Annotated in this window: 51 protein-coding genes, 1 pseudogene and 1 riboswitch; of the genes and pseudogenes, 26 read left to right on the top strand and 26 right to left on the bottom strand. The window is 53.8% G+C overall.

Annotation, left to right across the window (positions count from 1 at the left end):
* The 8 genes from HP566_RS11210 to HP566_RS11175 all read left to right on the top strand — a co-directional run.
* Positions 1–251: class II aldolase/adducin family protein (locus tag HP566_RS11210; RefSeq protein ID WP_249977347.1), on the top strand; the 251-nt coding region annotated here is incomplete at its 5' end.
* A gap of 64 nt (positions 252–315) precedes the next feature.
* Complete coding sequence (gene otnI / locus HP566_RS11205) at positions 316–1,113, top strand: 2-oxo-tetronate isomerase (protein WP_249977351.1); 798 nt, start codon at positions 316–318, stop codon at positions 1,111–1,113.
* A gap of 50 nt (positions 1,114–1,163) precedes the next feature.
* Positions 1,164–2,147: a D-erythronate dehydrogenase gene (gene denD, locus HP566_RS11200; protein ID WP_249977346.1), complete on the top strand. Its 984-nt coding sequence runs from the start codon at positions 1,164–1,166 to the stop codon at positions 2,145–2,147.
* 98 nt (positions 2,148–2,245) lie between these two features.
* On the top strand, positions 2,246–3,244 hold the full coding sequence (locus HP566_RS11195) for a TRAP transporter substrate-binding protein (protein WP_249977345.1): 999 nt from the start codon (positions 2,246–2,248) through the stop codon (positions 3,242–3,244).
* A 62-nt stretch (positions 3,245–3,306) separates the two neighbouring features.
* Positions 3,307–3,870: a TRAP transporter small permease gene (locus HP566_RS11190; protein ID WP_249977344.1), complete on the top strand. Its 564-nt coding sequence runs from the start codon at positions 3,307–3,309 to the stop codon at positions 3,868–3,870.
* On the top strand, positions 3,867–5,144 hold the full coding sequence (locus tag HP566_RS11185; protein ID WP_249977343.1) for a TRAP transporter large permease: 1,278 nt from the start codon (positions 3,867–3,869) through the stop codon (positions 5,142–5,144). Before HP566_RS11190 ends, HP566_RS11185 begins: the two co-directional genes overlap by 4 nt.
* 49 nt (positions 5,145–5,193) lie before the next feature.
* Entirely contained in the window at positions 5,194–6,651 is a 1,458-nt protein-coding gene (locus HP566_RS11180) for an aldehyde dehydrogenase family protein (protein ID WP_249977342.1), read from the top strand.
* 27 nt (positions 6,652–6,678) lie between these two features.
* Positions 6,679–7,551: an NAD(P)-dependent oxidoreductase gene (locus HP566_RS11175; RefSeq protein WP_249977341.1), complete on the top strand. Its 873-nt coding sequence runs from the start codon at positions 6,679–6,681 to the stop codon at positions 7,549–7,551.
* A gap of 155 nt (positions 7,552–7,706) precedes the next feature.
* Here the strand turns inward: HP566_RS11175 and HP566_RS11170 are convergent, their stop codons facing one another.
* Positions 7,707–8,468 carry an SDR family NAD(P)-dependent oxidoreductase gene (locus HP566_RS11170; RefSeq protein WP_249977340.1) on the bottom strand — a complete coding sequence of 254 codons (762 nt, stop codon included), beginning with the start codon at positions 8,466–8,468 and terminating at the stop codon, positions 7,707–7,709.
* Between the two features lie 231 nt (positions 8,469–8,699).
* Between HP566_RS11170 and HP566_RS11165 the strand changes: the two genes are divergently transcribed.
* The gene (locus HP566_RS11165) at positions 8,700–10,043 is read left to right on the top strand and encodes an aspartate aminotransferase family protein (RefSeq protein WP_249977339.1); all 1,344 of its coding nucleotides are present in this window, start codon (positions 8,700–8,702) and stop codon (positions 10,041–10,043) included.
* Between the two features lie 19 nt (positions 10,044–10,062).
* Here HP566_RS11165 and HP566_RS11160 read toward each other — a convergent pair whose 3' ends face one another.
* Positions 10,063–11,550, bottom strand: coding sequence for a PLP-dependent aminotransferase family protein (locus HP566_RS11160; protein ID WP_249977338.1), 1,488 nt, complete (start codon positions 11,548–11,550; stop codon positions 10,063–10,065).
* A 248-nt stretch (positions 11,551–11,798) separates the two neighbouring features.
* Between HP566_RS11160 and HP566_RS11155 the strand changes: the two genes are divergently transcribed.
* From HP566_RS11155 to HP566_RS11140, 4 genes are read left to right on the top strand one after another with little or no spacing between them, the layout of a single operon-like run.
* Positions 11,799–12,701, top strand: coding sequence for a transporter substrate-binding domain-containing protein (locus HP566_RS11155; protein WP_249977337.1), 903 nt, complete (start codon positions 11,799–11,801; stop codon positions 12,699–12,701).
* 55 nt (positions 12,702–12,756) lie between these two features.
* The gene (locus HP566_RS11150) at positions 12,757–13,398 is read left to right on the top strand and encodes an amino acid ABC transporter permease (RefSeq protein ID WP_249977336.1); all 642 of its coding nucleotides are present in this window, start codon (positions 12,757–12,759) and stop codon (positions 13,396–13,398) included.
* Between the two features lie 9 nt (positions 13,399–13,407).
* On the top strand, positions 13,408–14,073 hold the full coding sequence (locus HP566_RS11145; protein WP_249977335.1) for an amino acid ABC transporter permease: 666 nt from the start codon (positions 13,408–13,410) through the stop codon (positions 14,071–14,073).
* A gap of 22 nt (positions 14,074–14,095) precedes the next feature.
* Positions 14,096–14,893, top strand: coding sequence for an amino acid ABC transporter ATP-binding protein (locus HP566_RS11140; protein ID WP_249977350.1), 798 nt, complete (start codon positions 14,096–14,098; stop codon positions 14,891–14,893).
* 242 nt (positions 14,894–15,135) lie between these two features.
* Here the strand turns inward: HP566_RS11140 and HP566_RS11135 are convergent, their stop codons facing one another.
* The 7 genes from HP566_RS11135 to HP566_RS11105 form a co-directional block, all read right to left on the bottom strand.
* Entirely contained in the window at positions 15,136–16,377 is a 1,242-nt protein-coding gene (locus HP566_RS11135) for a D-amino acid dehydrogenase (RefSeq protein ID WP_249977334.1), read from the bottom strand.
* A gap of 167 nt (positions 16,378–16,544) precedes the next feature.
* A riboswitch (glycine riboswitch) is annotated at positions 16,545–16,635 on the bottom strand.
* A gap of 69 nt (positions 16,636–16,704) precedes the next feature.
* A complete protein-coding gene (locus HP566_RS11130; RefSeq protein ID WP_249977333.1) occupies positions 16,705–17,469 on the bottom strand; it encodes a M15 family metallopeptidase in 765 nt (254 codons plus the stop codon).
* Positions 17,470–17,473: 4 nt separating this feature from the next.
* The gene (locus HP566_RS11125; protein ID WP_249977332.1) at positions 17,474–18,751 is read right to left on the bottom strand and encodes a TRAP transporter large permease; all 1,278 of its coding nucleotides are present in this window, start codon (positions 18,749–18,751) and stop codon (positions 17,474–17,476) included.
* The gene (locus HP566_RS11120) at positions 18,748–19,239 is read right to left on the bottom strand and encodes a TRAP transporter small permease (RefSeq protein WP_249977331.1); all 492 of its coding nucleotides are present in this window, start codon (positions 19,237–19,239) and stop codon (positions 18,748–18,750) included. The genes HP566_RS11125 and HP566_RS11120 overlap by 4 nt, the downstream gene beginning before the upstream one ends.
* A gap of 71 nt (positions 19,240–19,310) precedes the next feature.
* Complete coding sequence (dctP, locus tag HP566_RS11115; RefSeq protein ID WP_249977330.1) at positions 19,311–20,345, bottom strand: TRAP transporter substrate-binding protein DctP; 1,035 nt, start codon at positions 20,343–20,345, stop codon at positions 19,311–19,313.
* A gap of 126 nt (positions 20,346–20,471) precedes the next feature.
* Entirely contained in the window at positions 20,472–21,398 is a 927-nt protein-coding gene (locus HP566_RS11110; RefSeq protein WP_249977329.1) for a LysR family transcriptional regulator, read from the bottom strand.
* Between the two features lie 8 nt (positions 21,399–21,406).
* Positions 21,407–22,312: a LysR substrate-binding domain-containing protein gene (locus HP566_RS11105; protein ID WP_249977328.1), complete on the bottom strand. Its 906-nt coding sequence runs from the start codon at positions 22,310–22,312 to the stop codon at positions 21,407–21,409.
* Positions 22,313–22,462: 150 nt separating this feature from the next.
* Here HP566_RS11105 and HP566_RS11100 point away from each other — a divergent pair, with 150 nt between their 5' ends.
* The 5 genes from HP566_RS11100 to HP566_RS11080 all read left to right on the top strand — a co-directional run bounded on the left by HP566_RS11100 (position 22,463) and on the right by HP566_RS11080 (position 29,004).
* Complete coding sequence (locus HP566_RS11100; RefSeq protein WP_249977349.1) at positions 22,463–24,220, top strand: acyl-CoA dehydrogenase family protein; 1,758 nt, start codon at positions 22,463–22,465, stop codon at positions 24,218–24,220.
* Entirely contained in the window at positions 24,213–25,409 is a 1,197-nt protein-coding gene (locus HP566_RS11095; protein WP_249977327.1) for a CaiB/BaiF CoA transferase family protein, read from the top strand. Before HP566_RS11100 ends, HP566_RS11095 begins: the two co-directional genes overlap by 8 nt.
* Positions 25,410–25,501: 92 nt before the next feature.
* Entirely contained in the window at positions 25,502–26,629 is a 1,128-nt protein-coding gene (locus HP566_RS11090) for a TAXI family TRAP transporter solute-binding subunit (RefSeq protein ID WP_249977326.1), read from the top strand.
* A gap of 33 nt (positions 26,630–26,662) precedes the next feature.
* The gene (locus HP566_RS11085; protein WP_249977325.1) at positions 26,663–28,603 is read left to right on the top strand and encodes a TRAP transporter permease; all 1,941 of its coding nucleotides are present in this window, start codon (positions 26,663–26,665) and stop codon (positions 28,601–28,603) included.
* A 107-nt stretch (positions 28,604–28,710) separates the two neighbouring features.
* Positions 28,711–29,004 carry a hypothetical protein gene (locus HP566_RS11080; protein WP_249977324.1) on the top strand — a complete coding sequence of 98 codons (294 nt, stop codon included), beginning with the start codon at positions 28,711–28,713 and terminating at the stop codon, positions 29,002–29,004.
* A gap of 34 nt (positions 29,005–29,038) precedes the next feature.
* Here the strand turns inward: HP566_RS11080 and HP566_RS11075 are convergent, their stop codons facing one another.
* A complete protein-coding gene (locus tag HP566_RS11075; protein ID WP_249977348.1) occupies positions 29,039–29,617 on the bottom strand; it encodes a gamma-glutamylcyclotransferase in 579 nt (192 codons plus the stop codon).
* 104 nt (positions 29,618–29,721) lie between these two features.
* On the opposite strand from HP566_RS11075, the gene HP566_RS11070 reads away from it, so the two are divergent.
* Both HP566_RS11070 and HP566_RS11065 read left to right on the top strand, forming a co-directional pair.
* Positions 29,722–30,636 carry a sirohydrochlorin chelatase gene (locus tag HP566_RS11070; protein ID WP_249977323.1) on the top strand — a complete coding sequence of 305 codons (915 nt, stop codon included), beginning with the start codon at positions 29,722–29,724 and terminating at the stop codon, positions 30,634–30,636.
* An 84-nt stretch (positions 30,637–30,720) separates the two neighbouring features.
* On the top strand, positions 30,721–32,307 hold the full coding sequence (locus HP566_RS11065; protein WP_249977322.1) for an ABC-F family ATPase: 1,587 nt from the start codon (positions 30,721–30,723) through the stop codon (positions 32,305–32,307).
* A gap of 13 nt (positions 32,308–32,320) precedes the next feature.
* On the opposite strand, the gene HP566_RS11060 is transcribed toward HP566_RS11065, so the two are convergent.
* The 3 genes from HP566_RS11060 to HP566_RS11055 form a co-directional block, all read right to left on the bottom strand.
* Positions 32,321–32,902 (bottom strand): cell division protein ZipA C-terminal FtsZ-binding domain-containing protein, encoded by a 582-nt coding sequence (locus HP566_RS11060; protein WP_249977321.1) that lies wholly within the window; start codon positions 32,900–32,902, stop codon positions 32,321–32,323.
* A 57-nt stretch (positions 32,903–32,959) separates the two neighbouring features.
* A complete protein-coding gene (locus HP566_RS21860; RefSeq protein ID WP_425348185.1) occupies positions 32,960–33,076 on the bottom strand; it encodes a hypothetical protein in 117 nt (38 codons plus the stop codon).
* A gap of 242 nt (positions 33,077–33,318) precedes the next feature.
* The gene (locus HP566_RS11055) at positions 33,319–34,434 is read right to left on the bottom strand and encodes an alkene reductase (protein ID WP_249977320.1); all 1,116 of its coding nucleotides are present in this window, start codon (positions 34,432–34,434) and stop codon (positions 33,319–33,321) included.
* A 182-nt stretch (positions 34,435–34,616) separates the two neighbouring features.
* Here HP566_RS11055 and HP566_RS11050 point away from each other — a divergent pair, with 182 nt between their 5' ends.
* A complete protein-coding gene (locus HP566_RS11050) occupies positions 34,617–35,372 on the top strand; it encodes a FadR/GntR family transcriptional regulator (RefSeq protein ID WP_249977319.1) in 756 nt (251 codons plus the stop codon).
* Positions 35,373–35,379: 7 nt separating this feature from the next.
* Here HP566_RS11050 and HP566_RS11045 read toward each other — a convergent pair whose 3' ends face one another.
* The 5 genes from HP566_RS11045 to HP566_RS11025 all read right to left on the bottom strand — a co-directional run bounded on the left by HP566_RS11045 (position 35,380) and on the right by HP566_RS11025 (position 40,671).
* Positions 35,380–36,639, bottom strand: coding sequence for an allantoate amidohydrolase (locus HP566_RS11045; RefSeq protein ID WP_249977318.1), 1,260 nt, complete (start codon positions 36,637–36,639; stop codon positions 35,380–35,382).
* 53 nt (positions 36,640–36,692) lie between these two features.
* Positions 36,693–37,394, bottom strand: coding sequence for a DUF1028 domain-containing protein (locus HP566_RS11040; protein ID WP_249977317.1), 702 nt, complete (start codon positions 37,392–37,394; stop codon positions 36,693–36,695).
* Between the two features lie 15 nt (positions 37,395–37,409).
* A complete protein-coding gene (locus tag HP566_RS11035) occupies positions 37,410–38,804 on the bottom strand; it encodes a YfcC family protein (protein WP_249977316.1) in 1,395 nt (464 codons plus the stop codon).
* A 174-nt stretch (positions 38,805–38,978) separates the two neighbouring features.
* Positions 38,979–39,350: a hypothetical protein gene (locus HP566_RS11030; protein ID WP_249977315.1), complete on the bottom strand. Its 372-nt coding sequence runs from the start codon at positions 39,348–39,350 to the stop codon at positions 38,979–38,981.
* Positions 39,351–39,471: 121 nt separating this feature from the next.
* Complete coding sequence (locus HP566_RS11025) at positions 39,472–40,671, bottom strand: M24 family metallopeptidase (protein ID WP_249977314.1); 1,200 nt, start codon at positions 40,669–40,671, stop codon at positions 39,472–39,474.
* Between the two features lie 198 nt (positions 40,672–40,869).
* Here HP566_RS11025 and HP566_RS11020 point away from each other — a divergent pair, with 198 nt between their 5' ends.
* Together HP566_RS11020 and HP566_RS11015 are read left to right on the top strand one after the other, a co-directional pair.
* Positions 40,870–41,091 (top strand): ParD-like family protein, encoded by a 222-nt coding sequence (locus HP566_RS11020; RefSeq protein WP_249977313.1) that lies wholly within the window; start codon positions 40,870–40,872, stop codon positions 41,089–41,091.
* Positions 41,084–41,376: pseudogene (locus HP566_RS11015) on the top strand (type II toxin-antitoxin system RelE/ParE family toxin). The gene HP566_RS11020 and the pseudogene HP566_RS11015 overlap by 8 nt, the downstream one beginning before the upstream one ends.
* 258 nt (positions 41,377–41,634) lie before the next feature.
* On the opposite strand, the gene HP566_RS11010 reads toward HP566_RS11015, so the two are convergent.
* The 8 genes from HP566_RS11010 to HP566_RS10975 all read right to left on the bottom strand — a co-directional run bounded on the left by HP566_RS11010 (position 41,635) and on the right by HP566_RS10975 (position 49,218).
* The gene (locus tag HP566_RS11010) at positions 41,635–42,375 is read right to left on the bottom strand and encodes a sulfite exporter TauE/SafE family protein (protein ID WP_249977312.1); all 741 of its coding nucleotides are present in this window, start codon (positions 42,373–42,375) and stop codon (positions 41,635–41,637) included.
* 91 nt (positions 42,376–42,466) lie between these two features.
* The gene (locus HP566_RS11005; RefSeq protein WP_249977311.1) at positions 42,467–43,111 is read right to left on the bottom strand and encodes an aspartate/glutamate racemase family protein; all 645 of its coding nucleotides are present in this window, start codon (positions 43,109–43,111) and stop codon (positions 42,467–42,469) included.
* An 18-nt stretch (positions 43,112–43,129) separates the two neighbouring features.
* Positions 43,130–44,419, bottom strand: a complete 1,290-nt coding sequence (locus HP566_RS11000; RefSeq protein ID WP_249977310.1) for a TRAP transporter large permease — start codon at positions 44,417–44,419, stop codon at positions 43,130–43,132.
* Positions 44,419–44,931 (bottom strand): TRAP transporter small permease, encoded by a 513-nt coding sequence (locus tag HP566_RS10995; protein WP_249977309.1) that lies wholly within the window; start codon positions 44,929–44,931, stop codon positions 44,419–44,421. The genes HP566_RS11000 and HP566_RS10995 overlap by 1 nt, the downstream gene beginning before the upstream one ends.
* Positions 44,932–44,940: 9 nt before the next feature.
* A complete protein-coding gene (locus HP566_RS10990; RefSeq protein WP_249977308.1) occupies positions 44,941–45,924 on the bottom strand; it encodes a TRAP transporter substrate-binding protein in 984 nt (327 codons plus the stop codon).
* Positions 45,925–46,116: 192 nt separating this feature from the next.
* Complete coding sequence (locus HP566_RS10985) at positions 46,117–46,965, bottom strand: MurR/RpiR family transcriptional regulator (RefSeq protein ID WP_249977307.1); 849 nt, start codon at positions 46,963–46,965, stop codon at positions 46,117–46,119.
* Positions 46,966–47,017: 52 nt separating this feature from the next.
* Positions 47,018–47,698 (bottom strand): lysozyme-like domain containing protein, encoded by a 681-nt coding sequence (locus HP566_RS10980; protein ID WP_249977306.1) that lies wholly within the window; start codon positions 47,696–47,698, stop codon positions 47,018–47,020.
* A gap of 101 nt (positions 47,699–47,799) precedes the next feature.
* Positions 47,800–49,218, bottom strand: coding sequence for a PLP-dependent aminotransferase family protein (locus HP566_RS10975; RefSeq protein ID WP_249977305.1), 1,419 nt, complete (start codon positions 49,216–49,218; stop codon positions 47,800–47,802).
* Positions 49,219–49,453: 235 nt separating this feature from the next.
* Here HP566_RS10975 and HP566_RS10970 point away from each other — a divergent pair, with 235 nt between their 5' ends.
* From HP566_RS10970 to gabT, 3 genes are read left to right on the top strand one after another with little or no spacing between them, the layout of a single operon-like run.
* Positions 49,454–50,869 (top strand): APC family permease, encoded by a 1,416-nt coding sequence (locus HP566_RS10970; RefSeq protein WP_249977304.1) that lies wholly within the window; start codon positions 49,454–49,456, stop codon positions 50,867–50,869.
* A gap of 29 nt (positions 50,870–50,898) precedes the next feature.
* Positions 50,899–52,350, top strand: coding sequence for an NAD-dependent succinate-semialdehyde dehydrogenase (locus HP566_RS10965; protein WP_249977303.1), 1,452 nt, complete (start codon positions 50,899–50,901; stop codon positions 52,348–52,350).
* Positions 52,351–52,362: 12 nt separating this feature from the next.
* Positions 52,363–53,634: a 4-aminobutyrate--2-oxoglutarate transaminase gene (gene gabT / locus HP566_RS10960; RefSeq protein ID WP_249977302.1), complete on the top strand. Its 1,272-nt coding sequence runs from the start codon at positions 52,363–52,365 to the stop codon at positions 53,632–53,634.
* The last annotated feature ends 667 nt before the right edge of the window (positions 53,635–54,301 follow it).

The following is a 54,301-nucleotide window of genomic DNA, read 5'->3' as shown; positions in this document are numbered from 1 at the left end:
TGGTGCCCTACCACCTCCCCGGCGACCCCACACTGGGGGAGGCGGTGCGGGGGCTGGCGGGCAAGCACAGTGCGGTGCTGTTGGCCAACCACGGGCCGGTGGTGGCGGGAAAAGATCTCGAAGCGGCCGTCTATGCCACTGAAGAGCTGGAAGAGACCGCCAAGCTCTACCTGCTGCTGCGGGGAGAGAACCCGCGCGGGCTGACGCCTGCGCAGGTGGCAGAGCTGGAGGCGCGTTTTCCGCAGGATTAACGATACCTGTGTGTTCAAGCGCGCTTGCGATGAATAACAATGCATGAATAACAAGAGCACCGCTATGATTCGATTGGCCGCCAACCTCAGCATGCTGTTTAACGAGCACGCCTTTATTGACCGCTTTGCTGCCGCTGCCAGCGCGGGATTTACCGGTGTAGAGTACCTGTTCCCCTATGCGTATACCGTTGATGAGCTGCATCATGCGTTGGCAGAAACACAGTTGAAGCAAGTGTTATTCAATCTGCCACCCGGTGACTGGGAGCAGGGGGAGCGAGGATTGGCGAGCCTGCCCGGCCGCGAAGCTGAATTTCGCGATTCGGTTATTGAGGCGCTGCGTTATGCCGAGGCGCTCAATTGCCCCCGCATTCACGCCATGGCGGGGCTGCTACCCGAAGGCGCCGATGCTGCCACCCAGGCTGAATACCGGCAGACCTATCTCCGCAACCTTCGTTACGCCGCCACTGAGGCGGCAAAAGTGGCGCGCACTATACTGATTGAGCCGATTAATAGCCGTGATATGCCGGGGTACTTTCTGTCTCGCCAAGCCCAGGCCGTGGCCATCCTGAACGAGGTAGGGGCCGATAACGTTAAGCTCCAGTTCGACCTTTATCACTGCCAGATTATGGACGGTGATTTGATTCGTCACCTGGAGCGGCAATTCAGTGCCATTGGCCATATTCAGGTGGCAGGAGTGCCTGGGCGCCACGAACCGGATATGGGGGAAGTGTATTACCCCGCCATCTTTGAGTGCTTAAGCGCGTTGGGATATAGCGGTTGGGTAGGATGCGAGTACCACCCACGGGCAGACACCCGTGCGGGGCTTGGGTGGGGCGCGCCCTGGGGGCTGACAACCCGCTGATATAACAAAGGCTGAGTTAACAATAACAATCGCAGCATAGGATCAACACCATGCATATTGCCATTACCGGTGCGGCTGGCTTTCTAGGCCAGCGTTTAGTGCAACAACTGATTGCGAGCGGCGAGCTTCGCCAGCAACCGATTACGCGGCTAACGCTGCTTGATCAGGTGGAGGCGCCGTTACCAGAAAACCCAGGCAGTATCCTGGTGATGTCGATAGCGTTGGATATTACCGCCCCCGGTGCGCTGGAGTGCGTTCTGGAGCAACGGCCAGATGTTATTTATCACCTGGCGGCGGTGGTGAGTTCAGCAGCAGAAGCCGATCTGGAACTGGGCATGCGGGTTAATTTTGATGCCACCCGAGCGTTGCTGGAAGGCTGTCGTGTGCAGGAGCTTACCGGCACACGCCTGGTAATGGCCAGTTCGGTAGCCGCCTACGGCGGCGAGTTGCCGGACGTGCTGAATGATATGACAGCCCTTCATCCGGAGAACTCTTACGGTGCCCAGAAAGCCATGTGCGAGCTGTTAATTAATGATTACAGCCGCCGTGGATTAATTGATGGCCTGGTACTGCGCCTGCCCACCATTGTGATTCGGCCGGGACGACCAAACGCCGCGGCGTCCAGTTTTGCCTCCAGCATTCTGCGTGAACCGCTGAATGGCGAAGCGGCGGTGTGCCCAGTACCTACTGACCTGGCCATGTTCGTCATGTCTCCAGGCAAAGTGGTGGATGCATTGCTGCATGGTGCTGAGGTACCGGGGGAGGCGCTGACGCCTTTTAGGGCGTTTATGTTGCCTGGGATTACCGTCACGGTGGCGGAGATGCTTGAAGCGCTACATGAAGCCGCAGGAGAGCCCGCCCGTTCGCGGGTGCGCCATGAACCAGACCCACGTATTGAAGCCATTGTCGCCAGTTGGCCCGCCCGCTTTGAAACCACGAAAGCCAGACAGCTGGGCTTTGTGGGTGACGACAGCTTCAAACAGATTGTGGATGCGTTTATGAGTGAGTGCGGCCATAAGCGTGTCAACGCCTGATGTGTTCGTAGTCTGCCACTTAGGCAGAACATAACCAGGGCGGCGCCCTGCGTCGCCTTAACAGCTAACCCTCACAACAATATAAAGAGGGATTTAACATGAGCAAGCACGTTACTCGACAAGCACTGGTAACTACCATTGGCGCTATTGCCACCACTGGCATTGCGCTTCAGGCGCATGCCGCCATGGAGGTGAGTCTGGGCCATACACTCTCTTCCACATCGCATTACTCGGTGGGTGCAGATGCATTCAAGGAGACATTAGAGCGGCTATCCGACGGCGCCTTTACGGTGACCGAGCACACTTCAGGGTCGCTTGGCGGCGAGCGGGAAATGATTGAAGGGTTGCAAATTGGCACTGTGGACGTAGTGATTACCTCGACTGGCCCGCTAGGTAACTTCGTGCCGGAAACCTATGTGCTCGACCTGCCTTTCCTGTTTGAAAGCTATGATCAGGCCCGCTGTGTATTAGACAGTGAACTTGGCGATGAGCTACTGGAAAAAATGGGTGAGCACGATTTGACGGGCCTGGCGTGGTCGGAGAACGGTTTCCGCCACCTGACCAATAGCCGTCGTGAAGTGGCTACCCCTGAAGACACCGATGGCTTGCGCGTGCGCACCATGGAGAACGCCGTGCATCAGGAAGCCTTCCGCCAAATGGGCGCGCGGCCAACACCCATGGCGTTTCCTGAGCTGTTCACTGCGCTGCAACAGGGCACGGTAGATGGTCAGGAAAACCCTATTACGGTCATTGTGGCGACCAACTTCTGGGAAGTTCAGGACTATCTCTCACTAACCGGGCATGTTTATTCACCCGCCATCGTATTGGGTTCTCCCATTTTGTTGGATGGTTTAAGCGATGAGGAGCGCGACTGGTTTGCACAGGCTGCTGCCGCCTCTGCTGAGGCTACCCGTGAGGAAGTATCTCGTTTAGAGCGTGAAGGGGTTGCGCTGCTGGAAGAGAACGGCATGACGGTGAAAACCGATATTGATATCGCCCCCTTCCAGCAGGCGGTAGAGCCTGCCTACGAAATATTCACCTCGCAGTACGGTACTGAAATGCTGGAGCGCATCCGTGAAACTGCGGGCAGCTGTTAAGCACTTCCTTCCCCTGGTCCCCCGGTGCTGCCGGGGGACACACGTTGGTACGGTGAACAATTATGCTAGTGGCATTTCTTCGGTTGGAGCATCAGTTGACCCGCATTGCCATGCTCATCGCGGTGGTGATGCTGATTATTTCGGTCACGCTCAGCTTTTATCAGGTTCTTACCCGCTTTGTGTTTAACGCGCCTTCCACCTGGACGGAAGTGGCATCGCGCGCGGCCATGATCTGGTGTGTCTTTATGGCCGCGGCCGCCACGTTCCGGGGTGGCTACATGATGGCTGTTGAGGTGGTTTATAAAATGGTGTCGCCACGTCTGGTGGTGGTGCTGGAACTTGCCATCGTGGCGTGCTGTTTATTGGTGCTGGTGGTGCTGATCCATTTTGGCATTCACATGACCATGCGGGTGAGTAACCAGACGATGTCGGGTATGAATATATCGATGTCATGGGCGTATGCCGCCATCCCTACCGGGGCCGGTTTTGCCACCGTTGCAGTGGTTGCCCGCTTGTTAGCCCAGTTGAGCGGGCGGGAGGCAGTGGGGCCAGAGAATAGCGAGATTAGCCCAGAAGCGGAGCTATTGGACGATGACCAACTGGCAAACGGGGGGCCACGGCCATGAATTTGGTCATTGGGTTATCACTACTTATTCTATTTACCTTTGGTGTGCCAATTGCCATTTCCATCATCCTGGCATCGATTATTGGCATTGAGTTCTTTACTCGTCTGCCATTGCTATTGGTGCCGCAGCAGATGTTTATCGGCATCGATAAATTCCCCTTAATGGCGATCCCGTTCTTTATCCTGGCGGGCAACTTGATGGCGGCTGGCGGTATTTCCCAGCGCCTGGTGGACTTGGCCAAGTCGATTGTGGGCCGTGTACAGGGTGGGTTGGCAATGTCCTGTGTACTTACTTGCATGATGTTTGCAGCGGTCTCAGGCTCAAGCGTGGCAACAACGTTTGCAATTGGTGCCATTTTGATCCCCGCCATGGTGAAGCATGGCTACCCCAAGCCGTTGGCGGCGTCCATTCAGGCATCATCGGCCGAGTTGGGAGTGCTGATTCCGCCATCAATCCCACTGATTTTATATGGCGTGAGTACCGATACCTCCATTGGGCAGCTGTTCCTGGCGGGTATCGGCCCAGGGATGCTGATTGGCTGTGCGCTCATCATTTTTCTCTACCTGTTCTGCAAAGTACGGGGCTACGGTAAAGACGACTACAAAGACAGCACTGGTTTTGTGATCTCACTAAAACGTGCCTGGGCCGCATTGCTCATGCCCGTTGTGGTGATTGGGGGAATTTATGGCGGTGTCTTTACGCCGACAGAAGCTTCTGCTGTTGCCGTTTTTTTTGCGCTTATCGTGGGCGGTTTCTATTACCGTGAACTGAAAATGGCGGATATGTGGCCGATTTTACGCCAAAGTGTGATTTCCACTGCCGCCGTTATGCTGATTATTGCGGCTGCTGCACTGTTCAGTTTTTTATTAAGCCGCACCGGGTTACCTGCGCATATTGCGGCACTGGTGACCAGCACGATTGAAAGCCCAATGATGTTTCTGCTGGTGGTTAATGCGCTGCTGCTGATCGTCGGCATGTTTATCGAAACCTCAGCCGCCATTTTGGTACTGGCACCGATCCTGACACCCATTGCCATCCAGTTTGGTATTCACCCGGTCCATTTTGGCCTGGTGATGGTGGTCAATCTGGCGCTGGGGATGATTACCCCTCCCTTGGGGGTCAACCTGTTTGCTGCCTGCGCGGTTGCCAAAATATCCATTGATCAAATGCTGCCATGGCTGGTGCGCTTTGTGTTGGTGGTGTTGGCCTGTTTGATGGCGGTTACCTATATGCCGTGGATTTCCATGGGCCTGGTCAATATCTTCTACGGTTAAGCGAGGCGGTTCATCGTAACGACAATAACGACAATGAAAGGAGCTTTAGATGTCGCATACCACCGATTTGTTAGCGCCGCAGGCATTGATCGGAGGGCAGTGGGTCAATACCGCGACTAGGATACAGGTGGAGGCCCCTGCCACCGGTGAGCCTTTGGCGCAGATTGCTCGCTGCCAGGCAGAAGAGGTTGATGCGGCGGTGCAGGCAGCACGACAGGCCTTTGCCGGCCAGTTGGGTGAGTGGGCCAGGTGGTCTGCAAGACAGCGCAGTGAATGGCTGTTGCGTTTTGCTGATGTTATTGAAGCACAGCATGAACAGTTAGCTGCGCTGGAGTGCGCGGATACGGGTAAGCCCATGACCCAGGCGAAGGGTGATATTGCTGCCTGTGCACGCTACTTCCGCTTTTATGGCGGGGCGGCAGACAAACTGCATGGTGAAACCATCCCGTTTGAAACTGACTTTGCGGTGATGACGCTGCGCGAACCTTACGGCGTATGTGCCCAGATTATTCCCTGGAACTACCCATCGCAGATTTTTGGGCGCTGCGTGGCTGCGGCGTTGGCGGCGGGTAATACCGTGGTACTTAAACCAGCCGAAGATGCCTGTTTGAGTGTTATGCGTCTGGCCGCATTAGCGGTACAGCATGGGCTACCCGACGGTGTGCTGAATGTCGTGCCCGGCTTGGGTTACGAGGCCGGAGCTGCGCTGGCGTCACATCCGTGGATTGATCATCTCTCTTTTACAGGATCTCCAGAGACCGGCACACAGGTGGCTCAGGCCGCCGCGCAGCATCATGTGCCGGTTACCCTGGAGCTGGGTGGTAAATCTCCCCAACTGGTGTTTGCCGATGCGGATCTTGACGCTGCACTGCCAGCCGTTGTACGCGGCATTATCCAAAATGCAGGACAAACCTGTTCGGCAGGTAGTCGGCTGCTGGTTCAGCGTGATATCGCGGATAAAGTGGTAACGGTTCTTGGCGAGCGCTTTGCTGCTTTACGTTGTGATGCAGGTGAAGCGGATGCCGACTGTGGGCCGTTAATCAACGCGCGTCAAAAAGCCAAACTGGAAGCGCGGCTGGCAGCCGCCGAGGCTGACGGCATTTGTGTGGCAGCGCGAGGACAGTTGTCTCCAGGGGCTCCGGCTGGAGGACACTTCGTGCTTCCCCAACTGCTTATTGATATCCCGGAAGGGCACGAGGTACTGAGGGAAGAGCTATTTGGGCCGGTGTTGGTTGTGCAGGTATTTGAAGATGAAGCAGAGGCGCTGGCATTGGCCAATGCCACGGATTTTGGCCTGTGTGCCGGTGTCTGGACGCGCGATGGCGGTAGGCAGTTGCGTTTGGCCAAAGGTATTCGCAGTGGTCAGGTGTTTATCAACAATTACGGCGCCGCCGGTGGGGTTGAGCTGCCTTTTGGCGGTATTGGCCGTTCAGGTCATGGCCGTGAGAAAGGCTTTGAGGGGTTACGCAGCTACACTCGAATTAAAACCGTCGCGATTAAACACTAAAGGACGCTTTAGCTAATGGAGACAACAATGACAACAGTACGCCAGGTAGGCATCATCGGCGTTGGCCTGATGGGCCATGGCATTGCCAGCAGTTTGCTCCGGGCGGGCCATCACGTTAGCTTTCTGGAACATCCCGGTAATCAACCTGTAGATGACTTGCTGGCGGCAGGGGCCACCATATTGAGCTCTGGCAAGGAGGTTGCCCAGCGCGCGGAGGTGGTGATTTTGTGTGTCACGGGGTCGCCCCAGGTCGAGTCGGTGCTCTTTGAGCCGGGTGGGGTGTTGGAAGGTCTAACACAGGACGGTGTGGTGGTTGACTGCTCCACTGCGCTGCCCAGCTCCACTGTGAAGGTGGCCGCCCAGGTTGCCGATGCGGGAGGACGCTTTATGGATGCCGCCATGACGCGAACTCCCAAGGAGGCCGCCGAGGGGCGGTTGAACCTGATTGTAGGAGCGCCTAAAGCGCTGTTTGACGAGACATTACCACTGCTGCAGTGTTTTGCCGAAAACATTGCCCATGCGGGCGATGTGGGGGCGGGGCACACCCTCAAATTAGTGCATAACTTTGTTTCGTTAGGCTTCTCAGCGGTATTGGCAGAGGCAACCGCCGCCTCCCGTAAAGCGGGCATCTCCAACACCGCGTTGCTGGAAGTGCTTGGCGCTGGAGGTGGCGGCGGGGTGATTCTGGAACGTTTACGCCCCTATATCTCGGATGAGGACCCTTCCGGGTTTCGCTTTAGCCTGGCTAATGCCAGTAAGGATTTGGGCTATTACCAAACCATGGCCGATGAGCTTGCGGTCGAGGGTGGAGTCGCGCAAGCGGTGAGCAGCCTGTATGACTCTGTTGATGATCAATGCCTGCTGATTCCAGAGTTAATTGGAGTGCTGGAGCGTCGGTGACGGTTGTTTGTCAGCATCGCGATAACAGGTGCCATCCTGTGTATTCATCAGCACGTTATCTGGCTGACGCGCTGCTATGCGACCACGTCATGCTTCAGGGGGAGTGTTGCAATGACCTGGTCGCATCGCTGTAGCAGTTGAGGAGAGCCTGAGGCTTATTGAGGATCCCGGTCAACGGCAAAGGGCGACCATGCCTGACGCACAGGCATGATTTCCAGACGGTTGATATTGATATGCGGGGGCAGCGTGGCCAGATAGTAAAGCTGTTCGGCAATGTCTTCGGCCTGGAGTGGGGTGGTGCCACGGTAAAGGGCATCCGACGCGGCCTGGTTACCTTTCGTTCTTACCAGGGTGAACTCCGTTTCCGCCATGCCGGGTGCAAGGTCGGTAACTCGCACTCCCGTGCCTAACAGATCGCAACGCAGATTATAACTGAACTGCTGCACAAACGCTTTTGAAGCCCCATAAACATGCCCTCCTGGGTAGGGCCACTGCCCTGCCACCGACCCAAGGTTCAGGATGCTGGCCCCTTCCCCTTGGGACAGTAGCAGCGGCAGTGCTGCATGGGTCACGTTGACCAGCCCGGTAATATTCGTATCAATCATGGTGTGCCAATCCTGAAGCGCCACCTGCTGGGCAGGCTCCGGTGCCAGTGCCAGCCCCGCGTTATTAATCAGGCAGGTGAGAGGCAGAAAGGTATCAGGCAGGTGACTAATGGCCTGGCTGACTGCCTCGCTGTCGCGAACATCCAGCGCCAACGTCAGGACCGGTACCTGAGAGGACAGCTCCTCCTGCAAGGCGCTAAGGCGCTCTTCACGGCGCCCTGTCAAAATCAATGACCAGCCAGCCTCGGCAAATCGCCGGGCAGCCGCTTTGCCAAAACCAGAGGTTGCTCCTGTGATCAGTACGCTTGGCATAAAGGTATCTCCTTGAAGTACACAGAATTAATGCATCGTGTGGGGGTGAGTAAATGTCAATAATGCCACTGTACGCAGTGTGTTGCTGAGCGTTTAGGGCCAGTTCAGCAAGCCGTATGGGACATCCTCTGTCCTGTGGGTGTGTAATGACTGGCCCTATAGCTTGTCAGGTAGAAATCCCTAGTCTGGTCAGTACACGGTTTTAAACGACTTACCCAGGAACTTCTTAAGATGACAAATGCGACTGCAATGACCACCGCTGCCAACGATCAGGATAATGCGTATGTGCATCAACTGGATCGCCGTTATGTTTTTCACTCTTGGTCCCAACAAGGCAGTTTAGACCCTATGGTGATTGCCGGTGCCGAAGGTTGCCGGGTGTGGGACTTTGCAGGGCGTACCTACCTGGACTTTAGCAGTCAATTGGTGAATACCAACATTGGCCATCAACATCCCCGTGTGGTGAGCGCCATTCAAGCTCAGGCAGCGCGTCTTTGCACCATCTCACCAGCCCATGCCAACCTGGCGCGTGGTGAGGCGGCCAAGCGTATTGTGGCAAAAGCGGGGGCCGGTTTCAGCAAGGTGTTTTTTACCAATGCGGGTGCTGACGCCAACGAGAATGCCATCCGTATGGCGCGTCTGTATACCGGGCGCACGAAGGTGCTTTCCGCTTATCGTTCTTACCATGGTAATACCGGCGCTGCGATTTCCGCTACCGGGGATTGGCGGCGTGTGCCTAACGAATATGCCAGTGGGCATGTGCACTTCTTCAACCCTTACCTTTATCGCAGTGAGTTCTGGGCACGCAATGAAGATGAAGAGTGTGAGCGGGCGCTAGCCCACCTGCGTCGTGTCATTGAGTGCGAAGGTGCCAATGCCGTGGCCGCCATTTTGCTGGAAACCATTCCCGGCACGGCGGGGATTCTGTTGCCACCAAAGGCCTATCTACAAGGGGTGCGGCAGTTGGCCGATGAGTTTGGCATTGTGCTGATTCTTGACGAGGTAATGGCGGGCTTTGGCCGCACCGGGCGCTGGTTTGCCTTCGAGCATTATCAGGTGGTGCCGGATTTGATTGTGTTCGCCAAGGGCGTTAACTCGGGGTATGTGCCCGCAGGTGGGGTGGTGATTGCCGATGCGATTTCGCGCTATTTCGATGACCACCTGTTTGTCGGTGGGCTGACCTATTCCGGCCACCCATTGGCGATGGCCGCTATTGTGGCCACCCTGGATGCCATGGAGGAAGAGGGCGTTGTCGAGAATGCCGCCCGTGTGGGTAACGGCCCGCTAGCGGAGGGGCTTAAACAGTTGACTGAGCAGCACGCGTTAATAGGCGAGTGGCGGGGGGTAGGCGTCTTTCATGCGCTTGAACTGGTAAGCGATCCTGTGCGCAAAATCCCACTGCCGGGTAGCGAAGTGCTCACCTTGAAGCAGTTGCTGATGGACGAGGGGCTGTTGGTCTTCACGGTGGAAAACCGGCTGCATATTGTGCCTCCCTGTGTGGTTACGCCGGCAGAGGTTCAAGAGGGCCTGGAGATACTCGACCGGGTGCTGACACGTTACGCTGCCACCCGTTAGCGGTTGAGCTGATTGAGAGTTAGTGGCTAAGGGCGTGGTCGTAAGCCAGCCCAAGGCGCTGTAAGCCTGGAGGGATGCGCTCAAAGCCGATGGCACCAAACCCCAGGCGGAAAAAGCGGCGGGGCGGTGCAGCATCGAAGAAGTGCTGAAACCCAGGCTCAATCAGTACGCCACGCTGAGCGGCATGCCATGCAAGGCGTTGGGTATCGACCTCTTGACCGGCCTCCAGCCAGAACGCGCTGGAACGCTGGCTACTATGGTTCTGACACCCTGGTAGCGCCTGTTCTATGGCACTGCGCATGGCATCCCGCCGCCGGTCGACCTCATCCACATGGTGTTTGAGATAACATTCGTAATAGCCCTGGGCGATAAACTGTGCCAACTGGTGCTGTAACGCGGCGGGTGGGTGGCGGTACATGAGTCGCCGCAACGCCCGTAATTCGTCGATTAGCTCCGCATCGGCGACCACATACCCCATACGTAGCCCAGGTGAGAGTGCCTTGGAGAGGCTGCCCATATAAATAATGCGTGCACTTTGAGCGCTCGCTTTAAGTGCAGGCAGGGCGAACTGGTCACCGTGGATTTCCGCATCGTAGTCATCCTCAATGACGATCTGATCGCGGTGAGGAAGCTGTGCCAGCAGCGCCTTGCGGCGGGCTCGGCTCATCGTGATGCCCGTAGGCACCTGATGACTGGGCATGACATAGAGATAGTTGCACTGTTGGGAGCCTTCAAGGCACATCCCCTCTGCGTCCATGGGCTGCAGTTGCATGCTGGCACCGTGCTGTGCAAATACGTTTAGCGCTTCGCGATAACCCGGCGACTCCAGGGCGACGCGAGTGCCTCGGTGGAAAAGCAGCTGGGCGATCAGAAACAACGCGTTCTGGGTGCCCATGGTGATCAGGATTTCGTCTGGGCGGGCAAAAATGCCCCGTCGCGGCAGGATACGTTTGCGCAACTGCTCTATCAGCAGTGGGTCGTCCTGGTCGATACGATCGCGAAGCCAGGGTTTATCCCGTTGGGAGCTGAGCAGCCGCCGCGATACATCGCGCCATTGGGCAAGTGGAAAAAGGCGTGTATCCAGTTGCCCATAAATAAAGGGGTAGGGATAGTCAGACCAGTTACCGGGCTTAAGAATGCCCTGATAGTTAGTAGGGCGCTGAATAATGCGTTTGTGCCAGTTTGGTGCAATTTGCTGGTTGTCAGTTGAGTCAGTTAAGACGGGTAATTGTGATAGTAGCGGCGAATTGGCCTCGCAGTAATCTGGGTGTAGATAATAACCACTGCGTGGGCGACTAATCAGATAACCATCTTCAACCAGCTTTTCATAAACAATGGCGACCGTATTGCGGGAAATACCAAGTTGCTGGGAAAGCTTGCGGCAGGAAGGGAGCGCATCGTCGCACGGCAAACTGCCCAACCGGATAGCTTCAAGCAGTGTGGCGCGCAGTTGTTCTTGCAGGCACATAGCGGCGTCTGGGTTAACGTCAAGACAAAGCGTTGTCATGAAATGCTCCTCAGGCCTCTTGCCGCTAATCCAGGGGAAAGGCCACGCTAATGAACAGATACATAGAGTCGTAGCAGTTTTTGTGCCAGTTTCTCTTTGGCTAACTGTCCTTTTAATTTAAAGGAACTGGCTCTAATCGCCTGGAACAGAAAAACCTAGGGTAAAGACAGCTTTAGCATCCAGCCAACAATGTGTAACAACAGCTGCTTGGCTGGCAGGTTGTTTATTTACTCTGGGAGTCTCAGGCAATGAAACAGAAAGTGTTATTACCCGCGTTAATCAAAACTCAGGCCCGTGCCTGTCAGCGGTTTGTGACGGCCACGGCAGTGAGCATCGGAGTGCTGGTGGGCATGGCACTTCCAGCGGCAGCGGCGGATTTACCCGAAATTGAGAGTCGTGGTTATTTGAGCGTTGCCACTGAAGACAACTACGCACCCTTTAACTTTATGAGTGGTAGTGACCCTGATGGCTTTATCAAAGATATCCTGATTGAGTTGGAGGAGTATGCCGATTTTGACGTGCGTCAGGATATCCTGCCCTGGACAGGGCTATTGGCCTCGGTATCGTCAGGCCAGTATGACATGGCACTAACCGGCGCGTCGGTTACCGATGAGCGCTTGCGGGTGTTTAACTTCGCGCCGCCGTTTGCCTCAGCCCAGCACTTTTACATCAAGCGGGCAGGTGATGACCGCATCAATAGTATTGAAGACCTCAGCGGTATGACGGTAGGCGTACAAGCGGGCAGCGCACTGCTATCGCGGCTGCCTGAGCTGGAGGTGATGCTGGCAGAAAGTGGTGGCACGTTAGGTGAAGTCGTTGAGTACGAAGCATACCCGGAAATCTATGCCGATCTGGCCAATGGCCGTGTGGACTACGTAATCAACTCGATTGTGCCGGTGAATGATTTGATTCGTGAACGGCCCGATGTATTTGAAGCCGGGCAGGCGGTGTCTGGCCCAGGGTTTATGGCGTGGCCCATGCCCAAAAGCAGCCCGGAGCTACTCGCTTACATTACCGAATTTCTGGATCACCTGCGCGATTCAGGGCGCCTGGCCGAGCTTCAGGAAACCTGGTTTGGCGAATCCTTTGATGACCTTCCCACCACTCCGATTACCACCGTCGAAGAGTTCCACGAAATGGCGGGCATGTAAGTAGTGCGCCGGCTGCCTAAGGCAGCCGGTTTCAAGGTAACAAGGAGGGGTGCGAATGGACAGCAGTGCATGGGGCATGCTGATGCAGGGGGCGTGGACCACCGCGTGGATTTCCGCAACGTCCATTGCCATTGGGGTGGTATTGGGGCTGCTGGTCGCTCTGGTGCGCCTGGCACGAATCCCTGTCGTTCATCAAGTGCTTGGGCTTTATATCAGTATCGCGCGCGCCACGCCGCTGGTGACGCTGGTGTTGTTTATCTTTCTCACCGCCCCGACCATGGGGATTCATCTCAACCGTAATGTGGCGGGCATTCTGGCGTTAACGCTGAATACCACCGCCTTCAATGCCGAAATATGGCGTTCGGCGTTCAATAACTTTTCCAAGGAGCAGCGGGAGGCGGCTATGGCAATAGGGATGACACCCTGGATCTATTTTCGCCGCATTATGCTGCCGCAAATTACCATCACCAGCCTGCCCGGTCTGGTTAACGAAATGTCGTTTTTGATTAAGGGCAGCCCGGCCATCGCTGTGATCGGCATTGTGGATCTAACCCGGGTAACCAACCGGATTTCAGCGGTTACCTACGATCCACTTCCCCCCATTCTGGCTGCGGCGGTGATTTATATGGGCATCATCAGCCTATTGGTGTGGTTGCAGCGAATAGCTGAGCGCAAAGCCAACCGCCTGGCAGTGTAAGGAGTCACAATGAGCAACTGGGAAATTCTGTGGGATTCCAGAGGTGTGTTTCTTAACGGCTTCTATACCACACTGCAACTATTTGGCATGTCAGCGGTGCTGGCCTTTCTGGCGGGCTGCGGCATCGTTTTTCTTCTGGAAGGCTCCCGTCCACGCCTACGGGTGCCTTTGCGAATCTTTATTGACGGTATGCGTATGCTGCCGTTTCTGATTCTGGCCTATTTGCTTTATTACGGGTTGCCCAGCACGGGCATTCGGTTGAGTGCCTGGCAGGCCGGCATGATCGCTTTGGTGAGCTATCACGGTGCGTATTTTGCCGAGATTCTGCGCGGTTGCAGGCTGACACTGCCCGCTGGACAGGTGGAAGCCGCCATTGCCCAGGGCTTTTCCATGCCAGGTATGTATTTACGCATTGTGCTGCCGCAACTGGTGCTGAGTGCCCGTGCATTAATCGGCAATCAACTGATTATCCTGCTTAAGGATACTGCGTTTCTGGTCATTATTACCGTGCGCGAGCTGACGGCTGCGGCCAACAGCCTGTCGAGTACCTATTTTATCCCCATGGAGGCATTTATTGTGGTCATTGGTTTTTATTGGTTGATTAGCATTGGGCTTGAACAGGGGATCAAGATCATCGGCCGTTTTGGCGCCAAGCGAGGGTTTAACAATGCATGAGCCAGCAACCAGTGAAACAACGATGGTCAGCGTAGCGGAAACCGCAGATACATCTGTAGTGGCGGCGGCAGTGAGTATTCGGGGCGTATCGAAAAGCTTTGACGGCACGGAAGTGCTGCGTGATGTGTCGATGGAAGTGGCACCTGGGGAGGTTGTGAGCATATTAGGCTCCTCCGGCTCAGGTAAATCCACCCTGCTGCGCTGTATTAACTGGCTGGAAACGCCGGATCGGGGTGAAATTCACATTGCCGGTGACCGCATTGGTATGAGCGACACCGGTAAGCCAATGTCACGACGCGAGCTAGCCGGAATGCGCTCTCGCCTGGGGATGGTGTTCCAGAGTTTTAACCTGTGGCCTCATTTAAGCGTGTTGCGCAACGTGACCGAAGCGCCGATTCATGTGCAGGGGTGCAGTAAGGCAGAGGCAGGAGAGCGTGCTATGGCACTGCTGGAAAAGGTCGGGATGGCGCATAAATGTGATGCCTTTCCCTATACGCTTTCCGGCGGTCAAAAGCAGCGGGTTGCCATTGCCCGTGCGCTGGCTATGCAGCCAAAGGTGATGCTGTTTGATGAACCCACCTCGGCGCTTGACCCGGAATTGGTGGGTGAAGTGCTGGCGGTGATCAAAGACCTTTCAAAAGAGGGCTACACCATGGTGATTGTCACTCATGAAATGGAGTTTGCCCGTGCGGTGTCCGATCAGGTGGTGTTTCTGGATAAAGGCATCATTATTGAAAAATCTCCGCCTGAAGAGTTTTTTGTTACCCCCAAAACAGACCGGGTAAGACGCTTTTTAGAGTTGGAAGCGCCCACTGCCTAATTGGGTAACTCTATAACAAAGGGGCCTATTGGCCCCTTGAGACTGCTGACAAAGTATTTTTCTGCTGATTACGCCATCCGAACAACCCTTGGCGGGGGCGCTGTGGACCCCTCCATGGGCGCTACTTTCGCCATCCATGGCGAAAGACCCCCGCTACGGGTTGATTCAGATGATGTTAAAAATGATGGCAAGAAAGTTTGTCATGAACCTCAAGGGGCCTGTTGGCCCCTTTGCGATGTTGGTTAACGGGTGGCGGCCAGCGCTGCCTCTTGTGAGGTGTCCATGGCATCCGCCAGCATTTCCGCAGTAATGGCGGAGAGTGTCCATCCCAGATGGCCGTGGCCAGTGTTATAGAAAACGGTGGGTAAGCGGCCTACGCCCACCTTGGGCATCATATTAGGCAGCATTGGCCGTAGCCCTGCCCAGGGCACCACCCGTTGGGTGCTGACGCCAGGGAAGCACGCTTCTACCCAACGCACCAGTGGCTGAACGCGGTCGTCGCGAATATCGCGGTTGGCGCCGTTAAATTCGGCGGTCCCTGCCACCCGAAAACGATCATTACCCAGCCGACTGGTAACCAGCTTTGTTTCGTCGTCCAGGAGGCTTACCGTAGGAGCGGCCTGCTGGGAGGCTGCATCATCCAAATGCACGGTGATCGAATAACCTTTGACTGGATAAATATTGACGCGGTCACCCAGCTTGGCGGCAATGGCGCGGCTGCCGATACCGGCACAGACCACTACGTTATCAAAGCGTTGGCGAACACACTCACCCCCAGCTTCCGCGCTGACCCAGGCGCCGGTTTCATCCGCACCGATATCCTTAATATGGTGCCCATAGTTAAGCTGCACGCCGCGCTTGGCTGCCGCTTGAGCCAGGCCGTTGGTGTACTTGTGAATATCACCGGTGGCATCACTTTGGGTATAGAATCCGCCGTAATAAGTACCTGCCAGTGTCGGTTCGATGGTCCGCATCTCTTCGGCAGTTACCGCCTGGCGCTCAAGCCCGCCCTTGGCCAGTAATTGTGATACCCGCGCAGCGTGGTCAAAGCCTGCTTTATCACGGTAGATATGCAAAATCCCTTGCTGTTTAAGGTCGAACTCAATCTGTTCGTCCTGTGCCCACTGAAACAGATGTTCCCGGGCGGCAATAGCCAGCCGGGCGGTTGCCTCTGTATTGTCTGCATAACGGGGGATTGAGGCGATAAATTCAGCAAACCAGCTGAGCTTATGCCAGTTAGGGCGTGGGTTGACCAACAGCGGGGCGTCACGTTTCAGCATCCAGCGGAGCCCTTTTATCACCGTTGGCCAGTGGTTCCACACTTCCGCATTCGATGCCGATAACTGGCCGCCGTTGGCGAAGGAGGTCTCCATCGCCGAATAGCGGTGTTTTTCAAAGACAGTAACGTCGAAACCGCGCTTCGCCAGGGCGTAAGCGCTGGTAATGCCGGTGATTCCACCGCCAATAACAGCAATGCGTTGCATGCTTCTCTCCAGGTTGTATGAGCGTCGGGCCATACTCCCAGCCATCGCAATGGCTGGGGGTACCCCTTCCGTCATGGAACCTGAGAGATTCACGCATCAATTATGAGGCGCTTGCTCCTTCGGTGGGCTGAGTGACGCAGTCATCAGCCGCTCTTCGGAACTTACTGGTGGCAATAGCGGTCCGGTGGCCTGAGAGTTTCCGGGGTCGTTGCTCCTTCGGCGCTGGTGGCTGGCACCAGTCTCTCCCGCTAAGGCATATGTATCACATCTGATCGTTTAACAGAACATTTGGCAATGCGGCAAAGGTCGTGGTGGGCGCATCAAGCATTATCCCAGCTGTCTTCGCCAGCGATTTTCTATGGTATCCAGCTCCGCAGGGCCGTAGTGAACACCCGGCTTGCCGGCGTAGTGCCCCCATAGCTGGTCGCCCAAGTCGTAATGCCACCACTCACTGGGCAGATTGGTAAACCCCTGTGCCTGCATGACGTGGTAGAGCAAACGTCGGTGGTCCCGTGCCTGGCGTTGTTGCGGTGTAAGTTCCGTTAGTAGCTCGAAATAGTCGGTATGAGAAGCCGGTAAGGCTTCGTCGAACAGCGTGCCCATATCCAGGGGAATACCGTCTTCATCGCATAACGTAACATCGACAGCACCTCCCGTTAGATGCGGGCTTGGTGCGTTGGGCGCACGGCTGGGTATCGACACGAATTCACGGGTACGTACCAGTAATTCGTCTTCAGTGAGCGTAGGGTGGCGGCTGCGAATAGCCTCCTGCAAGGTTTCGAATAGATACTGCTGAATCCGCCAGGGGCGCCAGCCATCCAGCACGATAATGCCGATGCCGGCGGGAAGGCTGCGTGCCGCTGCCAACAAGGCACGGTAGACACCCTCACGAACAAAACACTCGCCAATGGCCCCCGGTATACCAAGGCGTGCATAGGCGGGATAAACCCGGATGGGGGCAGGCGCAAGGCTCAGGGGCAGTAAGCGCTCACCATTATCGGTGATGGGCAGACAACGCACCTTCTCCCAATCGGGAGCCGGTAGGCTGGGGATGGGGGAGAGAGTGGTCGCGTAGGTTGAACGTAGTGGCATTGTCCTATCCAACACTGTTTGGCAGCCAAAGCGCCAATGAAGGGAAGATGATTAGCAGGATGAGTACGCCAATAGCCGTCAGCACGAAAGGCCAGATGGTTTTGAACAGTGACACGATTTCCAACCGGCTGACGGCGGCGGCTACGAAGACACAGGCGCCCATGGGCGGAGTAATCAGTGCAATCGTAATATTCAGGGTAATGATGACGCCTAAGTGGACCGGATCGATACCTGCCATCATGGCCACAGGGGCAAAAATTGGCGTTAGCAGCATCAGGGCCGATACCTCTTCCATGAACATGCCGGTAATAAAGGTAATGATGCTGAGGAGCAGCAAAATAGCGACGCTATTATCCACATAAGGGGAGAGCAGGGTGACAAACTGTGCAGGCACCTGGGCGTAAGAGAGCAGCCAGCTGATGGTCGCTGAAGCGGCCATGATCAGGAAAATGGCCGAGGTGAGTCGTGCGGTATCCATGATGGCTTTCCAGCAGTCCTTAATGCGTAACCCTCCCAGCACCGCACCGCATAACCCCACGTACAGTGCGGTTAGCGCGCCCGATTCTGTTGGGGTGACAAAGCCAAGCACAATGCCCGCCACAATGATGAACGGGGCTACCAGGGCCGGGAGGGCGGCCACAAAGGCAAGGCCCAGTTGCCTGACAGAGGGCAGGTTGCCGCTTTTTGGTAATTGATGGCGCCAGGCATACCAGGCATTCATCCCCATAAAGGCAATGCCAAGCAGTAGCCCAGGGACAATACCGGCCAGAAACAGGTCGCCCACCGAGGTGTTGGTGAGTGAGGCATACAGAATCATGAAGATACTGGGAGGTATGATTGGCCCTATTAATGAACTGCCTGCCGTCAGCCCCGCAGCAAAGGCGCGTGAGTAACCCTCCTTCTCCATTGCTGGTACCAGGAGCGAGCCCAAAGCAGAGGTGTCGGCGACGGCTGAGCCATTAACGCCCGCGAAGAATACGCTCGACACCACATTAACGTGGCCCATACCGCCACGCAGGTGACCGACCATTAAACGTGCCAATCCCATTAAACGTTCTGTCAAGCCACTGACGTTCATCAGGTTGCCCGCCAGTATGAACAGGGGGATAGCCATCAGTGAAAAGACATTGATTCCCCCAAAGAATTGCTGGGGCATCATGCGGGGAATCATCGATGGATCAACAAACAGAAAGCCGACAAACGCAGTGGTTAAAAGCGCCAGGAACAGCGGCAGCCCCAGCAATACGTGGGCGAGAAAAACACCCAGCATAGTAAGGGTCATGCGCTTTCCTCCAGGGTTTTGAGCGGGGCCGGGCCATAGAGCAGCACGTACCACGCCAGTAGTAAGAAGCCGATGGGGAGGGATAACAGCGGTACCGTTCGGCTGATGCCCAGCCCCGATGTGGTAAACATGCTGACCGACAGCGCATAGCGATAGCTGACCCAACTTCCTCCCAGCGCCAGTAACAGGGTGAGCACCCATTGATACAGGTTTAGCAGCCGGGCGAAGGGCGTTGGCAGCAGTTTTTCCAGCAGCCCAACGCGCATATGTCCCCCTTCTGCCCACACAGCTCCCGCTGCCAGCATGACGGTCGCGATGATCAGAAAGCGGGAGAGTTCATCTGTCCAGATAGGGGCTCCCCCTACCACGTAGCGGGCAAAAACACCGAATAGGATAGCGGCGACATTGATCGTCAGCAGGGCCCCTGCCAGTGTTAAGGTGATGGGCCGGCTGATAGCCAGTAGCCGGCATCGAAGCGTATTCAGCATGGCAGTTCCATTAAGTACAGAGAGCAGGGCCAGTGGTCACCAGCCCTGTATGGCAACGGTGGTGGGCGTTGTTAATCGAGCAGATCACTCATGCCGGCATCTTCCAGTGCCATATCAATCCAGCGCTGCTCAATACCCCGTTCTTCCAGCCAGGTGAGATAGGCGGGTTGCCCAATTTCTCTGAAGGCGGTCAGATCATCTTCAGAGGGGCGGATAACTTCCATACCCAGTTCCTCCAGGTGGGCGATACGCGCATCTACCTGAGTTTCGTTATGCTCACGGGCATTGTGGTTGGCTTCGGCGACCGCTTCCAGAAACGCATCCCGCAGATCGTCATCCCAACTGGCGATCATCTCGCTGTTACCGACCAGGAACTGGTTGGAGTACTGGATATTGGCGAGTGTCAGGTATTCCTGCACTTCATAGAGGCTGCCGAGGATAATGTACATTGGCGGATTCATCTGCCCATCAGCAACGCCAGTACGCAGGGCCATGTAGGTTTCTGTCCAGGGAATCGGTGTGCCAGATGCGCCAAACGCTTCGTAAAGAGCCACCTGGCTGGGGTCCATTGCACGGAAGCGCAAACCCGCAAAATCATCCGGGTGGGTAATGGGAACTTTGTTATTGGTAAATGCCAGGAATCCCCCTTCTTCCACGACTGCCAGCATGTCGATCCCGGCACGTTCATGCAGCGCATGGCTGATGTCCTGCCAATACTCGCCCTCATCGAAAAAGCTGCGAGCGGCATCAAAATCATCGAACAGGAAGGGAATGGCACTGACGAAAATCTCGTCAACGAGTGGAGAAACGCCTGCAAACGAAGCGACATTGAGCATCGGTGTACTCATGGTCTGCTCCATCCGGTCCTCTTCGCTCCCCAGCATGCTGTTAGGGAAAAGCTGGATTTCGATTTCATTGTTGGTCTTGTCTTCAACCAGCTCTTTTAGGTTAGTGGCAAAGACATGTACGGCATTTTTTTCCGGATCCGGGGCGCCGTTATAGCTCAAGTTGATCGTCGTGGCAGCAAAGACACTACCGGCCTGTAGGGCATAGCCGATCAAACAGGCTGAAATAAGAGGTTTAACAGCAAAACGATGAAATAGCATATGAAGTCTCCTGGTTTATTGTCGTGAGCTACAAGGCGCTTAGTCTGCTTTATTAGCGTTATTTGAACGACATCCTGAAAGACTATGTATTGAGGTGTTGACTATGCAATACCCGAAGTGTGGACTTTATTGCAACAACCTGGGGGCATCCGCAGAAAAGAAGCGCATCCCGTTTTGTAAGTGAGCAACGCAGGTGCTGGCGGCGACAGTAAGATCCTGCCCTTTTAAACTGACAATCTGGGCGCGCGCGCCATTAAGTACAGGATATTTCATGGGTAAAGCGCGGATTTCCCCCCGTTGAATTTCATCGGTTACGGTTAGTTCCGGCATAAAGGTGACACCTATGCCTGAACGTACAAAGTTCTTGAGTACCGCCACGGAATTCGTGCTCAAACGTGCTTCAAGGTGAATGCGCTCCTGATGGGCAACCATATTGACCATCTGGCGCATACCAAAAGGGTTGCCCATCAGCCCCAGAGGGAAGCCATCAAGGTCACCCAGTCCAAGAGGGCGCTTAAGCTGGCACAAAGGGTGGTTGGGAGGAACGATCAGATCCAGAGGTTGGCGGGTTTCCACATGAGACCACAAGTAAGGCGACACGGGTGGGGCATATAGTAGGGCCAGGTCTACTTCGCGCTCTTTCACCAAGGACATTGCTTCGTTGACGCCTGCCATACGTATTTCAACATTGATATCTTTGAACGTAGACATGAATACCCCCAGCGGTGCGGCGATCAGGTCGGCAATAAACCCCTCTCCCACTGCAATACGTACATCGCCACGGGTCAGCCCTTGCATTTCCATTAACTGGGAAAGCACAGCCTCTTCCTGAGCACGCTGAGCATGAAAGTGCTGTACCAGCAACTGGCCTGCCTGAGTTGCCCGCATGCCACCACCATGCCGCTCACACAGCTGAATACCCAGTTCCTCCTCCAGGGTTTTGATGTGGCGGCTTAATGCTGAAGCGTCAACATCAAGATAGGCCGCAGCACGGCGCAGCGAGCCACGTCGGATGACTTCATTCAGATAGGTTAACGCACGTTGATTGAGCATGTTGTTGGTTATGCCTGGTGAAGTTGAATCTGCAATTGCTCATGTAAGCAGTTTATCAATAAGTCCCGGCTTTCGTGTTGGGTATCCCGTTGCCAGATACAGTGCGACTGATGGCGGGTGCTGGAGTCGTTAAGTGGTAGGAAACTGACATCCGAAAATCCAGACTTGGCGAGAGATTGGGGCACCAGGGCGACGCCCATCGAATTGGCTACCAAAGCCAGAATGGTCAACCAGTGGGATACTTCATGACTAATCTGCGGCTCAACATCGACATGATGGAAAAGACTAATAATACGGTCGTAATAATGGGGGGCAAGATCGCGACCAAACAGTATGACGGATTCATTGGCCAGCTCCCTGACCGCTAAACTGCGCCGGGCAGCCAGGTGGTGATGAGTGGGGAGGCAGCAGAGAAAGGGTTCATCTGACAATGTCACCGACTCGATACATTCGGGCAGCGGCATTGAGTGTATGAATCCTAAATCGAGATGCTCTTGTGTTACTGCCTGTACCTGGTCGGCGGAGTTACGCTCGATTAACTGAATTTCAATGCCGGGGTAGCGGGATTGAAGCGTTTTGAGTAATTCCGGTAAACCGCGAAAGAGCATGGCGGGAGTAAAACCGACTCGCACTAACCCTGTGGCACTTGAGGCAATCCGTTGTACCAGCGTTTGTGAATCCTCTATTTGCTCAATGATGCGACGTGCTTGACCTTGAAAAGCCTCCCCTGCTGGCGTCATTGCTACACGCTTGCTATTACGCTCCAGTAAACGTACTCCCAGCTCCTCTTCCAGTTGCCGCAGGCTGGCGCTAAGAGGAGGTTGGGAGATATGCAGCCGGTTGGCTGCCCGGCCAAAGTGCAGCTCTTCCGAAAGCACAAGAAAATAGCGCAATTGCCTGAAGGTTAGCGCCACCGTTCAACTCCTTTTTGGCTTGTGTAGTCAGTCAATCATACCTAAAAGTGTATCAATGAATCCCAAATCAGTATTGGAAACGCCGCAATTGCCCGCCTAATGTGACGATAAAACCTATAATAAGTCCAAGAGGTACTCGCTGTGAGCGAAATGATCCATCGTAATATTCCCGATTCCTGGGGGCAGAATAGCTACTATCTTGACCCTAGCCTCGCACAGCTTCTCGATATTTATCTGCCAGTATCGCTGCGGCGGCATGTGGAGCCTTATTTCGCCCAAATGGGTGAACTGGCTGGTGGGGAGCTTGAGTCGCTGGCGCTTGAGGCAGATAAACACCCGCCAGAGTTGGTGCTCCGGCGCCGAAATGGTGCTGAGTCTCAGGCAATCCGCAAGCACCCAGCGTATCAACGGTTAGAAGCTTACGCATATGGTCAGTTTGGGCTGGCGGCTATGTCTCACCGCGGGGGAGTGCTTGGCTGGCCAGAACCCATGCCGCCTATGGTGAAGTACGCGCTGACGTATTTGTTCGTGCAGGCGGAGTTTGGACTCTGCTGCCCGCTCAGCATGACGGATGCTCTGACTCGTACGTTGCGTAAATTTGGCAATGAAGAGCTGGTCAATCGCTACCTTAATGCGTTGACCTCTCAGGATATGGAGCAGGCTTATCAGGGCGCCATGTTCATGACTGAGCAGGATGCGGGTTCTGATGTTGGCGCGATTACCACCGAAGCCAGGCTGGTAAACGGTAAGTGGCGTCTTTATGGCGATAAGTGGTTTTGCTCCAACCCAGATGCTGCACTGGCAATGGTGTTGGCGCGCCCGCAAGGTAGTCAGCAGGGAACGCGAGGCCTGACGCTATTTCTACTGCCCAGACAATTGGAAAACGGTGAGCTTAATCACTACCGTATTGTGCGCCTCAAGGAAAAGATGGGCACCCGCTCAATGGCCAGTGGGGAGATTCTACTGGAGGGAGCCGAGGCTTATGTGGTGGGTGAGCCGGGGCAGGGCTTCAAACAGATGACCGATATGATCAATATGTCGCGACTATCCAACGGCGTTCGTTCGGCGGGGTTGATGCGACGTTCTGTCAATGAAGCGTTATATATCGCACGTCATCGCCATGCCTTTGGAAAGCAGCTTGTTCAGTTACCGCTTATGCAGCGCCAGCTCAGTAAGATGATGGTGACTGCTGAACAGGCACGTACCATGGTTCTGCATACTGCCGAGTGCCTGCGGCGTGCCGATGCTGGCGACCTGCAGGCGGCCAGGTTGCTGCGTATTCTAACGCCGATGATCAAGTTTCGTACCACCCGGGATGCACGCAAGGTGGCGGGTGATGGCATGGAAGTGCGGGGCGGTTGTGGTTATATCGAAGAGTGGTCGGATGCCCGAGTGCTTCGTGATGCACATCTGGGGTCCATATGGGAAGGTACCAGTAATATCGTTGCACTGGATGTATTCCGCTCAATCCGGCGGGAGCAGACGCTCCCAGTGCTGACTGATTATCTACACCAGCGGCTACAGGCGTTGGCATTACAGGGCCATGAACGCCGACTGTTGGAGGGGGTGCTCAATAAAGCGGCTGGCAGTGCAGAAGCGCTTGTGCTGGACGCTGGCTGTGAGCGAGAGGCACGGCGGATCGCCACTGGTTTGTATCATATAACGTCGGCCATTCTGTTGGCGTGGGAAGCCTCGCAACTTCAGGATGACAAACGTCGGCTGGCATTCGCCTGGCTCGTTGTGCGTCACAAATTATCGCCGACTGACCCATTGGCGATACATCGTGAGCCAACCGAGGCGTTAGCACAGTTGCTTGCTGAAACGCCCATGAGTGCTGAGCAGGTAGACGCCTTGGCGAACACTACTGAGCTGGCCCACATGCACGGTGTGGAGGTGGCCCATGGATAAGCCAGATGGAGCACTGAACGGTGTCAAAGTCATTGACCTGAGCCGAGTGCTGGGAGGACCTTACTGCACACAGGTGCTGGGTGATTATGGTGCGAATGTGATCAAGATTGAACCGCCCAGTGGCGATGAAACCCGCGGCTGGGGGCCACCCTTTGAGGGAGATGCCGCTTCCTACTTTCACGGTTTGAACCGTAGCAAGCGGGGGATGGCGCTGGATCTTCGTCATCCCGATGGTAAAGCACTACTGCTTCAGTTATTGGAAGGCGCGGATGTTCTGGTCGAAAACTTCAAGCCAGGAACACTTGAGAAGTGGGGGTTGGGCTACCACACCCTGAGCGAGCGCTTTCCACGTTTGATTCAATGCCGTATCAGTGGTTTCGGTGCTGATGGCCCCATGGGTGGTTTACCAGGCTACGATGCGATTATACAGGCGATGGCGGGCCTGATGAGCGTCAATGGCGAAAAAGGCGGTGACCCATTGCGGGTAGGGTTGCCCATTGTGGATATCGTAACGGGGCTGAATGCTGTTATCGGCATTACCCTGGCACTCCATGAGCGCACACGCAGTGGTCAGGGGCAGTTTGTGGAGGCGGCACTGTTCGATTCAGGACTGTCGTTGATGCACCCCCACTTTCCCAACGTTTTCTATGGCGGTTCTCAACCACGCCGAACCGGCAATGAACATCCGAATATTGCCCCTTATGAAGTTTATCGTACTGCTACGCAGCCGATTTTTCTGGCGGTAGGCAACAATGTCCAGTTTGTCCGCTTATGCGAGCTGCTTGAGTGTCGCTTCGTTGCCGAAGATGAGCGCTTTGCCAGTAATCGAGTGCGCCTGGAGAACCGTGAGGCTTTACGTGAAGTGCTGGAAAGCGCTATGGCGCATTGGGAAGGTGAGCAATTGGCTGATCAACTGATGCGCACCGGTGTTCCCTGCGGACCAGTACTTGATACCTCACAGGCGTTGACTCATCCGCATACCCAGCATCGCGACATGGTCGTGAGAATTGGGCGGTATCAGGGAACTGGCTCACCAATCAAGCTGACCCGCACACCATCATGCTATGCGATGCCCCCGCCCCGCTTTGCCGAACATACCGACGCTATTCTGTTTGAAGCCGGGCTCACGCAACAACAAATCGAACAGTTGAGAATAAAGGGCGTACTACCTGATGTGCCGGTGGTTTAACCCGTGACGGAACTCCCCGGCCAGGCCCCTTTTTAAACAACAGTTAATAAAGCGAATGCTACTAATAACAACACAACATGAGAGCACAACCCATGACACGCACATACTTGGCTAATGGCCTGATCTCTGCAGCTTTTGTCGTTTTTGCAGGCACAGCTTCCGCCGCAGAGCTTCCCAACACCATGACATGGACAGCCTACGATGTGGGCGCCCAGGGTCACTCAGAAGCATCGGCGATTGCTGATGCCTTTGGCCGGGCTTATAACACCCGTATTCGTATCCAACCCGCAGGTTCAGCCATTGGTCGGCTACAGCCACTGGTGAGTGGGCGCGCTGACTACGCCTTTTTAGCGACAGAGTCTTTTTTTGCCACTGAAGGTATTTACGATTTCAGTGAGCGTCGCTGGGGGCCGCAAGACCTTAGGGCTGTGGCAGGGCGACCTTCAACATTTGGGGTGCCATCAGCGGCTGATGCTGATATCCAGTCGCTTGGGGACTTACGGGGGCAGCGGGTCGCCTATGTGGCTGGCAACCCCTCAGTAAACGTTAAGTGCGATGCAATTTTAGCGTTTGCAGGACTGAGCCGCGATGATGTTGATGCCGTGATGTTTCCCACTCATGGGGCTGCCATGAGTTCGCTGGTCGAAAACAGGGCCGATGCTACCTGTACCACCACGACGGCCAGTCAGCTATACGAACTGGAAGAGTCATCCCGAGGCATTCGTTGGGTCAATATTCCTGCGGATGATGAGGAGGGTTGGGCGCGAATGAACCAGGTGGCTCCTGTCTTCCAGCCGTTCCAGGAAGTGATAGGTGCTGGGCTTTCTGAAGATAGCCCCGCCAATATGTTGGCTTATCGTTACCCCATCATCGTTGCTATGGCCGAGCGTGATGAAGAGGAGGTGTATCAGCTCATCAAGGGGCTGGATGAGAGCTATGATCTTTACCGTGACGCGACCGCTGCTATTCATCGCTGGGCCATTGAGGATGCCGGTGTACCTCCCATTGATATCCCTTTCCACTCTGGTGCCATCCGCTATATGGAAGAGAAAGGGCTGTGGAGCGATGACATGCAGGCGTGGAATGATGCCCGTTTGGCCCGTTTGGAAGCGCTCAAAGCTGCTTGGGATGATGTGCTTGAAGAAGAGCCCGACCTGGCAGGTGAAGCACTAGCGGAACACTGGGAAGCTCGTCGTCAACAGGTACTTGACGAGCTTTAACAGCCAGATGGGTGCTTAAATGGGAGCATAGCCATGAGCAACGCAAGTCCAGAGCGTTTGGGTGGGGTGGCTCGGTGGGTCGTCATGGGGTTGGGGGCCATTGGCCTGTTAATGACGATCAACCAGACATTTGCCCTTCAATTGCTTGGTTTTTATCCGATCGGTAATGCCTTTATCTATTATTTGATTGGTCTGTTTCTGTCGGCAGCCTTACTGATCTTTCCTGCACGTAAAGCTGATGCTGGGCAACTGCCCTGGTATGACTGGATACTGGCAAGCGCGGCCCTTGGGGGCGCCATCTACCTTGGCCTGAATGGCTTGCGTATGACTCAGCAGGGGTGGGAGTACTTCGCTCCCCAGGAAGCCACGTTAGTAGCAACGATGATGATACTGCTGGTGTTGGAGGGCGTGAGGCGTTGCGGTGGCTGGGCAATTTTTGCCGTCGCACTGATATTTGGGCTTTACCCCCTTTACGCGGGTTATATGCCCGGTTTCCTATGGAGCAGCGGTTTCGATTTAGGTGAAACAATACGCGCCCATGTAATGGGGGCAGAAAGCATCGTCGGCGTGCCGATGCAGGTAGTGGCCAATCTGATTATTGGTTTTGTCGTGTTTGGCATTGCGCTCACTATTACCGGGGGTGGTGAGTTTTTTATGAACTTCGCCACCGCCTTGATGGGGCGCAGCCGGGGTGGCCCCGCCAAAGTGGCGGTTGTCTCCAGTGCTTTCATGGGTAGCTTATCTGGCAGCGCGGTATCGAACATCCTGACGACGGGCACCATCACCATTCCTGCCATGAAGCGCAGTGGTTACTCACGGGAGTATGCTGCGGCGGTTGAAGCGTGTGCCTCAACCGGTGGAACCTTGATGCCGCCTGTAATGGGGGCTGTGGCTTTCATCATGGCGTCCTTCCTTGGTGTGAGCTATGGAGAAGTCATGATAGCCGCGTTGCTGCCAGCACTGCTCTTCTATCTGGCATTGTTATTACAGGTGGATAACTATGCTGCCCGGAAAGGTTTGCAAGGAATGGCTGCCGAAGATATACCCAGGGTGCGTGACACGCTGGTTGCTGGCTGGCCCTATTTGCTCAGTCTGGCAGTATTGATCTACATGCTGTTGGTAATGCGCCTGGAAAGCCAGGCCCCCTATTACGCTACGCTGGTACTACTTGCCATTGCCTTGTTCAGGCGCCAACAGCGGTTACGCCTGAGTCAGTTGTTGGATTTCTTCTATCAACTGGCTCACGGGGTGGGTAACCTGGTGGCCGTGTTGGCGGGTATTGGGTTAGTGGTAGGCGGGCTTTCGTATACGGGCGTTGCAGGTGCTTTCTCCCGGGAGCTGCTACTGTACGCAGGTGACAGTATTCCTCTAATGCTCGCCGCAGGTGCGATGACCAGTTTTATTCTGGGTATGGGGATGACAGTAAGTGCCTGCTATATCTTTCTTTCTATTTTACTTGCTCCAGCGCTGGTCGGGGCCGGGCTTAATCCTCTTGGCAGTCACCTGTTTATCCTATACTGGGGCATGCTCTCTTACATTACCCCTCCTGTTGCGTTGGCCGCGATAACGGCCGCTGGCGTGGCTGGCGCTAGCAGTACTTATACGAGCTTACATGCGGTGCGTTTAGGCGGTGTGTTATTCGTACTGCCCTTCTTATTCGTACTCAACCCATCGCTAATTCTACAGGGCTCTTTGATGAATGTGTTGGCATCCGCGTTGACTGCAATGACAGCGATTTGGTTGGTGGCAGCAGTAATGGAGGGGTATCTCTATCGCATAGGCCCAGTAGGAAGAGTGATGCGTTGCGCGCTACTGGTGCCAGCCGCGCTGATGATTTATCCCGAATGGATCAGTGATGTCGTGGGCTTTTTAGCGCTCCTGGTGTGTTACAGTGTGGCCATACTGCAGCGCACTAAAGAGAACTCTAAAAAACAGTCACTTGTGAGAGGAACTCCATCCGTTTTTAAACAATGAATGGCCTGTGTGCAGCCTGCTCACAGGCAGCACATCGTGGCTTTGCTTTGCCCCCGGCACAAAATTCGTTGACAATGCCGAAAACCTTTTAGCAATGGACGAGACCCATGCAGGCAAACGGATTTTTTAATGAAGTGGGGCAAGTGATAGGCGACCTTATCCGAACGGTGGTGGAATTCCTGTTAGCCATTTTTACCAACTTCTTTGGTGCGCTGGAGGAGTTCGTTGATGGGCTGAGCCGTTCGCTGGGTATCAATGCTTCGTTCTTCAGTATTCTGGTGCTGGTGGTGGGCCTGTGGCTGCTGTGGCGAGGTATCCGGGCGCTACTGCGTGGCTCTCTGCTGGGCGCTATTGTACGTATCGTGCTGGCGCTGATTATCCTGTCGTGGCTAATGATGTAACCCCTGCTGGCGAACACGGGGGGGAGCGTCTGAGTCAGGAGGGTGAGTGTAACTGCTCGGCAAGGGCAAATACATGTGCATCCTCGGTGCCCAACTCGCGCAGTGCCTGGGCCAGATTTAGCAAATAGTCTCTGTTGGGCCCGCTTGGCCCATGGGCATTGGCGATCTGGTAAGCAATATCGGCGAGCGGTGCATCGCCCAGGAAGGCGGGGTTGTCTTCGGTGGCTAAATAAATAAGTCCCTCAGCTTCGCTGGCCACCCTGCCGCTATCACTCAGAAATGTCAGCGGCACCTTTTCCCGCAAATAGCCGTTTTTCTCCCGCACATCCAGCGGTGCCAGCACATCCGGTGTAATGCGGTACGCCATACCGTGGCAGACCGTTCCAGGAGCACGAATCAGGGTTGCCACGCGGCCCGGTGCTTCAGGCGTACCGCGATGGTCGTGGGAGCCTTGCCAAAAGCGGCGTGCCCAGCCGGTAATGTAGGCTGGGCGGCGCTCAAGGTAGGCAAAGTCAGCTTTCCAAATCAGCGAGCCATAGCCAAACAGCCAAATATCCTTATGGCCATCGAAGAAGTTTCTTTGTTGGTTCAGGGTGGTGGTATCAAGCATCATCATCAACGAATGGGTAAAACGACTATCTTAACGTACGACACTTTTAGTGGAGAGTCTTGTGTTAGGAACTTGAGTCAACAATATTGCTGTCAAAGGAGCAGGCTGTGCGCGCAATTTTTCTGGTGGATAATGGCTCATTGCGACCCCAGGCTACCCTTAATCTGCGCCGGGTGGCAGCGGCACTTAGCCGTCAACTGGGTGAGTCCGTGCAGGCGACATCGTTGTTGCACTCCAATAAACTCCCCCCTGAAGCGGTTGACGGCATTCCCGCTACGACGCTGGGGCCTGCGGCAGAACGCAGTGCCGAGCAAGGCGCGACAGACATTATTGTACTGCCCTTTTTCTTCGGGCCAAGCAAAGCGCTAACAAGCTACTTGCCAGAGCGGATGGCCGCCCTGCAATCCCGCTTCCCCCACGTACGTGTACGCGTGGCTCAACCCCTGGTGGATGAGCTGGGTAATAACGACTTGCGGTTAGCCCATCTGTTGGCCGACAACGTGCGTGCTCAGTACTTGGAACAGTACGTGGAACAGCACCCGAAAAAGCACTTGAAACAGGGGCAGCAAAATGTGCTTCCCAAAGTCGCGCTGGTTGACCACGGCAGCCCGATTCCCGAGATAACCGCTGTGCGTAACCGGCTGGCGGGGCAGCTAAGCGTCGTGCTGGCGGATGAGGTGGGCTGTGTGGCGGCAGCGTCGATGGAGCGCCGGGAGGGCGATGCGTATCGCTTTAATGAACCGCTGCTAGAGCACTTGTTGGATACGCCGGAATTCTCCTCAGGATCGGTTATTGTAGCCATGCTGTTTCTTTCGCCTGGCCGTCACGCGGGAGAGGGCGGTGATATTGCTGTTATCTGTGAACAGGCTCAACAGCGACACCCAACCCTCAGCGTAGCCACCACCGCGCTGGTGGGTGAACATCCTGGCATCATCGATATTTTACACTCGCGCTTGCGCCAAGCACTTGGTGAAGAACGCTTTCTGTTGGAACTGCCTGCTATGCAACGCGGTACATATTAGGCGAAAAGGTGTAACGATGCTCAAGAGCGCGTAGAATCGCGGGCCTTTGCATGTGCAATCTCCACGCTAACCAGGGCTCATATCTTGATCGCAACCGCCAATATCACCATGCAGTTTGGGGCCAAGCCCCTGTTTGAAAACGTTTCCGTTAAGTTTAATAACGGCAACCGCTACGGCCTGATTGGCGCCAATGGTTGTGGCAAGTCGACCTTTATGAAAATTTTAGGTGGTGAGCTTGAGCCCTCATCCGGGCAGGTGATGCTCGATAGCAGCACGCGGTTGGGTAAGTTGCGTCAGGATCAGTTCGCTTATGAGCACGAGCGGGTGATCGACACCGTTATCATGGGTAACGCCGAACTGTGGAAAGTGGCCGCCGAGCGTGAGCGGATCTACTCCTTGCCAGAAATGAGCGAAGCCGATGGTATGGCAGTGGCGGACCTGGAAGTGCGTTTTGCAGAGCTTGACGGCTACACCGCAGAGTCTCGGGCGGGAGAGTTGCTGCTTGGCTTGGGTATTCCCATTGAGCAGCATACTGGCCCGATGAGTGAAGTCGCCCCTGGCTGGAAGCTGCGCGTGCTGCTGGCCCAGGCGCTATTTTCCGACCCTGATGTGCTGCTGCTCGATGAGCCCACCAACCACCTGGATATCAACACCATCCGCTGGCTGGAAGAGATTCTAAAAGCGCGCAGCAGCACCATGGTGATTATTTCCCACGACCGCCACTTCCTCAACAGTGTGTGCACGCATATGGCGGATCTGGATTACGGCGAGATCACCCTGTTTCCCGGCAACTACGATGACTATATGACCGCCGCAACCGCCGCACGGGAGCGTCAGCACTCTGATAATGCCAAGAAAAAGGCGCAAATTGCCGAATTGCAGCAGTTTGTCAGTCGCTTCTCGGCCAACGCCTCCAAAGCCAAGCAGGCTACCTCACGGGCGCGTCAGATCGATAAAATCAAGCTGGAAGATATCAAGCCCTCCAGCCGGGTCAGCCCGTTTATTCGTTTTGAGCAGAATAAAAAGATCCACCGCAACGCGGTAAATGTGGATGCGATTACCAAAGGCTACGACGGCGAGCCGCTGTTCAAGCGTTTCTCAATGACGGTGGAAGCGGGGGAGCGCATCGCGATTATCGGCCCGAACGGGATTGGTAAAACCACGCTGCTGAAAACCCTGGCGGGTGATTTACGCCCCGATGCCGGTGAAGTGAAGTGGACCGATGCTGCTGAGCTTGGCATTTTCGCCCAGGATCATGCCGACGATTTTGCCGTGGATGCCACGCTGTTTGAGTGGATGGGGCAGTGGACCAAAGGCGGCGAGCAGGTAGTACGTGGCGCTTTGGGACGGATGTTGTTTTCCAGTGATGACATTACCAAGTCGGTCAAAGTGATTTCCGGTGGGGAGCAGGGGCGGATGCTGTTTGGCAAGTTAACGCTTACCAATCCAAATGTGCTGTTAATGGATGAACCCACTAACCACCTGGATATGGAGTCTATCGAAGCGCTTAACCTTGCACTGGAAAACTATCCCGGTACGCTGCTGTTTGTCAGTCACGACAGGGAGTTTGTCTCCTCCCTTGCCACCCGTATTATCGATATGCAGCCCGATGGCATTGTTGATTTCAGTGGTAGCTACGATGAGTACCTGCGCAGCCAGGGGGTTGCTTGATTGACGCGCCAGGTTAGCCAATTATCTGTGTGTAGGTCGATTCGGTGGCGGGCTCTCTGTCGGCATTGAGCATGTCGCCGTTGAAGATCTCGTGCAGTTCTTTGGCAAGCGCCACGTAGACGTGCATCTGCTGGTTACGGCGTTTGTGCAGCGGTGGCTTCACCAGCAGGCTGACCCCGCGGATAGGCTCGTGCGATTCTCCGCGCAGAAGGTCAGGTATCTCTCCAGGCAGGAAGGCGTTGGCCACGGTGATCGGGTTTGAAGGCTGTTGACCGTCTATTAAAAACACCTTTTTAACGGCATCATAACTTGCGCCTTTGTTGCGCAGCCACTCGGTCAGGCGTTCATCCGTCGTGGTATCCGGGTGGGAAAAAATGACGAAAAGTGAATGCTGTTTCACCTTCACTGTTTGCTTGGGAGCTGGTGGGGTTTCTGGCTCTGGTGGTGGTGCTTTGTTCACTGGCGGTGGTGTAGCGGCCTTTGCCTTTGCCCGTCTTCTTCTTGGCACCACGATATAGACGAATATCGCCGCCGCCAGTATGCCTAATACCAGTGATGCAAACGCTAGTAAAACAGAAAGGGAGTGAGAATCCATAGTGTTGACCCCGATGTATTGGCGCTTTGGCCCGATGTAAACGCAGAATGGACACATTCAGGTCAGTGCCACCCACAGCCAATAAGGCACCATAGCCAGGTAGCCAAGCATGTTCACGTTAGCAAATATGCCAGCGGCTAAGGTAGTTAATCCTAACAGTATAACGATGTCCACTGGTGTGGCTGTGCCCTGCTGGCCCCCAGCGAATAACCACTCCAGGCCGTATTAGCCAGCAGTTGAAGGCCAGCGAGCAGGATAGACACCAATAGCACCCATAGTGGACCAGGTATTTCTCACCTGCTATTTCAAAACATAAGAATCAACAGCCTAGCAGCGTTTTCGTATCGCTAGGGATAAAAAAAGCACCACCTAAGTGATGCTTTTCTCTGTTAAGAACGAAATTCTTGGAATTTAGCTCAGTGGTGGTCGTAGCCATTATCCATAAACGGGTAATCGGTATAGCCTTTCGCATCACCGCCGTAGAAGGTCTCTGGGTTCGGTTTGGTGAGCGGAGCATTGACCCGGAAGCGCTCAGGCAGATCAGGATTGGCGATAAAGGGGCGGCCAAAGGCGACAGCATCCGTGGTGTTTTCTTTAATACGGGTTTCTGCGCGCTCGGCATCATAGTTGCCGCAGTAAATCAGACGCCCACTAAAGCGCTCGCGCATCTGCTCACGGAAACCGTCAGGGAAGGTGATATCACCGCCTGCCCAGTTTGGCTCGTTCAAATGCAGGTATGCCAGACCGCGCTTGGAGAGCTGCTCTGCCATGTAGAACGCCATGGCTTTCGGCTCATCGTCAGTTAAACCGAACAACTCGATAAACGGCGTCATGCGGATGCCAACCCGGTCAGCGCCAAAGGCGTCAACTACGGCATCGACCACTTCCAACGGGAAACGGGCGCGGTTTTCCAGAGACCCGCCATACTGGTCGGTGCGCTTATTGGTGCCGGTTGCCAGGAATTGGTTAAGCAGGTAGGCGTTGGCCGCGTGTACTTCCACCATGTCGAAGCCGGCACGCTTGGCGCGAATAGCTGCTTGACGGTAGTCATCAACAATACCGGGTATCTCATCGGTCTCCAGGGCACGGGGTGTGCTGGTGGGATGCTGCCCTGCGGTGCCATCTTCAAACTCAACGAAACACTGAGCCCCTTCACCTTTCAATGCGCTGGGGGCAACCGGTTGCTGGCCATTCGGCTGTACCATCTCATGGGAAACACGGCCTACGTGCCAGAGCTGCAGGGCAATGCGGCCACCTTTGGCGTGTACCGCGTTCACTACCCCTTGCCAACCCGCTTCCTGTTCGTCAGTCCAAATGCCGGGGGTATACACATAGCCACGGGCAGTGGGTGAGATATTGGTGGCTTCACTGATAATCAGTCCCGCACTGGCGCGCTGGCCATAATAGGCTTCCTGTATTTTTCCAGGTACGCTGTCGGGTGTGCGGGAGCGCGTTAATGGAGCCATGATGACCCGGTTGGGGATCGACAAACTACCAAGCCGGGTCGGGGTAAAAAGTGTTTCGTACGCCATTAAGCAAACTCCTTTTGAAGCGGTTAGTATCACAGTGGCGATTAGAATAGACCAGTTTACTAGTGTTTGCTAGCCAGGGATTTAAGCCGTATTTAGATGTTAGATAATTACCCTTAGAGCAACCAATTGCATATGCTTTTTTGGTACGCTTGAGGCTTATTGGTTAGGAAGTATTTAATATCATGTCAAAAAATACACCTCAACGCCGTCCTTATCAGGTGGCGGAAACCATTAAGTGCTGGATTGTGGATAGGCAGTTGAAGCCAGGGGACAGGCTGCCCAGCGAAGCTGAGCTAATGGACACGTTGCAGGTGTCAAAAGGCACGGTACGTGAGAGCACACGGGTGTTGGAAGCGCAGGGGTTGGTTGAAACACGCACAGGCCCTGGTGGCGGTGCCTTTGTGCGTGAAATGAGCGATGCTAAAGCAGTATCTCTGCTAAGTAATTATTTGTTTTTTAAAGATATATCAATCAAAGATATTTATCAGATACGTTTGGCGCTAGAGCCTGAGTTGGTCGCCTCGTTGGCGGGTAATGTGGTCGCCGATGATATGATACGCTTACGTGAAAGCCTGCATAGCTATACAAATCCCGCTGAAGATAGCGAGACTGAGCGTCAGCAACACCTAGATGCCTTACATTTTCACTTGATGCTTGCCGAGTTAGCGGGCGGCAATCAATTACTAACGTTTATTATTCGCTTTACTATTCAAGTGCTCACGGATCTGACGATTTACAACCGCCTGTATGAGCCAGTCACCTATGATTTTGGGCAAGTAGGTTGCCGTTATCATGCCAAAATCTTGGACGCTATTGAACTCGGCGATGCCGAAAGCGCTTATAACATTATGCGTGAGCATATGTTGGATGCCCAACGGGTGATGAATCATCAGGAGGCGCAAGTGCGCCGAGGCTTTTTACCTGAGCTAAAGACATAAAGCAGCACTATGGAGGCGTTAACTGCTTTAAAAATGCCATCAAAACCCGCGTTGCCGTTTCGCCATCATTCGCTGTAATGGTTTCGTCTGGGTGATGACTAAGCCCCGCTTTGCAGCGTACAAATAGCATACCAATATCCGTTAATGCCTGCATTGCTAAACCATCGTGTCCTGCGCCGCTAAACAACCGCTCTACCGGTTGGTCAACCTGGGTGCAAGCCTCTTCGAGAGATTGCATTATCCAGTCAGCGCAGGCAACGGCATCGGCGCTATACGTGTTTTCCATATCAAACGCTAATTCTCGGCGGGTAGCCACTTCCTTCACTATGGCTTCGACGGCATCTCGCCCCTGATGTCGAATGGCGGCTTCTGGTGAGCGTAGTTCTACTGTGAAGGTGACCAGAGCGGGAATTACGTTGACGGCATTAGGATGAATGTCGAGCTTACCGACTACTCCGACCAAGTCATCAGTGCCTTGCAACACGCTATCGATGGCAAGGACCATTTCCGCTGCGCCGACTAAAGCATCGTGACGCATGGACATGGGAGTAGTTCCCGCGTGGCCAGCTTTGCCAATAAGCGTAACCTGATGGCGTTCAATACCCGTTAATGCTGTGACGATACCCACCGCATGGTCACTCTGCTCAAGGATCGGCCCCTGTTCGATATGCACTTCTAAAAAACCCAGCGTGTTGACAGGATCGCGAGCGATAGCAGGGATATTCTCAGGAGAGCAGCCAAAGGTTATCAATGCCTCTTTAAGCGATATCCCTTGTGTATCCCTGGCTTCAAGCTGATTGGGCGTTATGCTTCCCGCCAGTGCTTTGCTCCCCACCAGAGTGGTGGGAAAACGCACACCTTCTTCATCGCCGAAAGCGACCACTTCAACTCCGTAGGGTAGTGTAATTCCTTCGTGCCTGAGTGCTTCTAGTGCTAACAGTGGTAGGGCAACGCCCAGCATGCCGTCATACTTGCCGCCCTCAATCACTGAGTCTTGGTGAGACCCCATAATAAATGTTTTCCCACCAGCTTGGGCTTTTGGGCAGCGGCCAACGAGGTTGCCTGCTGCATCAAGCTCTGGAGTAAGCCCTGCCTGCTCCATCCAATGGCTGATCAGTGGAAGTATATTGCGGTGCTCTGGAGAGCAAAACAGACGTGTAACGCCTGGGCCTGGTTCCGAGAATAGGGCTGCTTCATCAAGGCGTTTAATTAATATCTGCCCCAACTTACCCTTGGAAAACCCAGTGTGATCAGCGTTGTTGGTCATGCAATCTCCGGTAGGCGCTGGCATGAGGTGTCAGCAAAAGCGTGGGAACTCGATTAACGTAGCGGCAGTTGGCGCCAAAAGTCCTGAAAATCGTTGGCCATAAAGCGGTCGGCTAATGCCCATAACTCTCCTACGACGTTCTCCGACCAGTCGACACGCAAGTCAATAGGTGCTTGATGAAATGATTCAATACGCAGCGCTGCTGAGCGTGCACCACGTATATCACCACCCGCTTTTAGCGCGGCATCCAGAGCGCTAATAAGGTGTTCAAGTAGGTGGTGGTCGTGATGGTGGAGGTAACAGGGCGCTTCGCTATGTTTAATCACTGCGCTACTATTAACAGCAGTGAGGGCCAAAAAGTGTTCTGCAAAGACTTGTATGACCTCTCTGCTATGCAGCATGTTGCCAGCTGTTGCGACGCTTGGATAATGGGCTTCCCCTACCGCCTCCACATTCTCGACACCTGAGTGCACTGATGAACGACCATAACTATCCATCACCAAGCACTGGCGAAACGCAGCTTCGTGATCTTCACTAACCGCAGCACTAAGCGCGAGCTTGGCACTTCCGTTAGCGCTTAGTGCATCGTATACCCGAATTGGATACCACGGATTGGTAAAGCGTCCCTGGGTAACGCACGCTCCTATGCCGCGCCAGCAATGGTGAACATAGCCACCCACTGCCACTCCACCTGTGGCAGTGATAGTGGCGACGGTGCCTGTGGTGGGATGGCAGTGAACCAGTGAAAGTGTCATTACCGTTACCTGTGGTTAATAACCCACTAAGTGGCCAAGCACCAGCCCTGCCCAAGCCAAGATATATACCAGCACCATAAAGGGCAGAATTGCCTTCAACCACTGGGCGTAAGAGACACGACCGAGCGCCAGCATGGCCAGAGTGCCGCCTGAAGTAGGCACAATCAAATTGGTTAAACCATCGCCCACTTGAAAAGCGGTAATCATCAGTTGTCGGCTCATGCCAACCAGATCCGCTACTGGAATAAGAATCGGCATTGTGACTAGCGCTTGGCCAGAACCAGAGGGAATAAAGAGGTTAATAACACCCTGCACAACACTAGCCATTATCGCGGAAAATATCGACGGAATACCGTCAATTAGAGAGCTCAGAGAGTTAACGATGGTATCGATAATCATCGCTTGCTCGAGAATGACCTGGATGGAGGCAGCCACACCGATCACTAACGCACCAGCGGTAACACTGGAGGCACCTTCCATCATTTGTTTGACTATACCGTTAGCCGATAGACCATTTAAAACACCAATGATGATTGCAAGCAGCAAGAAAATCCCTGCAATTTCATTGATATACCAGCCACGAGTGAAAACACCGATAAGCATGGCAATCAAGCCACCGACAAACACCACCATGGTAAGAATATTGCGCCTAGTCAGGTGGTATTCACTAAGTGGTTTGCTCAATGACTCGGCATTGTCGGGTTCTTCAAATGACAAGGTTACCACTCGCTTGCAGATATATAGCGATAGAAGGCCTAGTGATGTCAGTACCAGTAATATGCGCAACCAAGCGCCAGAGAAGGTAGGTAGCTCGGCTATGCCTTGAGCAACCCCTACGGTGTAAGGGTTGATAGGCGAGAGGGCAAACCCGACACCAATACCGCCAACGGCCATTGCGGTGCCCACTAAACTTGAACAGCCAATGGCACTGGCGATCAGTACCGCAATTGGCACTAATGCAATGTTATTTTCAAACCCCACCGCGACACCAAAAAAGCCATAAATAAAGGTACCTATAACGATAATCATGTTGCGGCGTTCGACACCTACCCGGTTAACCGCTACGCCAATGGCATTTTCTAGTGCTCCCGTTTTTTGCAGAATATGAAAAAGTCCCCCAGCTATAAAAACGATAAATAAGTATTGGGAAGCAACGATTAGCCCTTCAGGAATGGCCACAAAGATATTGAAAAGAGGGATATTGGCGACGTCTTCCAGATAGGCAAAAGAACCTGGCACGACCACCGTACGTCCATCTTGAGTAGCACGCTCAAATTCACCTGCGGGGATAATAAATGTCAGTACATAAGTAGCGATGAGAATAATAAATATGAGCACCATGGGGTCAGGGACCGTCTGATACCACTTTTTACGCGGGCCGGAGGCTGCCGCGATATTTTGTTCAGCCATGAGGATACCCTTGCTTGTGATGTGTCTCAGCGTAAACGTTCGTTGTGACGTCTCACTTTAAATTTATCATGATAAATAGCAGGGTCAAGCAAGCTTTGCTCTTCGGAGGGAGAATTTGTCAGCTCAGCCTTCCTTGTAGCCTCAATCAATCTTGACGTTTAGTTGAAGGGAGAGTTAACCCCGTTGCCAAGGCCAGCGGCGTTTGGCTGGTGTGTCAATTTGCTGTAGCGCGCTGGAGAGCGGCAGCATAATAGCGGCCAACTGGCGGTAACAGAGGGCGCTGCTCAGCACACCAGGGCACTGTTTAAGCAGTAGATCGCACTGCTGGGAAGCAATATATAGTTGTTCCACCACTGGCGGGGAAAAGAGCGGCTTGGCCTGCTGGCAGCACCGGGTTAGCTCCCGGGATAGCAATGAGAGCATGCTGGTATCCAGCCAACAGGGCAGCGGGTCATTCAGGCGCCCGGCAATAGAGTGCTGCACGGCTTCGAAGGATGTGCGCAAAAACAGCAGAGTTTGGCGAAGCTGACGCTGTTCACTGGTCATGTTACTTCCCTTTACTTAAACGACTCTTCAATCGCCATCATACTGGCCAAAAAGATAGTGTTTCTCATTTGCATCTTTGTTGAAGATAGCGTCACTCAATCGTACTGTCAATCGTAGGCTATTAGCCGGCAGGCGTATCGCTTGCCTGATACAGCTGCCAGTCGTTATTCGTTAGCGGCTTCGCTCCCTGCTCGGTTACCACCACGGTGTCGCTTAGCCCAACGCCCCACTGGCCGGGCATCCGCAGGCAGAGCGGTAAATGAAATACCATGTTGGTTTCAAACAGACGATGCTGCCCTTTGGCAATATAGCCGGTACCTTCCACCCAGCTTGGCGGGAACTGCGCACCCACGGCGTAGCCGAACACACCTGAAAAAAACAGTTTGTCTCGCTGAGGGGCAAGCAGTGTATCGGCTGTCAGGGCTGCCTCTTCAAAGGTGTTACCTGGCTTCATGTTGTTGCACAGAGACTCAAACAGTGCTCGACACACGTCCTGGGTCGCCGATAATTCGGCATTCGGCTCTCCTGTCACCGCGGTGCGCATCATGGGTGCGGTATAGCGCTGATAAGCGGCGCCGAACTCTAAAAACACCGGTTCATGAGGCTGAATAACGCGGCGCTTATGGTTGACGTGAATCACTCCGATGCGATGCCCACTAGTGACGATGGGTTGCAGGCTCATAAATTCACTGCCGTTTTCCAGCAGCGCCTTGGCCCCTATGGCAGCAATATCGTTATCCGTCATTCCTGGCTGAATGGCCGCTATCGCAGCGTCTAGTCCGGTGGCAGTGATGCGGGCGCTCTCTTGCAGCATCTCAAGCTCGGCGTTGCTTTTGATTATTCGAATCGCATCCAGTAGGTCGCCCGCCTCGCAAAAACGCTTTTTGCCGACGGTGCTAGCCAGCGCGTCCATTACACCCACTCGCAGCCCGCTGCTCCAACCATCAATACCAATCTGCTGGCAGGGGTGAAGCAGATCGGCTAAGGGGGTGATGATTTCATCCAGGTTTTCCCAACGGTAGCCGATGATTTCATCTACTCGCGCCGTCACGACTGCGGCACCCGTTTCAATGGAGGCCACTTGTAACACTGAACGTTTTGGGGTGCAGACTAAACACGCATGCACCGAGACTTCAAAGGTGTGATAACCGGTTAGATAATTAATATCGGCGGGGTCGGTGAGCAGCAGTGCATCGAGGCCGCGCTGCATCATGGCGACGCGTACGTTATCCAGGCGTGTTTGGTATTCAGATGAGGGAAAAGGCAACTCACTCTGGGAGAGCGTTTCGGCAAGGGCTGTGCGGTAGTGGTGGTAGTCCATAGTGACCTCTAGGGACGAAATTGTCTGCGCTCGTCGACTTTTCGTAACAAGCCTATGGGGAGTATAGGCTTCTCTTAAAGGCGTGCTTTTAAACTTCTCAACGCTAGCGAGTGAGCCGTCCGATAACAGCGCCTGTTGCGACTTACCTCAAATGTCGCATATTGCTACATTTGAGAAAGCTCAACGTCGGAGGTAAAAATGGCTACGAACAGCATTCGCTTAGATCAAAACTTAATTGAAAAAGCTACTATTATAGCCAAGGCGCTTAACCGAACCCCGCCTAAGCAAATAGAACATTGGGCAAAAATCGGCAAAATGATGGAGGATAATCCCGATTTACCCTACGAGTTTGTAAGGCAAGCCATTATCGCGCAGGCAGAGCGGGACGCCGGAAAGCTGGAGGACTACGATTTTGGTTAAAACCACGCTTGTATTACAAACTCCTACATTTAAAAAAGCGGTGAAGAAGCTCAAGCCCAACCAGAAGAAAGACCTTGATGTGGCTGTTAAGGAGCTAATGCTCAACCCCAACCTTGGTGAGCAGAAGAAGGGAGATCTGGTCTTTCTGAGAGTCCATAAGTTCAAAATGAACAAGCAACTGACTCTGCTGGCTTACAGTGTTGATGATGGCGCCCTTGTCCTTGAACTGATGGCTCTCTGGGCTCGCACGAAAACCTCTATCGCGATATCAAGCGGACAAAGTGATGCAGTAACCGTTAATTATTAATGCGCATGCGTTTGGGGACTATAAACGAAAAAAATTAACAGCATTGCATTGATAGTAAAGGAAATAAAATATCTTTATATGGTACTTCCTGCGGTAAGTATGCGTGTGTACGCTATCATTGCTGGCAGGGCCGGACTACAAAATGTAGCGCTACTCAATCAGGAGGAGACGCCGCATTCCTGACGTGGTTGTGATGTGGCTCTAACATCGTGAGTTTGGTTACCATTGCGGCAACGCTAGCGGGTAAGCAGGAAGATCCCTTGAAGGAGGTAGAAAACTCCAATGCCGGTGACGATCCAGCGCGTCCAGGTGCGAAAGTTAGCGTCGGTGAGGCGCTGCAAAATACGGTTCCCCGTATGGGTGCCGAGCATCGCAAAGGGGGCTGCCAGCAGCACAATGGCCCACTCGCCTGCGCTCAGCGCCATGGCCGCGCCCAGGTAGAAGATAATTTTGATGCTATGGGCAACCACCTGAATCATTGCCTTGGTGGCGACTACCTGGCGGCGGTCCATGTGGGAGCGCACAAAGAAGATATCAATTAGCGGGCCGGAAACGCCGGCGGCAATTGTGAGTCCTCCAGAGGCGACCCCACAACCCAGTGCGTGGCTGGCGCGGTTGGCATCAAAGTGGAACCAGTGTTTGGGCATCCACACCAGTATCGGCATGCATCCAATCAAGAGTGAAACAGTGGCGGCATTAGGGCTGTAATTGAACAGCAGTAGTAAGCCAGCGGCACTTAACACGCCCAGTGTCATGCAAGCGACAATGCGCCAGACTATATAGCGCCGTGAAATCCACGCTCGTGAAGCATTGGCGGTAAGTTGAATAACCCCATGTACCGCCATAGCGGTACCTGCTGGAAAGATTAATAGCAGAAACCATAACAGTACCAAGCCGCCCGCCATACCAAATATGCCAGACAGCAGTGAGGTGCTGAATACGACTGCAATAAAAGCCAAACCAATTAGTAAAGGCAATGAACTACCTTGATGCGAAGTATTGGAGAGACCAGAGTATATACATTAGCGCGTTAATTTTCTCGCCGCTGTGGTGTCTAACCGTTAGCGCTTAATGTAGCGTGCGCAGTAGATTTACAGCCGCTATGGGAGCATCAATAATAGGAATATTGATTTCTGGAGCGAACTGGTGCGCTAAACCGGCCAATGGCCCTCCTCCTAGGATGATGCTGCGACATTCACCTTGTTCGGCAATATGCTTACAGAGTTCCAATAAAGGGCCCCTGACGGCGACCTGAATGGCACCTGGGTCTTCAGGCAATGGCGTTTCAACGACATGAATGCCGTTTAGCAAGTGCTGCATGCCATAACGCTCAACAACCTGTTGCATGGAAGGAATGACGGCAGGGGAAAAAGAGACAATGGCAAATGGCCCTCCTATGGCGCATGCAGTTAACAGGGCTGAATGCCCAATACCTATCACGGGGCACGTAACCCATTGGCGTAGGGCGTATACGCCCGTGTCTCCAAAGGAGGCTACGATGATGCCATCAAATTTATTTCCCAAATGTTTTACGGTGTCGACAACGGCTTGCTCAGCCTGACTGTTATCGTTTTCATTAATGATGAGTGCTGGGGCACTTGTGGCTTCGATAGCCAGAACGTCATACCGTGATGTAATAACAGAACGGATGGCCATCTCAATGCGTCGTGTGACGCTGGCGGAAGAATTAGGATTAATGACTAAGAGGCGCATAAAAGTTGATATGCCTTATTAAAGAATAATGGAAGGAAGCCAAAGAGAAAGGGCTGGGAAGAGATTGATAAACAGAAGTACAACTAGCATTGCGCCAAGAAACCACATTAAAGCGGGGATAATAGTACCAATACTAATTTTTGCTATGGAGCAGGTAACCAGCACGACAGATGCCACCGGTGGTGTTTGCTGCCCAATACCTAGATTGATCGTCAATATCAACCCAAAGTGAACGCGGTCAATACCAAGCTGGTCTGCGAGAGGCAGAAAGATGGGGACCAGCATGAGAATGGCAGGCGTGCCATGTACAATTGTTCCTGCTAACAGGAAAAAGACGTTAATAGCCAGCAGTACGACCCAATAGTTATCAGAAATACCTAAAATGCTTTCCGCTATTTCCTGGGGAATACCTTGATTTGTCAGGTACCAGCCGAGTAACGTTGAAGTAGCGACGATAAACATCAGCATGGCACTGCGTTTACCTGCAATACGCATCGTATCCATCAGAGAGCGGAATGATAGAGAGCGGTAGTAAAGCGTTGCCAATACGATAGCCCACAATGCTGCGACAGCACCTGCTTCAGTAGGAGTAAATACCCCACCTAAAATCCCTCCCAGAATTAAGATCGGTAAAGTGATAGGAATGATGGCTTCACGACCACTGCTAATGACTTTGCTGAAATCAAATTTTCCTTCAATCGGATACCCTTCACGTATGGAGATAATGTAGGCCGTCAGCATCAGGGCAAAGCAGACGATAAAACCTGGGACTATCCCGGCGGCAAACAGCTGTGCAATGGATGTATCTGAGACATAAGCATAAAGAATCAGATTGAGGCTCGGCGGCACGATAATGGCCATAGTCGCCGATGTAGCTGTGACCGCTGCTGCAAAGGCTACGGAATAGCCACGCTTTTTCATTTGGGGAATCATGACGGAGCCGATCGCGGCTGCATCAGATGTAGCGGTGCCTGATATTTCAGAAAAGAATAAAGAAGTCAGTATATTAACATGGGCCAGCCCACCCCGGATGTGCCCCACCAGCGAGCTGGCAAAAGCAATAAGCCGTTCTGCTATGCGGCCTTGGTTCATGACCTCTCCAGCAATCATAAACAGTAGTGCTGCAACTAGTAGATAGTTATTGGCTCCCCCAAACGGCACCATACCCATAATCATGGGCATAACATTAGGATCAAGGAAAATCATGATCATCGCTGTTACGCCCAGTACAAACGCAATGGGCATACCGCTCAATAAGAAAATCACTAAACACGTTAATATCAGATAGGCGGGATTGATTGACATCATCAGTCAGTCTCCGGGTAGAGGTCACTAGGATGAGTGCGACCGCTGATTAGTCCCACTATGCGATATGTAGAGATTACTGCGATGAGCGCAAAGCCTATGGGCATAGCCCATCGAAAGAGGGCTAAGGGCAAGTCGATAGAAATCAATGAACGCCCATGAAAACCTAAGCTGGCGATAGCGCCAAAATAGCAAACGGCAACAGCGAAGAGGAGCATAAAAAGGTAGTTGATACATAGCACCAGGCGTTGCCATGCTATAGGCATCAATCTAAGCACGCTGTCGAAACCCAAATGCTCGTTGATTTTTGTCAGGTAAGCAGCGCCAATGAAGGTGAGGACTGCCAGCAAATGAGCTGGCAACTCCTCACTCCAAGACACTGATGAGTTTAGAACGAACCGTGAAAATACTGCGTAATTGAGCAGGAGCAGTAGTAGTCCTGAAAGCAATATGACAGTGATATCCAGTAGCCGGAAAATCCACTGATCGAAACGTTTAAACCAGGTCAGTGACATGTTAGTACCTCAGTCTCTCTGCAGGGCATCAAGCGTGGCATCAATCATGTCTTGGCCAATCACATCTACAAAAACGGAATCCGTATAGAGCGGTAGGGCGGCTTCTTGAAACGCCTCAAAATCAATTTCATTAATTTCAAGATGAGGTGCTAGTTCCGCCAAGATAGATGAATCCGCTTCATCTCCCCAGGCGAATGTCCAGGTCGTCATATCCTGCGCTACTTTTTCGAGTGTCTCGATATCCTCAGAGGAGAGCCGGTTCAAGAAAGGTTCACCAAAGACGAGGAAAGTGGGCAAATAAACATGGTTAGAAACAGAAAGGTAATTCTGTACTTCATACAAGCGAGAGGTCTGTGCCACATGGGCGGGGTTCTCTTGACCATCAATGACGCCTTGATCAAGAGCTGAATACACTTCACTAAAGGCAAGCGGAGTGGCATTGGCACCTAATTGGTTAAACATGGTGACACGCTGTCGGCTGTTTGGAGTCCGGATCCTCAGGCCATCCATGTCCTCTGGAGTAACAATTGGCCGTTGATTATTTGTGATGACTCTAAAGCCGTTATCCCACATGGCCATTAGACGCATGCCGGTACCCTCAAACCCCTCTTGAAGCATCGTTCCGGCAGGACTATCAATGAAGTGCTGCACATCGTCACGATTTTCGAACAAATAGGGTAAGTCAAAAATAGAGGTGCGCTGATTGAACTGTGTCACTGCAGATGCGGCTAACGAGGCATGGTGTGTGCCCATGCCAAGACCCTGTAAAACATCTTCTTCGGTTCCGAGCGTTCCTCCCATAAACAACCGAACGTTAAAACGTCCCGGCGCTTCAGTTTCAAGACGCTCGCTAAACTCTTCAAGAAATGTATGTGCGAAAGATCCCGTGGGTAGGGTGTTATTTATTTGAATTTCTATTGGGTTGGCGTGAGCTGAGAGCGGTAACACCCAGCAAGCCAGTATGGCGGTGGCCGAAGAAAGATGAAGCTTCATGGTGTCATTCTCCTGATGTGCGTTGACATCAAAAGAAATACATTTTTCATGCCTTTGTTTTAAGAAAAATAATTTTCACCATATGGTACAGCTATTTACCGTTTTCAGCCGAAGAGTCAGTTTCATACTCAAATATTATTTTCGCTGAAATATGCACCTTCTTCGTACGAGCCGAGCACATTTTGCACTTATTTATTGCAGCTCATCCAAAAGTTCGTGAAGTGTTTCAATGCTAGTCAAACGACTGCGTCCCGCTGGACCGGAAAGCTCAATAACACGGGTGGCTAAAAAGTGGCAAAGAGAAAGGACAGTGACATGGTTGAAGAGAGGTCCAGGAGCAGCAGTACGGCACACCATATGCCACGTCACGTTGTTGTTGGTGGCAGCGCTTTCATCAGTAATGTAGAGATTTTTTGCGCCACGGCTAATGACTTGGGAAAGTAGATTATCCAAATCTGATGTACGCCGCTTCAGACCAAAAAAAATGACGCAATCCTCTGGTGAGATACTGGCGATGCTTTCGGCAAGTGTTTCTCCTGCCCTTGGTAGCAGCGTTGTATTTTCAACAGCTTGTAGGATTTGCCAGTTAAGGTAAGACGCAAACGCGTGGCTACTACGAAAGCCGATAATCCATACCTTGCGGGCTGACAGCATCGTTTGAGCGACTTGATCAAGCTCTTCAATCGAGAGGTGCTGACTTGCGTATTCAATGTTTTTAACGGCCTGGTTGAGGTGACGTTGCAATGCATTGTCTGGGTACGTTGGCTCTTGGCCTTCAACGCGTAAAAGTGCCGCTCCATCTTCTCTATTATCGCGTACATGCTGGCGGGCTTCCTCAAAAGACCGGTAGCCTAGTTTCTTAATGAAGCGAGTGACCGTTGAGTTGGAAACATGGGCTAAGCCCGCTAGTTCTGTTGCGGTGTAACTGGCAAGCTCCCCTGGAAAATTCAGAATAAACTCAGCAAGACGTCGTTCAGTAGGGTGAAGATCAGGCAAGGCCGCTTTCACCAAGGTCACGAAAGAAGGCTTTCTCTTACTCATTTTATAGGGCCTCACTCAAACCGATTAATGTCGCTACAAGGTCATTTGACATTTATGAAGAGCAGAATGGCCAAATTTGATAAAAGCGCCGACACTGGAATTCTGCTTCACAGCTATTGAGCTGAGCCTGATAACGATGGGCACGGGCGGCCACTTGGCTCCCTGCCTGTAATACCTGGGGCTTGTTACGATAAGTGCCCCGTTGATAGCCGCCAGCCCCTTCGTGATAGGCGTAATAGAGATGTTCAGGGTTATTTAGCGAGATGCCTGCCTGCTGTTGTGAACGGCGGTTGTACCAGCCAATAAAATCAGTGGCATGTTTCATATGTGTGCGCCGCGCAAACAGGCTGCCTGCTTGGTCTTGGTATTCTCCCCATACCGGGTCTTGTGCCTGGGCATAGCCCTTGGCGGAGGAGGGGCGAGGACCAGGGATAAAGCCTAAGTAACGCCTGCGCTCAGGGCGAATATGGCTGCGAAATGAAGACTCCTGCTGAATAAATGCCATCTGTGTGGCGATGGGGGTGCCCCATTTCTCTTGTGAGTCTCTCGCATAATCGTACCAGCTAGGTTGTTCGCGGAATATCTCGCAGATATTGCTCTGGTCCTGGGGAGGGTTGGGGGCAAAAGTGGCGCAACCCGCGAGTAACAGTATGGCTCCCAGTGCTGCCCACAGACGCAGGGTACAGAAAGCCGACAAATGGTGAGCGGTAAAACCATCAACAGGGCGATGCATGAAAAGTCCTTGTGGATAAGTTCTTATGGATAAGTTCTATGGGTACGTTCTTATCAATGTTGCTGAGTGAAATCATTATTGTTCAGACTCGTTGCCAGTCGCTAGCCTAAAAGCGCTTCCAGACAACGGCGAAGCCGCTGGGCCTCACGTACCAGCGTTTCCCCCGAAAGCATGCCAACACCCATCACCAGACCTGTTCTGGTGTCGCCTTTAATGCAGACCGGGCTTAATGGACGTACGATTAAATGCTCTTTTAATAATGCCTGAGCAAGCTGTACGTCATTGATCTTTGGCTCAAACTCAACGCATAAGCTGATAGCGCCGCTTGGTGGCGAAACGCCACGCACGTGAGGCAGAGAGCGTAATTGATCGTGTAGCACCTGTTGGCGGCCTAAATAATCACGCTGAATACGGCGACACCAGGTGTCCAAATCCCCATCGAAAATAAACTGCGCCAGTACCGCCTGGTCAAGCATTCGCCCTTCCCGAAACAGCTCACTCCGCAGTCGGTTCATTGGCCCTGCCAAATGACGCGGTACCACCAGGTAGCCCAGTCGCAAGCCGGGAAACATCATCTTTGAAAACGAGCCTACCAGCAAATGGCGCGCAGAGGTTGCATCGAATAACAGGTTGGTATGGTCATCGCGGTTAAATTCGTAATCATCCTCCACTACATAGGTGGGGGATAAGGCATCACAGAGTCGCTGTTTATGGGTGGCGCTGGTGGGCACGCTGAGCGGGTAGTGGTGAGAACCCGTTAAATACGCAAGGGTGACAGAACCGGGAGTGTCTGGCAGTACGTGGCCCTGGCCCGGCAGCCATGGCAGCATCTCAATATTGAGACCTGCTGCCGTGAAGATGTTACGTGCCCCCCAGTAGCAGGGCGACTCCATTGCCACTGTATCGCCTACATCAGCCAGAGCCATAGCGCACAACTGAATACCGTTGTGAGTACCGTCGGTGATAATAATTTGTTCGGTATCACAACGGATATTGCGCCAGCGTTCGAGAAAATCACGAATCGCCCTTTTTAATGGGCCATAGCCACCGGTGGAGTAGGAGAGGAGTAGAGCATTTTGGGGCACCGTGACACTGGAGTAGAGCTGCCGCCACTTGCGCATCGGAAATTGCGCAATATCAGGGATGCCGGGCACGAAGGCCCCGCTCTGGACCACGCTGGCCCCTGGTCCCTGCAGTACCTGCTGGGCGCGCTCGGAAAGCGGAGTGTTGGCGTGAGGCAGGGGGGGCGGAGCCACTGGTTTACAGGTCCAGGTGCCCTGTCCATGAGCGGTTTTCAGCAGTTGCTCTTTAAGTAGTGTTCCCACCGCCAGTGCCAGGGTTTGCCGCGCCACGCTGATCGCTTCAGACAGTGCCCGGTGGGAAGGCAAGCGCAGCCCGGTAGGCCACTGCTGGGTAATGGCTTGGCGCAGCGCCTGCTCAATTCGGACCTGCTTACTTAACCGCTCCGGTTGGAGTGCATAAAGTTGTACAAATTGGTGCAAGACCTGCTTGCGATCCATATAAACGCCTCATTTATCCCATTAAGCCAGCCACTACAGCGCGTACAGACAAAAACATTGCATAAATGGTGCACTGTTTTGGTGCTCTTCAAAAGTGGTCTAGTCGAACGCCAAAGTGGTGCATTCGTGTTCCCGGCAACGCCTGTTAGCGTGTCAATATTCCTTGACCGGGATCAGGATACCGCGCCTCAGAGCGCCGACGACAACATCCAATTAACTAGCAGGACACTGTACGATGACCACACCCTCTTCAGAACAGGACAAACTGGTCCGGGTACTGGCCCGGGGCGACGTATTAGCCCTTGCCTTCGGCGCGATGATTGGCTGGGGCTGGATTGTACTCACCGGCACGGCGATTCAGTCCGCTGGCAGCCTTGGTGCTATTTTAGCCTTTATCATTGGCGGATTAGCGATTGTGCTGGTAGGACTTACCTACGCGGAACTGGCTTCCGCCATGCCTAAAGTAGGTGGCGAACACGTTTATAGCTATCGTGCTCTGGGTCACCTGCCTTCCTTCTTATGTACCTGGGCGATTATTTTAGGCTATTTGAGTGTGGTGGCATTTGAAGCCGTTGCGCTCCCCACCGTGATCGAGCACTTAGCGCCCAATTACGCTGTTGGCCATCTGTGGACCATCGCCGGATGGGAGGTCAAGGCTACCTGGGTCGCCGTAGGCGTGGGTGGCTCACTCGCCATGATGATTATCAACTACTTTGGTGTGACCACCGCTGCGCTAATACAAAAAGTTGTGACGGGCATGATTTTGCTGGTTGGCGTGCTGTTTGTCACCGGGGCGCTGTTTGAAGGCGAAGCCATCAATATGATGCCACTGTTCACTCAAGCTGATACTGGCGTGGTGGCAGGCATTGTGGCGGTGCTGGTAATGGTGCCTTTTTTGTTCGTGGGGTTTGATGTCATTCCACAGGCTGCTGAAGAGATTAACCTGCCCTACAAAGCCATCGGCAAAGTACTGATGATGTCGGTTATTCTGGCAGTGGTGTGGTATGCGCTGATTATCCTGGCTACCAGCCTTGTACTCAACAGCAGCGAGCTTGCAGCGAGTTCCCTTAGCGTACCTGATGCCATGGGCAGCCTGTTCAACGCACCCTGGGCCAGCAACTTAATGGTACTGGCGGGTATTGCGGGTATTATCACCAGTTGGAATGCGTTCTACATTGGCGGTTCCCGCGCTATCTACGCCCTGGCCAAGGCCGGTATGTTGCCAGCGCCGTTTGCCAGGCTGCACCCGCGTTATAAAACTCCCACCAACGCTATTTTCCTGATGGGCTTTCTCTCTTGCATCGCTCCTTTCTTTGGCCGCCCTGCGCTCGTGTGGATCGTCAACGCGGGTGGCCTGGGAATTGTAATTGCCTACCTGTTTGTGGCGATCTCCTTCGTCGTACTGCGGGTTCGCGAGCCGGATATGCCGCGCCCGTTCCGAATTCGCCACGGCAAACTATGCGGCACGCTGGCTATTGTTCTCTCATTCGGCATGGCGTGCCTGTATCTGCCGGGTAGTCCCGCAGCGCTCAGCGCGGCGGAGTGGGCGATTTTTGCAGGATGGACGGTCATGGGTCTTGCGCTCTATATCCATGCACTGTGCACCTATGGTCGTGCCTATAGCGACCAACACATGCTGGCTGAACTGTAAACCATTCAACACGTTTCAAGGAGCACACCATGAGCTTTATCGAACAGTGGTTACACGAAGCAGTACCCGCCCTGGTGGGCGGCGAGTGGCGTACCAGTAAACAAACCTTTGCTGTAGATAACCCCGCTACCGGCGAGACGATTGCCCGCGTGGCCGATATGGGGGCCGATGACACCCGCGATGCCGTAGCTGCGGCTTACCAGGCCGCTGCGGCCTGGCGGGCGACGCCGGTTAAACAGCGCTCAGCCCTGCTGCGTCGTTGGTTTGAGCTGATTAACGAGCACGCTGATGATCTGGCCCGCCTGATGACCCTGGAGCAGGGCAAGCCGCTGGCAGAAGCCAAAGGCGAAGTGACCTATGGCGCATCGTTTATTGAATTCTTTGCAGAAGAAGCCAAACGCATGGCAGGGGAAACGTTGCCAAGCCACGGAGCGGATAAACGCCTGTTGGTACTGCGTGAACCGGTGGGTGTGGTGGCCGCCATTACTCCGTGGAACTTCCCGCTGGCAATGATTACCCGCAAGTGCGCCCCGGCTTTGGCCGCAGGCTGCACGGTGGTGATCAAACCGGCAGAAGCCACGCCGCTGACGGCTTTGGCCGCTGCTTATTTAGCGCTGGAAGCAGGCCTGCCCGCAGGCACTATGAACGTTGTTACCGCAGCGGCTCCAGCGGCGGTGGGTGAAGTGCTTACTACCGATCCCCGTGTGCGCAAAGTATCGTTTACCGGCTCAACCCCGGTGGGTAAACACCTGCTGGCCCAGTGTGCCAGCACGGTGAAGAAAACCGCTATGGAGCTGGGTGGTAACGCGCCGTTTATCGTCTTTGACGACGCTGATGTGGGTGCTGCTGTCAATGGTGCCATTGCCTCCAAGTTCCGTAACGCCGGACAAACCTGTGTATGCACCAATCGCTTCCTGGTGCAGGACGGTATCTACGATGCGTTTGTCAGCAAGCTGACCGAGCGCGTTAACGCCCTCAAGGTGGGTGATGGCTTGGCGGACGATAGCGTCATCGGCCCACTGATTAACCAGGCCGCAGTAGATAAAGTGCAGCGCCACGTAGATGATGCGGTTAATCAAGGGGCGCGACTGCTGTGTGGTGGCCAGCCTCACGCTGCTGGCGAGCGCTTCTTTACCCCTACGGTGCTGGCAGAGGTCACCACCAGCATGGCGGTTGCCGATGAAGAGACCTTTGGTCCCGTGGCCCCCGTATTCCGCTTCCAGCGTGATGAAGAAGCCATTGAAATGGCCAACAATACGCCGTTTGGATTAGCAGCCTACTTCTATGCCACGGATTATCGCCGCATCTGGCGCACCATGGAGCAGTTGGAGTACGGCATGGTAGGCGTAAATGAAGGGCTGATCTCAACCGAGTTGGCTCCGTTTGGCGGTGTAAAAGAGTCCGGGCTGGGGCGCGAAGGCTCCCATCACGGTCTCGATGAATTCACTGAACTTAAATATGTTTGCGTAGGCGGTCTATAAAGGAGAGCAATGATGACGAACCAAGAACTGAACGAACTGAAAAACCGCTACGTGGCCAACGGCGCCGCTACGCCCACCACCCAGTTTGCTGAGCGTGCTGAAAATGCCGAGCTGTGGGACGCCGACGGCAATCGCTGGATCGATTTCGCGGGCGGTATTGGCGTGCTCAACCTTGGTCATCGCCACCCGAAAATTGTTGCAGCGGTAGAGGCACAGCTGAAAAAAGTGATGCATACCAGCGCGGCGGTGATCTCCTACGCGCCCTACGTACAGCTGTGCCAGAAGCTCTGTGAACTCACGCCGGTGCGCGGCCCTGAGCGGAAGGCCATGCTGGTGAATACGGGTGCTGAAGCGCTGGAAAATGCTGTGAAGATTGCCCGTGCCGCCACGGGCCGCACCGGTATTATCACCTTCGACGGCGCTTTCCATGGGCGCACCATGATGACGCTGGCCATGACTGGCAAGGTACTGCCCTATAAAAATGACTTCGGCCCGATGCCCGGTGACGTATTCCGCGCACCGTTCCCCAACCCGCTGCACGGCATTAGCGAAGAAGCGTCGCTGAACGCCATTCGCACGCTGTTTAAAACCGATATTGCCCCACATCGCACTGCGGCTATTGTGATTGAGCCGGTCCAGGGTGAAGGCGGTTTTTACATCGCCTCACCGGATTACCTGAAAGCGCTGCGTGCGCTGTGTGATGAGCACGGCATTCTGCTGATTGCCGACGAAGTACAGTCTGGCTTTGCCCGTACCGGCAAATTGTTTGCCTTGGAGCACAGCGGCATTGAGGCGGATATTCTTACGACTGCCAAGAGCCTGGCCAACGGCATGCCGCTCTCAGCCGTGGTGGGGACCGCCAGGGTAATGGATGCCTCTGGCCCCAACTCCCTGGGCGGCACCTACAGTGGTAACCCGCTCTCTTGTGCAGCTGCTCTGGCAGTGATTGAAACCATTGAAGAGGAGGATATCCTGGCGCGTAGTGAACAGTTGGGCAACATGCTGGCCGAGCGCTTCGCGATATGGGAAGAGCGCTTTGCCGCTGTGGCGCATGGTCGCCAACTGGGGGCCATGGCCGCGTTTGAACTGCTCAATAGCGAAGGAAAACCTGATGCCGAGCTAACCCAGGCGTTGTGTGCCAAAGCACGCGAGAAGGGCCTGATCCTGCTCTCCTGTGGTTTCTATGGCAACAGTATCCGTATTCTGGTGCCGCTAACCGTCTCCTCTGCGGTACTGGAAGAGGGCTTGAGCATTATCGAACAGTCGCTGGAAGCGCTTAGCTAATACTCCCTCCCTCATCATCAAACCCGCCTGTCGTCGAACAGCGAAACTGCTGACGATCGGCGGGTCCGGTTAAAATAATGACTACGCAATTAGTCCAGCCTCGACGCCGTATCCTCTTTATCCTTTTGTCGCAAGTTAATATCAACGGAAACTCCTTTGGAGCAGAACAGGTGAACGTTATGCTCCGCAAAAACCATTATATCGGTTTAAAGGACAAGTGAATGGCGGGCCTGATAAGAGAGTACTACCAGGTAGATTGACCCTGCTTCAGAATTTTTCTTTTTAAAATAAATAATTAACCGGTTGTTCATGGTCGCTATTGAAAAATAGAAAGAAAAAATACTGCTTCATTTGAGATACCTATGAAGTATGGAGTGGAACTCAAACGATATTGGTCGGGTTGTTGAGACTTGGTCGATATTAGTGGCGAACACAACAATAACTGTCGTCTATAAGCCCTCAGTAGCCGTATCCCCAACTTTCCCTACACGCAATGACGCTATCGGCGGGCAGCACGACAACGCTAAAACCAACGATGATAGGGTTTCCCCATGACCGTGAAGATTTTCGACACGCCTGACGTTCAAGACTTCCTAAACGCCATCGCCGGCTTTGATCAGGAAGGCGGCAACGACCGCGCCAAACAGATGGTTCATCGCCTGGTCGG

The sequence above is a fragment of the Vreelandella olivaria genome, from assembly GCF_023507745.1.
In the GTDB taxonomy this organism is placed as follows: domain Bacteria; phylum Pseudomonadota; class Gammaproteobacteria; order Pseudomonadales; family Halomonadaceae; genus Vreelandella; species Vreelandella olivaria_A.
Note: the sequence above shows the minus strand (reverse complement) of the source record. Positions and strands in the feature narration are given on the sequence as shown.

Coding starts and splice junctions, on each gene's coding strand:
- otnI (WP_249977351.1), top strand. CDS start 316: ATGATTCGATTGGCCGCCAACCTCAGCATGCTGTTTAACGAGCACGCC.
- denD (WP_249977346.1), top strand. CDS start 1,164: ATGCATATTGCCATTACCGGTGCGGCTGGCTTTCTAGGCCAGCGTTTA.
- HP566_RS11195 (WP_249977345.1), top strand. CDS start 2,246: ATGAGCAAGCACGTTACTCGACAAGCACTGGTAACTACCATTGGCGCT.
- HP566_RS11190 (WP_249977344.1), top strand. CDS start 3,307: ATGCTAGTGGCATTTCTTCGGTTGGAGCATCAGTTGACCCGCATTGCC.
- HP566_RS11185 (WP_249977343.1), top strand. CDS start 3,867: ATGAATTTGGTCATTGGGTTATCACTACTTATTCTATTTACCTTTGGT.
- HP566_RS11180 (WP_249977342.1), top strand. CDS start 5,194: ATGTCGCATACCACCGATTTGTTAGCGCCGCAGGCATTGATCGGAGGG.
- HP566_RS11175 (WP_249977341.1), top strand. CDS start 6,679: ATGACAACAGTACGCCAGGTAGGCATCATCGGCGTTGGCCTGATGGGC.
- HP566_RS11170 (WP_249977340.1), bottom strand. CDS start 8,468: ATGCCAAGCGTACTGATCACAGGAGCAACCTCTGGTTTTGGCAAAGCG.
- HP566_RS11165 (WP_249977339.1), top strand. CDS start 8,700: ATGACAAATGCGACTGCAATGACCACCGCTGCCAACGATCAGGATAAT.
- HP566_RS11160 (WP_249977338.1), bottom strand. CDS start 11,550: ATGACAACGCTTTGTCTTGACGTTAACCCAGACGCCGCTATGTGCCTG.
- HP566_RS11155 (WP_249977337.1), top strand. CDS start 11,799: ATGAAACAGAAAGTGTTATTACCCGCGTTAATCAAAACTCAGGCCCGT.
- HP566_RS11150 (WP_249977336.1), top strand. CDS start 12,757: ATGGACAGCAGTGCATGGGGCATGCTGATGCAGGGGGCGTGGACCACC.
- HP566_RS11145 (WP_249977335.1), top strand. CDS start 13,408: ATGAGCAACTGGGAAATTCTGTGGGATTCCAGAGGTGTGTTTCTTAAC.
- HP566_RS11140 (WP_249977350.1), top strand. CDS start 14,096: ATGGTCAGCGTAGCGGAAACCGCAGATACATCTGTAGTGGCGGCGGCA.
- HP566_RS11135 (WP_249977334.1), bottom strand. CDS start 16,377: ATGCAACGCATTGCTGTTATTGGCGGTGGAATCACCGGCATTACCAGC.
- HP566_RS11130 (WP_249977333.1), bottom strand. CDS start 17,469: ATGCCACTACGTTCAACCTACGCGACCACTCTCTCCCCCATCCCCAGC.
- HP566_RS11125 (WP_249977332.1), bottom strand. CDS start 18,751: ATGACCCTTACTATGCTGGGTGTTTTTCTCGCCCACGTATTGCTGGGG.
- HP566_RS11120 (WP_249977331.1), bottom strand. CDS start 19,239: ATGCTGAATACGCTTCGATGCCGGCTACTGGCTATCAGCCGGCCCATC.
- dctP (WP_249977330.1), bottom strand. CDS start 20,345: ATGCTATTTCATCGTTTTGCTGTTAAACCTCTTATTTCAGCCTGTTTG.
- HP566_RS11110 (WP_249977329.1), bottom strand. CDS start 21,398: ATGCTCAATCAACGTGCGTTAACCTATCTGAATGAAGTCATCCGACGT.
- HP566_RS11100 (WP_249977349.1), top strand. CDS start 22,463: ATGATCCATCGTAATATTCCCGATTCCTGGGGGCAGAATAGCTACTAT.
- HP566_RS11095 (WP_249977327.1), top strand. CDS start 24,213: ATGGATAAGCCAGATGGAGCACTGAACGGTGTCAAAGTCATTGACCTG.
- HP566_RS11090 (WP_249977326.1), top strand. CDS start 25,502: ATGACACGCACATACTTGGCTAATGGCCTGATCTCTGCAGCTTTTGTC.
- HP566_RS11085 (WP_249977325.1), top strand. CDS start 26,663: ATGAGCAACGCAAGTCCAGAGCGTTTGGGTGGGGTGGCTCGGTGGGTC.
- HP566_RS11080 (WP_249977324.1), top strand. CDS start 28,711: ATGCAGGCAAACGGATTTTTTAATGAAGTGGGGCAAGTGATAGGCGAC.
- HP566_RS11075 (WP_249977348.1), bottom strand. CDS start 29,617: ATGATGCTTGATACCACCACCCTGAACCAACAAAGAAACTTCTTCGAT.
- HP566_RS11060 (WP_249977321.1), bottom strand. CDS start 32,902: ATGGATTCTCACTCCCTTTCTGTTTTACTAGCGTTTGCATCACTGGTA.
- HP566_RS11055 (WP_249977320.1), bottom strand. CDS start 34,434: ATGGCGTACGAAACACTTTTTACCCCGACCCGGCTTGGTAGTTTGTCG.
- HP566_RS11050 (WP_249977319.1), top strand. CDS start 34,617: ATGTCAAAAAATACACCTCAACGCCGTCCTTATCAGGTGGCGGAAACC.
- HP566_RS11045 (WP_249977318.1), bottom strand. CDS start 36,639: ATGACCAACAACGCTGATCACACTGGGTTTTCCAAGGGTAAGTTGGGG.
- HP566_RS11040 (WP_249977317.1), bottom strand. CDS start 37,394: ATGACACTTTCACTGGTTCACTGCCATCCCACCACAGGCACCGTCGCC.
- HP566_RS11035 (WP_249977316.1), bottom strand. CDS start 38,804: ATGGCTGAACAAAATATCGCGGCAGCCTCCGGCCCGCGTAAAAAGTGG.
- HP566_RS11030 (WP_249977315.1), bottom strand. CDS start 39,350: ATGACCAGTGAACAGCGTCAGCTTCGCCAAACTCTGCTGTTTTTGCGC.
- HP566_RS11025 (WP_249977314.1), bottom strand. CDS start 40,671: ATGGACTACCACCACTACCGCACAGCCCTTGCCGAAACGCTCTCCCAG.
- HP566_RS11020 (WP_249977313.1), top strand. CDS start 40,870: ATGGCTACGAACAGCATTCGCTTAGATCAAAACTTAATTGAAAAAGCT.
- HP566_RS11005 (WP_249977311.1), bottom strand. CDS start 43,111: ATGCGCCTCTTAGTCATTAATCCTAATTCTTCCGCCAGCGTCACACGA.
- HP566_RS11000 (WP_249977310.1), bottom strand. CDS start 44,419: ATGATGTCAATCAATCCCGCCTATCTGATATTAACGTGTTTAGTGATT.
- HP566_RS10995 (WP_249977309.1), bottom strand. CDS start 44,931: ATGTCACTGACCTGGTTTAAACGTTTCGATCAGTGGATTTTCCGGCTA.
- HP566_RS10990 (WP_249977308.1), bottom strand. CDS start 45,924: ATGAAGCTTCATCTTTCTTCGGCCACCGCCATACTGGCTTGCTGGGTG.
- HP566_RS10985 (WP_249977307.1), bottom strand. CDS start 46,965: ATGAGTAAGAGAAAGCCTTCTTTCGTGACCTTGGTGAAAGCGGCCTTG.
- HP566_RS10980 (WP_249977306.1), bottom strand. CDS start 47,698: ATGCATCGCCCTGTTGATGGTTTTACCGCTCACCATTTGTCGGCTTTC.
- HP566_RS10975 (WP_249977305.1), bottom strand. CDS start 49,218: ATGGATCGCAAGCAGGTCTTGCACCAATTTGTACAACTTTATGCACTC.
- HP566_RS10970 (WP_249977304.1), top strand. CDS start 49,454: ATGACCACACCCTCTTCAGAACAGGACAAACTGGTCCGGGTACTGGCC.
- HP566_RS10965 (WP_249977303.1), top strand. CDS start 50,899: ATGAGCTTTATCGAACAGTGGTTACACGAAGCAGTACCCGCCCTGGTG.
- gabT (WP_249977302.1), top strand. CDS start 52,363: ATGACGAACCAAGAACTGAACGAACTGAAAAACCGCTACGTGGCCAAC.